Raw genomic sequence first — 57,671 nt, forward strand, 5'->3', positions numbered from 1 at the left:
AAGTTCGCGGCTGTGTTAGCGATCGTCTGTTGCACCTGTGCCGCAGTCGGTGAAATCGGGAATTCCACGCCTAATTGCGCCAAAGCTTGTAAGCCAATTTCCACGGCTTCAAGCTGCTTCATCTGCGCCATCCGCGCTTGAATTTTGATCTCATAGACTTTCATTTTGTCGGTCGCGCTGTTTGCCTGCTGCAAAACGATCGCCGCCCATTGCTCCATCTGTTCAAAGTCGCCTTGTAGATAAGCAACTTCGATCGCGGTTTCATACAGCTTCAGCGTGAAGTCATAGCGCTGAAGCCAACATTCTTCACTCAGTAAACTAATTCCAATCTTGAGATAACGCAGCGCAGATTCGTAGGCGATCGCAACTTTTGCTTTTTCACCTGCAATTAAATTTAGTTCTGCTAACTCATCCCGTTCTGCTTTTGAAGTCAGCAAGGCTCGACCCACATTGAGATGATTCACCAGTGAGAAAATCATTTCTTGGCGATCATCGGGAGATGTGTTTTGCAGTAGCAATCGACCGATTTTTAGATGCGTTGCTTCGCGTTCTGGTTCTGGAATCAGAGAATAAGCAGCTTGCTGCACCCGATCGTGCAAAAACTTATAGCCAATCTCTTTCTGAACTGTATCGAGTCGATCGAAGACCAGTGGAGTTTTGTAAGACTCAGACAGGGGCAACACGAATCCCGCTTGCAGGGCTTCCCACAAATCTTGGGCGGTTTCTGGGATTGATCGCTGATAGATAATGGATAGAACATTGAGATTGAACGTACTTCCAATACAAGCCGCTAACTTCAAAACCGATTGAGTGGTCTGTGAGAGTTTTTGCACTCGGCTGACCATCAACTCCACCACGTTCTCAGTCATATCAATGTCTTGAAGCTGATCGGGATTCCATTCCCAGCAGCGCTTCTGGAAGTTAAATCTCAGGCGATCGTCTTGATGCAGCGATTTTAGCAATTGCGTCACAAAGAATGGATTTCCCTGCGTTTTACGCCATACCAGATCCGCTAACGGCTCAGCTAGATTTAATCCAGTGTGCAAAGTTTCAGCGATAAGTTGAGTAACCTGTGTTGGATTCAAGGGTTGCAGCACAATCTGATTGATCGTCGCTCCTGCTTGTCGAATCTGCTCTAGGGTCTGAATCAGAGGATGAGACAGACTGACTTCATTGTCCCGATAAGCCCCAATCAGCAGTAGTCCTTGATGCTCTGACGTATTAATGATGCGTTCAATCAGCTTCAGTGAGGATAAATCCGCCCACTGCAAATCATCCAGGAACACCACTAAAGGATGCTGTGGCTGACTAAAGACCTGAATAAATTGCTGAAAAACGTGATGAAATCGATTTTGGGATTGAACGGCATCGAGTGGAGGCGCAGGAGGCTGTTTTCCAATAATTCGCTCTACATCAGGAAACACATCAATGATGACTTGACCATTCACCCCGATCGCACTCATCAATCGCGATCTCCAGTCCGTTATCTCTCGATCGCTCTCAGTCAGAAGCTGCCGAATTAATTCCTGAAACGCCTGAATCAATGCAGCATAAGGAATACTACGCTTGAACTGATCAAACTTACCCGAAATAAAGTATCCCCTGCCGCGTGATGCGATCGACCGATGCACTTCGTTGACTAATGAAGATTTACCAATTCCAGAATAACCACCGACTAACAGCAGTTCGGTGTGACCCTTTGAAGCACTAATGCGATCGAATGCCGCCAACAATGCCTGAACTTCTAATTCCCGTCCATAAAGCTTTTGTGGAATTGAAAATTGACTGAATAAATCCAGTTCTCCAATTTTGAATTCAGCAATTTTGCCAACGGTTGAGAGCGATCGCCAACAGGTTTCTAAATCCGCTTGCAGCCCAAGCGCGCTCTGATATCGCTCTTCTGCGGTTTTCGCTAAAAGCTTCATCACAATTTCTGATACCACTGAAGGAATATCAGCATTGAGGATCGATGGAGAAACCGGATTTTTGGCGATGTGGCAATGAATGAGTTCTAGAGGATCAGTCGTTTCATAGGGCAACTGTCCGGTGAGCATTTGATAAAAGGTGACACCTAAGCTGTAGAAATCTGATCGATAGTCAATCGATCGATTCATTCTTCCGGTTTGCTCTGGTGCAATGTAGCTTAAATTGCCTTCAATGAGGGAAATTGTACGATCGGTTTTCTCCTCTTTTGAGAGACAAGAAGCAACACTAAAGTCAAAAATCTGAACTTCAAGCGAGTCAGGCTTGACCAGAATATTGTGGGGATTGAGATCTTTGTGAATAACTTTGTTCTGATGAAGCTGCACCAAGATAGCTGCAAGTTGAATCGCAAGCCGCAAAAAATGCTCTAAAGCTAAAGGCTGTTGTGCCAGAAAGGTATCAAGGGGCTGTCCTTGAAGGTCGGGTAAAACGATCGCACATCCGCCGCGGTAATTTTCTAAAGCAAGGGGTTGAATTACTCCGGGAATGTTCAAGCCCTGAAGAATCTTATATTCGTGTTTTAAGCGAGTCAGCTCTTCAACTTTCGGATGGTCTGTCTTTGAAACTTTAAGTGCCACTCGATCGGAGGTTTGCGCGATAGCAGCACGATAGAGAATGGTGTAGGTGCCTTGATGCAGGACTTCTAGTAGCTTACAGTCCTCAATGTCCATAATGTTCTTTCAGTGCTGTTTTAACACTCTAAAACAGATGAAAGATAAATATTCTTAAATTGTACTTAAATTAATTTTGCGACATCTAGAAAATTTGTAATGTATCAAAGCGGTAATGTCAGCACAAATTCTGTCCCTTTGTTTTTCTCAGTCTTCATCTGAATCGTTCCACGATGGTTGTCTACGATGATTTTTTGCACGATCGCTAAGCCTAATCCTGTGCCTTTACCGACTGCTTTTGTGGTGAATCGCTGGTGAAATATTTTCTCTTTAATCGTCTCTGGAATTCCAACGCCATTGTCCGCGATCGAAACTTTTACCTGATCTTGCTCGATTGCCGTGCGAATAATAATCTGATTCGGATTAGCTTGAATCTGACTGTAGCTGCGTTCTCGATTCGATTCTTCAAGCGCATCGATCGCATTCGCCAGCAGATTCATAAACACCTGATTCAGTTGTCCCGGAAAACATTGAATCATCGGCAGTTGACCGTACTCTGTAACCACCTGAATCTCTGGTCGCTGCGCATTTGCCTTGAGCCGATGCCGCAAAATTAAAAGGGTACTATCAATGCCTTCGTGCAGGTTAAACTGCTGCTTTTGATCAGTATCCGCGCGGGAAAACGTGCGAAGACTTCTACTAATTGCGATAATGCGATCGCCGCTGTCTTGTAGCGTTCTAATCAGCTTTGGTAAATCCTCGCGCAGATAGTCTAGATCTTCCAGTGCCGCTTCGATTTCTGCTCCAGGCTCAGGAAATGTTTTGCAGTAGAGATCAATAACCTCAAACAATTCTGTGACTGAATTGTGAATCGCATTCACATTGCCAACAATACACGCGATCGGATTATTGATTTCGTGCGCCACTCCTGCAACCAGATTACCCAGGGCTGACATTTTTTCGTTTTGAATCAGTTGTAGCTGTGAGGCTTCGAGCGCTTCGGCTTTTTGGGCGACTTGCTCGGCTAAGTTCTGAGTCAGGCAATGCAACTGTAAATGGGTTCTAACTCGTGCTAAGACTTCTCTTTCGTGAAATGGTTTAGTGATGAAGTCTACGGCTCCAAGATCAAAAGATTTAACTTTGCTATCTGTATCAGCAAGCGCAGTCATGAAAATGATCGGAATGTCGTGAGTCCGAGAATTTGCCTTAATCCGACGGCAGGTTTCAAAGCCATCAATTCCTGGCATCATCACATCGAGCAAGATTAAGTCAGGTAAGCGGCGTTCTAGCTGCTGAAGGGCACGATCGCCGCTAGTGGCGATCGCGATATCAAATCCGGCATCGCTCAGTGCCTCTGAAATCACTTCTAAATTCGTCGGCGTATCATCAACAATCAAAATTAAACCTGTGAGGTCAGACATAGGATGATTATGGGAGAGATGATGGGAGATATTGCTGTATAAATGCTTCAATTTGCTCGCTCTGAAACTGTTTTGCAAGCTGGATCACCTGTTGCACAAAGGGCTGATAACGATCGTCTTGCTGCTGCAATTGTTCTGCTGTCCGAATGAGTTTTTTCAATCGTCCTTCTTGCGCGAGTTCTAGCCAGACTTGTAAATCAGCCGTAGGTGGGGCAAGTCGTTCGGTTAATGAGGTTAGCGATTTTGGCTGAGATGCTTCGGATGTCCAGGTGAGATTGAGATGCTTTTTGAGCAAGCTTAACAATTCCTGAACTTGCACAGGCTTTGCGAGAAAGTCATCGCCGCCTGCCTCAAAGCTGCTTTGCTGCTCTGAGGGGGCAACGGAAGCAGAGGAAACAATCACCGTCAGCGATTTGAGTCGATCGTTCTGCCGAATCTGCTGCAACAGCGTAAAGCCATCCATCACGGGCATAGCTAAATCCGTGATGATCAAATCAGGAACGGCTTGAGAAAGTTGCGCTAAGCCTGCTTGCCCATGTTCCGCTTCTGTCACCACAAATCCCAGAGGCTCTAATAAATGCAGCAGAACCGCACGATTTTCCCAGCGATCGTCGATCACCAGAATGTGTCGTCTTGCGCCCTCATAGCCAATAATATTGCCTGCTGTAGCGGTTTGCTGTTGGCTCCAGTCCAGAGCTATCGGAACTTTCACCTCGAAATAAAAATCGCTCCCCACGCCTAGCTGACTTTTGACGCGAATCTGTCCCCCCATAAGTTGCACAATCTGCTGACTGAGCGCGAGTCCAAGACCCGTTCCTTCGGTTTTGCGTTGTTGTTCCCCGACTTGCTCAAAGGCTTGAAAGAGCCGATTGATATGCTCTGGTGCAATCCCCACTCCGGTATCTGCAACAACGAATCGGAGTTGAACCGTTTGATCAGGTGCGGCTGCAATCTGACAGACGCTGAGAGTAACGCGACCTCGATCGGTGAACTTGATCGCATTTCCCACAAGATTGAGCAAAACTTGACGCAAGCGCTTTTCATCGACAGCAATTCCTACAGGCAGGTCAGGATCTGGCTCAAAATGAAACTGAATCGCTTTTTGCTCGGCTCGAACGCGACAAATTTCAACAATGCCCTGCAAAAAAGCGGGAAAGTGAATCGCTTGGGGGGACAGCTCTAGTTTGCGGGCTTCAATTTTAGATAGATCGAGGATGTCGTTGATTAACATCAGAAGATGAGAGCCGCACTGGTGAATGACGTTAATTCCATGGCGTTCTTTTTCAGGCAGTGCTCTCGATCGTCCCAAAATTTGCGCGTAACCGAGAATTCCGTTTAACGGCGTTCGCAGTTCGTGACTCATATTGGCAAGAAACTCGCTCTTCGCTTGGTTTGCTTGGTCTGCCAGTTCTTTTGCTTGCTGAAGCTCGATCGTGCGTTCTGCCACGCGATCTTCGAGTTGGGTAAACGATGTCTTCAGTTGTGCCGCCATTTGATTGAACGATCGCGCCAACGCTTGCAGCTCACCAATACTTTTGATGTTGACGGTGCGATCGAGATCTCCAGCAGCAATCGCTTCACTCGCGGCTTGCAGTTCTAGAATCGGGCGCGTAATCCAACGAGCAGTCAGGATACCGAGAATCGTCGTAATTCCCAAAGCACCCAAACACAACAGAACCGTTGTGCGAGTGTTGGCATCGATTGTTGCCATGAAGTAAGACTCTGGCAGTGTGACCACGACAATCCAGTCCAAGCCCCACTCATCCCGCCAAGGAGTCACCTGCACAAACTGTCGCTCTCCCTGAAAGTCGAACGATAGCTGCTGGGTCGTCTGTAAGCTGCGGAGGCGATCACCCAGAGATTGAGCCGTCGATCGAAGGAGCGCATCCAGGCTTTCTGTACCGTGTAATCGGCGCGGCTTGCCACCTGTCACCGAGAAAACAGGCGATCGACGGGAGTTTGCCACCAGCAATCCATTGCGCTCTAGGATAAAAATTTGGCTGGTCTGACTAACGCTAATCTGATTTAGGAAATCACCAATTTGTGAGAGCCGTTGTTCTACGCCAAGGCTACCGACAAACCTACCCTGCTTGTCATAAATCGGGCGGCTTGTGGCAATGGATAGTGGGTAGTTATTCGTTTCCCATTGATAAATTTCGCTCCAGCCCGGTTCTCCTGTCTTTGCACCGTTGACGTACCATCCCTCTTTTTGAAACTGGTAGTCTTTGACCGTCTCAAAGCGTTCGATCGGCTTACCTTCAACATCAGTTGAATAGTTGTGTAAGTCACGATTCCCATACTTCTGAGGCAATACGATACTGATATCTGGATTGCCGCGCTTCGGAATGGTGGCTTCGCGATAATACCCGGATGCGACAAAATCGCCCGAAGTAGTGCCGTACAGAATATATCCGACGTTATAGTTTTTGACTTGTTTAGCAAAGAAACGAGCGAGACGATCGGGATCTTGTGGGTTCAGGAGTCCTAGATCGATTTGTTCACCGTTGATTTCAGTGAGATGGCGGATATTTGAGGCATAACTATCAAGGTGCTGATTCGTCTGAGCGCTCACCTTCCCCAGCAGTTGCAGGGCTAATTCATGGACGGCTTTTTGTCCATTCGCTAACGAGACATATCCGGTCAACCCGACTGCCGCAAAAATTTGCAGAACAAAGGGCAGAATTAGCACTGTTCGTAGAGGAATGCGGTGGTGGCTTGCTCGGAGGGACATGACAAGAACGGGTTAGCAATGATGAAAAGTACTCCTATCATTCCCCCTAGAAAGACTTGCTCAACAGCAAGGCGCGATCGCTAGAAATCTGCTAGAAATCTACAGGATTGTTATTCAATCAAGAAGCTACGACCAATTTTTTGTGCGATCAACGGCTTTCTGCCATTGTTTGAACTCGGTCTGAACAGAGGATGATCTAGGTTCAAACACGCGATCGATCACTCGTTGCTGAACGAGTTGATCATAGCTTTGCCAAAATCCCGCCGCGAGTCCTGCCGCAAATGCAACTCCCAGAACGGTTGTATCGCGAATTGCAGGACGCTCGATCGCGATTCCCAATAAGTCCGCTTGAAGCTGCATTAGAAAGTTATTCTCACAAGCCCCGCCATCCACCGATAGCTTTTGCAGGGGAATCGGGCTATGGGTTGTGATTTCATCTACGACTTCTTTGACCTGAAACGCGATCGCTTCGAGTACCGCCCGAACTAAATGTTCTCGCCGCACTCCACCTGTAATCCCCAAAAATGCTCCCCGCGCACTCATATCCCAGTGCGGTGTCCCAAGTCCACTCAAGGCAGGCACAAAGTACACTCCGCCACTATCTGAAACCTGCTCAGCGATCGCTTCTGTTTCCTGAGCGGTCGCAATCAATCCCAAGCCATCTCGCAGCCACTGAATGCAAGCGCCACTGGTGAACATACTACCTTCAAGCGCATAGCCAATTTGATGGTTTTGTGTCCAAGCGATCGTCGAAATCAATTGCTGATCCGATCGCACAATTTCAGATCCCGTATGAGCCACCAGAAAGCTTCCGGTTCCGTAGGTGCATTTCATCAAACCGGGTCGATCGCAGCCTTGCCCAAACAATGCCGCTTGTTGATCTCCCAAAATTGCTGTAATCGGAATCTCAACACCGAGCAGATTTGTAATCCCAAATGTTCCTAAGCTGGGCTGAATTGAGGGAAGAATCTGTGCGGGAATGCCAAACAACTCCAGCAATCGATCATCCCATTCCAGCGTTTTTAAGTTCATTAATAAAGTGCGACTGGCGTTACTGTGATCAGTCGCGTGAACTTTACCGCCTGTGAGCTTCCACAAAATCCAAGTATCGATCGTTCCCGCCAGCACAGTGCTTAAATCAATTCGTTGCACCCGATCGAGTAACCATCTCAGCTTGGTTGCGGAAAAGTAAGCATCAATTACTAAGCCAGTACGATCGTAGATTTCCGCCGCCAATCCTTGATCGCGCAGTTGATTACAAAATTCAGCCGTCCGCCGATCTTGCCAAACGATCGCCCGATGTAGCGGTTTTCCAGTGTTCTTATCCCAAAGTAAACAGGTTTCGCGCTGAACCGTTAGCCCGATCGCGGCAATCTCAGACGGTTCGATTTGTGCCGTTTGAATTGCCGATCGAATAACTGACTGAGTTGCATTCCAAATCTCTTCGGCATCATGTTCTAGCCATCCTGGTTGCGGATAGTATTGCGTCAGTTCTAAATAAGCCTGTCCAGCAATGTTGCCAGAATGGTCAAATAAAAAGGCGCGATTGCCCGTCGTGCCCAGATCAAGTGCCAGAATGTATCGTGTGGTCATACATCGCGGTGAGGTCGTCTAACTCAGACAATAGCGCCCCTTGAAGCGGGTCGATCGTGACATTTTGTAGATATTGACTGAGAGGGATCGACCCACCGAACCCTAAATGATGCCGCGAATTTCCTCAACTATGCCATCGCGCAGCAGCACTTCAACATTCATCTTCTCAATCAAATTATCACCCGGCTCAATCCGAAACACGCTGCCGATTTGTCCCTGCTGCACTTCTTGATCAAGTTCCAACATTTGGATTTGCTGAAGCTGCTGTAGACTTTGATTTTTTTGCTCTAGCAACTCGCTTTTGCGCTGATTAAACTGCATCCGAATGTTTTCGCTCTGCTGCAACGCCTCCGGACTACCGGGCTGGAGCGTCTGCCGTTGAACTTCAGTCAGTACCTGCTGCATCTGCAAATCAAGCTGCTGTAACTGGCTATCAATCTGGTTCAATTGCGCCTGTAGAGTTTGCTGCGCTTCGTCTTTCCAGCGAGGAGTAACCACCGCTTTTATATTGACATTACGCTGCAACAACAGATGAGACTTAGAGATTTCCATACGGTGACTCAGAAATTGATCAAAAATTGAACGATGGGAATCGGGAGCTAGGTTGACTATATTAAACGCTATTAAACGCTTTAGCTCCCGACGATCGCGCTATAGCGAAAACATCTCGTTAATCATACCGTGGTAGCGCTCCATCACAACGTTCCGCCGAATTTTCAGCGTTTGCGTTAGAAAGCCGTTTTCGATCGAAAACGGTTCGCTCAACAAGCGGAAAACGCCAATGCGATCGTCCGGACGATATCCCGGACGCGCTTTCACCAGCCGCACTAATTCTTGCCGGAACAATTCTTGAACGGCTGGATCATTCAAATCCACGCTGCCGCCTTTCCACTGTTCTAGGGCTTCGAGGTTGGGCACAATCAGCGCACCCAGCATTTTCTGATCTTGTCCAACTAGCATGATCTGATCAATGTAAGCGCTCCGGAGGCAGGCATCTTCGATCGGCTGTGGTTCGATGTTCTCACCGTTAGTTAAGACGATCGTATCCTTCGCTCGTCCGGTGATGATCAAATCATTGTGCTGCGTCACCATGCCCAAATCTCCAGTATCAAACCAGCCTTGGGGGTCGATCGCTTTGGCGGTGGCTTCTGGGTTCTTGTAGTAGCCCTGCATAATTTGTGCGCCCCGCAGCAGAATTAAGCCGCGCTGCCCAACGGGTAAATCTTTGTGGGTTTCCGGGTCAACAATCCGGGTTTCGGTGCCGGGAAGCGGTTCGCCATCGGCTCCACGCACATTCCGCCACGGACGACGCGCATGGGTAATCGGAGCCGTTTCTGTCAGCCCGTAACCCCCTAAAATGGTAATGCCCACAATCTCGAAAAAGTCTTCTAAATGCTCTGCGATCGAGCCACCACCACTGACCACAAACTTCAAACAGCCGCCCGTACCTTGTCGAACTTTCTCATAAACCAAGCGATCGCCTAATTTGTGAAACGGATAGCGGAGTGCGGCTTGCATTTTTGCGCTCAATTGTTCCGCACTCGACGGATTGAGGTTATCTAAGTTCAAATTCTCAACGGTGCGTTTCGCCAAAATATACTTTTGGCTCTGTCCTAAAAAGAACTTCACAAGCTTCTGTTTCTTTGCAGGCTGATCGCGGAACTGCTTCTGAATGCCTTCGTAAATCGATTCCCACAAACGCGGAACCCCAACCATATAGTGCGGCTGGTATTCTTTGATATCTTTCTTCACAAAGCGGATGTTGGTATAAATCTGAGTACAGCCGTTGGAGAACACAAAGTATTCAAAGGTGCGCTCATAACAATGCCAAATCGGAAGAATGCTTAACACACGCTCTCCGGGCTGCAACAGCGCCACATCATACGCACCGTTCACTTCATACAGCAAGTTGCCGTGGCTGAGCATCACGCCTTTTGGCATTCCTGATGTGCCCGACGTGTACATCAAGGTCGCTAAAGTGTTTCGGTCTTGCTGCACAGGCTGAATCGGATGAGTTTTACCAAGCTCAATCACTTCTGAAAACTTCAGCACTTTATAAGTGTCCGAACTTGCCGTTTCATCGGTCAGCAAAATCACAAATTGGATCGGAACTTCTGCCAGAATCGATCGCAGCTTTTTCAATAGTTCCGCATCTTGCAGCACTACTCCCACTGAGCCGCTATGCTCCAGAATGTAGCGTAACTCCAGCGGATCAGCCTGTGAACCCCGCACCACATCCACCGCACCCGATCGCATAATGCCTTGGTCGGCAATCAGCCAGCGCGGACAGTTATCCGAAAACAGCGCAATTCGGGCTGGAAGCTCATCGCTTGCATCGGTGTGAATGTCTAGCGCCTGAATCCCCGCCGCAAAAAGCTGCATCTGCTCATACAGTTGAGCATAGGTCAGCTTAACCTCTGGCTGACTATGCGGATCATGAACTGCCAAAACATCAGCAAATCGCTTGGCAGCGATCGACCAAAGTTCGGGGAGCGACTGCACATTACGATAAGGGGCTTGTTCAAACGGCACAGAGGGGTAGGCGCGGCTCATGAGCAAAACTCCTGTGGGATGAGTGTCTAATACTAACGATATTGCTTAAATCGCAGGTTAAACCATTGAGGGCAGACAGAATTCATTGTGGCTGATGAGCGCCCCTCTTGCTGAAAAAAATTGCCGAGTGCGATCGGGGTCTTCTTCGTTCCGGATCAGTGCTAGGCTGTGAGTCGAAGCGTTTGGAGATTGAACCATGCCAAGAGCAGTTTGGAACGGCGTTGTTTTAGCCGAGAGCGATCGCACCGAAACAGTCGAGGGGAACCAATACTTTCCACCCGACTCAATTCATTCTGAATATTTTCAAGACAGCAGCACCCATACCACTTGCGGTTGGAAGGGCGTTGCCAGCTATTACAGCATCGTCGTCAACGGGCAAACAAACAAAGATGCGGCGTGGTACTATCCCACCCCCAAAGATGCCGCGAAGAACATCGCAGGCTACATTGCTTTCTGGAAAGGAGTCAAAGTCGAAGCCTAGCTACCAAATCTTCGCCATCTGAAGCACAAAGCCCGGTAATTCTGGTTCAGCACTGACCGAATCCGGGCTTTGTACGATCTGATGCATCGTATTCGGACGATAGACATGAACAGTGCGCGGAGTGCGATCGATCAAAAATCCCAATCTCGCACCATTGTCGATGTACTCCTGCATCTTGAGTTGAAGGTCGCTCAAACTATCACTAGCTGAGCGCAACCCAATCACAAAATCCGGGCAAATCGGGGCAAACGAAGCTTTTTGCTGATCGCTCAGCGCATTCCAACGATCGAGCCGAATCCAGGAGGCATCAGGAGAGCGTGTTGCACCGTTGGGCAGAGTAAAGCCTGAACTAGAATCAAACCCGATTCCAGTACCCTCTTGCTCTGCCCAGACTCCCAGCTGTACCGCAAGGTTAAAGTTGCGGTTTCCAGTATCAGAAAAAGTTGGGGGCATAATGATCACTTCTCCGGCTGCAGTCCGTTCAATCCGTAGCTCAGAATTCGCCATGCAGAACTCGTAGAACTGTTCAGTCGTCATCTGAGCTAGGGCGGGAAAGTGAACGGCTAAAGGAGTGTGTTCTGAGTGAACCAGCAGTGTTGTCATTGTGAGCCTTGCAGTAGAACAGGGAATGCAATTAGCCTGCGATTTTGAAGCGGCTGGGGTTTTCTCCAACTTTCTCGTAGGTTCCTTTTCTCATGCCATGCGCCATCATCAATGCAATCCGCTTCCGCGCTTCGGGCATGTTCACGCTGGGCAATGAACCGTAGAGAACTTCGATCATCTCATCAGTCGTGTAGGTATCGCTGGGTGAACCGCTCATCACTTTGTAAACCGCTTCTGCTGGAGTCATTCCTTTGAAGTCGCGCTTCATGGTGGCATCAAACGGAACAGGCGGTTTAACATTGCGCTTCTGCTTGGGTGCATCTTCGCTCTTTTTGCCGCGTGTTTTCTTTTCAGGTGCAACGGTCGTTTCTTCCGTTGCTTTTGCTTTGCCGCGTCCTTTGCGCTTCGGTTTTGCCTCTGCTACTTCTGCGATCGCGGGCACTTCGATTTCGATTTTCTTACCATTGGTCGAAGGGGCAATTTCTCCACCCAACAAACCATTGAGGTACTCCAAGGTTTTATCAATCTCAGAGGTTGCTGATGCAACTGCTTCTTTGATGATCGCTTCGCGGTCATTGGTGAGACGATCGCGTTCTTGTTCTAAGTTCTGTCTGACTGATTGATCTAAAATTGCGTAGGGCATTGTTGTGAACCTCACTGTAAATGTTTCTGATTGTAGTGCTTCTTTGATCAATCAGAACAATAAATTTGCAATTTTCTGTGTTTATTTTGCCTTTTTTTAGTTCAAGCGACGATTGTTGATCAACTATCAGATCCTACAATGCTTACTATCTCAGTCTTTCAGCCATTTTGATAGTTGATCGTAGTATTGAAAAATTTGCCTGTAAGTCCAGCGGCAAGGGTTTCAGGGAAATCGGGTACTGCGGTTTGACTGTCCGAAATTTTACGAGTACCCGGATGAGTTGACTACTTAGATTCCCAATCGAAGTTGATCAGCTTTAGATGTTCCGGATGGGCTAACAGTTCTTTTGCCAGTAGATATCCTGCGATCGTCCAGGTTTGATACCTCCGCGCTTCTTTGCCGATCAATCGAGCATCGGGGCCGTCATAGTATTCGGGGAAGTGATCTTCTAATAAGCGACGTTCTGCAACGGCGATCGCATGATGTGCGAGTTCTCCGCGATCCATCTTTTTCGCGGCTGCGGTTAACATCCAGAGCAATACGGGCCAGCTTCCGCCATTGTGATAAGACCAAGGACGATTCTTCGGGTCGGCTCCGGTAACAATCCGCCATTCCACATCTTCGAGTGCAGGATAACAAAGCTTCATCGGCATCTGTCCGACCAAATCACTCCAGCGAAGTTCGATCAGATTGAGAATTTTGTGGGATTGTCGTTCGGTGGCGAGTGCAGAGACGATCGACATTAAGTTCCCTAGCGCGAAGAAGCGGACATCAAGCTGAGAAGGCCCTAAGTTGCCTGCCATGTATCCGCCTGCTTCAGGGAGCCATTTGGCAAGGCGATAGAACGGAATTGAATCTGAATAGATATTGAACTGATTCAGCGCCTCTTCGCCGTATTCTTCGACCCGATAGCGGTAAATTACGTTTAAGCGGTCTGGATCGAGCCAATAATGCTCTCTGAGTTGTCGTCTGAGGGGAATGAGGCGGCTGTGAATGCCCTGAATCATTTTCTGATTGTCCTCATTTTCGACGAGCAGTTCCAGACTAGAGCGCAGGGCAGCATAAAACAGCGATTGAATGTCGAGCGGATGCCCATACATTCCCATGCGACGATCGATCATGCTGGCCCCATCCGGCACAAGCACCATTGGATACATATCAAACCGAGTCACCAAACAAAGTTCGAGAATAAAGCGGATGCCTTCTTGAACATCGGGTCGATGAGCAAAATCGGTTTCTCCGGTGGCAATCACATAAGCACGCAGCAGAATGATCCACCACAGTCCTGAATCGGCGGGAGCCACGCGACCGATCGCATGATCACCAAAATCAGCTTTGAGATACTCCCCGCCTTCGTAGGGAATGACTTTGAAGCTTGCAGGCATCAAGCCGCGGCTGGGTTTAGAAGAGTCGAATTGCGTGGTTTTGGGTTGGAGCCTTAAGGTTTCTTCAAGAAAGTGTTGAACAATCTCAGTTCTGCCACGCATCAGAAACAGGAGTGCAGAGGAGATAAAGTCTCTGACAAAACATTGATCGTAGTTTAAGGCGATTAGATCTGTGTCACAGGCTGCGATCGTGCCAATCTCTCGACCTTGATAATACAGAACGGATTTTTCTAACAGTTCCCAGGCTTTCTCTTCGATGCTCAACGTTCTGACCTCGAAATCAACAAAGGTCTATCCTAGAGCAATTCTTCTAGCATGGTATGGGAGTTTACGATCGATTTATCTGTGTGAACTGATGCTATTGGCTCAATGTTTTGATTTTCTCGATCGCTAAGTCAACGTCTGGTAAAGCCTGCCCTCGTCGCTGGACGGTTTCAATTCAATATTGTTGCCCTAGCTCTTTTCGACTCGGCAACGTCCTTCGTTTGCACAATCTAATCGTTTCTGCCGCTCAGCCACGATCGCCCTTAAGTCCGGTCTTCCCGTCAGCATCAGTCGCCAATCTGCCCAAATCTCATACAGCTTATCCGCAATCCAACCGAAGATTGGGATTCTTGTAATCGCATAGACCCATCCCATGCCGAGAACTTCGTAAACGCGCCGAAACACCTCGACATTTTTGATCGTGCTGCCATCGGGCAATACGGCATGAATCCGACCCATTGCCGTTTCATAATCAATCCCGCCGTTCTCGTCTGGTGAATAGTTCTCGTCGGCAATGTCAACAAACGCGACTAAACCACGATCGTTGTCCCGCTTTTTCAAAAAATTCACTTCGCGCAGACAAAGCGGACATTCACTATCGTAGAGCAGCTTAATTTTCCAGGCTGGGGTAGCAGACATTGCAGGTTCAATCTAATTTTCTTTAATTTAACAGTTTGTAACGCTTGCGGTGGACTATAGGTGATTCACTTTGGTTTTAAGCTGTTTGAGATTTTTTGAGATTATTTATATTGGGGCGCGAACTTGCGATGCGAGTATCAGAGGTAACGACATGACTGAATCTCGTTTTCCAAAAACGGCGGTGCTGGCATTGCTAGCGATCGCAATTCTCTGGGGCTACAGTTGGACGCAGATGAAGCTAGGAGTGCAATATTCCTCGGCGTTTACATTTGCAGCACTGCGAAATGTGGGGGGCGGCTTAGCACTTCTGATTGCCCTGATCGCAACCAAGCAACCGATCCTTCCGAAAGCTGTACCAATGACTTTCTTGTTAGGGCTGCTACAAACCGCAGGATTTAGTGGCTTTGCAGCTTGGGCATTGGTCAGTGGGGGAGCCGGGAAAACCTCGATTCTGGTTTACACAATGCCGTTTTGGACATTGTTGTTGGCATGGTACTTCTTGGGTGAGCGGATTCGAGGAGTGCAATGGAGCGCGATCGCAGTTGCCTTCTCTGGATTGTTGCTGATTCTTGATCCGTTTCGGCTGCAAGGTTCGTTGATCAGTGGATTGTTTGCCGTGTTAGCGGGATTAAGTTGGGCGGGCGGCTCGATCGTGGCAAAGAAAATCGATGCAAAGTCAGTCAATCTATTGTCGCTGACAACTTGGCAAACGCTGTTTGGAACTATACCCCTGATTGCGATCGCGCTCTTTTCGTCGGCTCCGCCAATTCAGTGGAATTCGACCTTTATGAGTGCTTTGGCTTATAGTGTCTTGCCCGGAAACGCGATTCCGATGCTGTTATGGATGTATGTACTGAGACAGCTTCCCGCCGGACTATCGGGGTTAGGAATGCTGATGACTCCGGTGTTAGGAGTGACGTTTGCAGCATTGCAGCTTAGAGAAATTCCGCAATTTCATGAATTGATTGGAATGGGCTGTGTGGTGATTGCATTGATTCTGACTTCGATCGTAAACCGCAAGTAGCTATCGCCAGTTCGATCGATTCCAGTCGTACACGCCTTGAATTTCATATTCCTGCCCGTTGTCAAAGCGAATTGTGCAGCGCGTTTGTTGTGAGCTGTCTGATTCACTCAGTCCGATGACTATGCAGGTGTACCATTCTTGATCATCGGCTTGCACCCATTCCCATAGAGCATTGGAAACTTCAATGCGATCGCCAATGTTCAGTCGGGTTTCTTGATCGCGGTAGGCTGCTAAATCTTCAGCCGTCACAGAATTGAGCCAGGATAATCCATATTGATCTCGAATAAACTGCATGGCTCCAGAATTACGATTTTGCAGCCAATCGTTTAGAAGCGATGTTTTCCAATCGGACTGTTGGGCAAACTGTAGAACGGCTTGTCGTTGTTCCTCAGTCAGTTGTGTGAGCGGATTCGATCGCGTTTCTTGCTGCAAAGTCGATCGCAAGATTTCTTTTTGGTCTGCATCTAGCGGATGTCCGAGGCGTTCACACTGCTCGAACGCTTTTTGCAGTAAGCTATCGAAGTCGAATTCGCTCATAGTTCAATCTGTAAGGCGAGTTGATACAGTTGACGACGAGGTAAAGCGGTTTGCTGAGACAACTGGCGACTCGCTTGCGATCGGGAAATCCCTTGCTTCAATAATGACAACAACTCTGCTTTTAAGACTTCTTCTGTGAGGGGAACTTCGGTTGGCTCTGCTCCAGAAACAATCAGCGTAAATTCGCCCTTTGGCTCATGCTTGGTGTAATGCGCAATCGCGGCTTTCACTGTCCCGCGCCAGAACTCTTCGTGTAGTTTGGTGAGTTCACGCGCCAAGACAATCAAGCGATCGTCTCCTAAAACTGTTGCAATGTCAGCGAGCGTTTTTTGCACTCGATGAGGCGCTTCGTAGAAAATTAAGGTGCGATCGTCGGTGATTAACCGTTCGAGATGTTCACGCCGCTCTGTTTCTTTAGCAGGGAGAAAGCCCTCAAACACAAACCGATCGCACTTTAACCCTGAAGCACTCAAAGCTGTCATCGCTGCCGTTGCGCCGGGGATTGGAACAACTGAAATTCCTACTTCTGCACATGCTTTCACCAGTTCATACCCTGGGTCAGAAATTCCGGGCATTCCTGCATCTGTCACAAGCGCGATCGATGTCCCTTGCTGAAGACGATCGACCAGTTCGATAGTTCTAGAATGGCGATTGTGATCGTGATAGCTAACTTGCGGGGTTTTGATTTGAAAGTGCTGCAAGAGTTTTCCGGTGTGGCGCGTGTCTTCTGCGGCGATTAGGTCTACCGTTTGCAGAATTCGCACTGCCCGAAACGTCATGTCTTCTAAGTTGCCCAGTGGTGTGCCCACAATATATAGAGTTGCTGTCATGAAGTGAATTATGGCAAAACATGGACTGTTTGTGGGCTTAGTGACGCTGGATTTAATTTATCTTGCAGATGCACCCCCGATCGCAAATCAAAAAATCGTGGCACAAGACACGACGATCGCGGCTGGAGGCCCTGCCACCAATGCTGCGATCGCTTTTCAACAGTTGGGCAATTCCGCCACATTAATGGGTGCGATCGGCTCACATCCCATCTGTCATTTGATTCAATCTGATTTACAATCCTGCGGTGTTCAGATTGTGGATCTCGCTCCAGCTAGAACTGAATCGCCGCCTGTCTCTTCGGTCGTCGTAACAAAGTCCACGGGAGATCGTTCAGTCGTTTCGATCAACGCGGTACGATCACAGATTGATCCAGACCGCATTTCACCAGATATTCTCGACAATATTGATGTTGTATTGATTGATGGACATCAAATGGCGATCGGGGCAAAGCTTGCGAAAATGGCAGACGATCGCAGCATTCCAGTTGTAATTGATGCAGGCAGTTGGAAGCCTGGATTTGAAACCGTTTTACCTTGGGTGGATTATGCAATTTGTTCTGCGAACTTTCACCCCCCGACCGATCAAACAGTATTTGAATATCTGCGATCGTTTGGAATCCCACACATGGCAATCACACACGGAAAGAATGCCATTGAACTACCAAATCATAAAATCAATGTCCCCCAAGTTCCTGTGGTTGACACGCTGGGTGCAGGAGATATCTTTCACGGTGCGTTTTGCCACTATATATTAATGTGTGATTTTCACACTGCACTGTCTAAAGCCGCCCAAATTGCTGCTTATGCCTGTCAATTCTTCGGTACTCGCGAATGGAGAAAATACCAGACCTATAATAATGAAGCCGATTGAGCGGGTAAGAGCGATGAATTTTGAAGAAATTTGTACCATTGCACGAAGAGTTGGCTGGGGAGCCGCGAACATTCTGATAGAACAATCGCGTAGCTTTGAGGTAGAAAAATCTGGCGATAGTCCTGTCACTTCGGCGGACATTGCTGCCAACACCTACATCCTAGAGAAACTACAATCGGTTTTCGACCCACAAACCTTCGCCTACCTCAGCGAAGAAACTTATCAGTCTCAACCTGCCGAAGTGCGCTTAAATCGTCCTTGGGTATGGATTATTGATCCACTTGATGGCACAAAAGACTTTATCAATCGCACCGGCGAATATGCAATGCACATTGCTCTCGCCTATCAAGGTCGTCCCGTTGTTGCGATCGTTGCTTGTCCTGCATTCGGCAAGCTCTATTCTGCCACCTTAGAGGGCGGAACCTGGGTCGAAACTGCAAACGGTGATCGCACTCGCATCCAAGTTTCAAATAAATCAGACTTTACCGATTTAACCGTCGTTGCCAGTCGCAGCCATCGCGACGTGCGGTTCAATCAATTAATGGAACAATTCCCCGTCAAACAACAGCGTCAAATTGGTAGCGTCGGCTGTAAGATTGCGGCGATCGTCGAACAACAAGCCGATCTCTATCTCGCTTTATCCGGTAAATCTGCCGCGAAAGATTGGGATTTCGCGGCTCCCGAACTCATTCTCACCGAGGCAGGTGGACAATTTACCTATTTTGACCAATCTCCCGTGCAGTACAACCGCGCCGATGTGAATCAATGGGGCGGAATTCTCGCGAGTAACGGAAAAATACACGCTCAGCTTTGTGACGCCGCGATCGCACTACTTGGAGAGATTGATAAGCGATAACTATCTATTAAGTTTCATCACTTTTCCTGATTTAAGGTTGAATGCAGAGGTGTGAGTGAAAGTCAGGTTCGATCAGGCTGTATAGTATTAACGTACTAGCTGCTCAAAAATAATCCGGCTCATAGAGCAAAGAAGGAACTCTCACCCTTCAATTTGCCTCTACGAGAGGAGCTTGTTTTCGCTTGCATTTCCTCAACCCTACAACGTATCCCGATGAAACTAAATCGTACAGGGCGGCTATCTCGTAGCCTAGTTTTGTTTGTGCTCAGCCTTGGTGTGTTCGTCATGCTAGGGTGGTCTCGTCCCTCGATCGCCGTTCAAACGGGCGAACTATTCGCAAGCAACCCCTCGACCCAGATTAACGTCCGCACCAGTCCGTCTACTACTGCTCCACTAGCAGGCATTGCTTTTCCGGGCGATCAGGTTCAAATTCTCAGCACAACCCAAAGCCGAGACGGGTTTACCTGGTATCAGATGCAGTCTAACCGTTCTGGAATCGTCGGCTGGGTACGGGGCGATTTAGTGAGGCCCTTTGGTGCAGTAGCCCGACGAACGGTAGCCCCCTCGATCGCAGCCGCTCAACCCGTTGTAGCTCCTCAACCTCAAGTCTTCACGCCCGCAAAAACAGCAGCCGTAGAAAAGAATCCGTTCATTCCCGTTCCGCAAGTCTCCAACTGTGCTCCCGTCTATCCAGTCCGGCCTCCTGTCGTGAATCAAGGCTTTGGACGAGTCAGCGATCCCTTCAACGCTAGACAGAGCCATTTTCATACAGGCATAGACTTCGATGGCAAGATTGGCACTCCAATTAACAGTCCAGTCTGTGGAACCGTGTCTTACGTCGGACGGGAACAAGACGGAAATAGTTACGAATGGGGCTATGGTTGGCACGTCAAAATCCGCGACAGCGAAGGGAAGATTCATCTCTTCGCTCACATCAGTAAAGCCTATGTCAAGGTAGGACAGACTGTTACATCGGGTCAGTTAATCGCAGCGATCGGCAACAATGGAAATTCCACAGGGCCGCATCTGCATTACGAAATTCGCCAAGGGGCAGATACTTATCAAAGCGCGATTAACCCCATGCCATTTCTCGCGCTTGTCCGGCAGGCGGACGGTTCACAAGCTGGACTCATCCTGCCGACTGAATACCGATAGCCGCTTCAGTTCTAGCTCTATTTGCGCGATTTTAAAGAGAAAGGTTCAGGAGAGGATGCTGCCTGAACCTTTCTCTTTTAAGCGATCGGATTTGAATTATCGAAGCCAGCTTGAAGACACCCAACCACCGCTCGAAAGTTGAGAATACCCACCACTGACTCGACCCGATAGCCGTACAACCGAACCATTCGAGAGGCTGCCAATTACGCTGCCCGAAGGACTCGATCGAATCAACAAGCTACCGCCATTCGTCGAAACGGTTGCTGAGGAGACACCAGGACCACCCGTGTTCGGGCTGGTGGTGTAGGCGGAAGAGAACCAGCCCCCATCGGGTAACTGATACCAGCCGCCGGACTGCCGGATGACGCGCACGGTTTCACCAGGATACAACGGTCTGCCGTTCAAGCCGTATCCCACTCCAGGGCCGTTACGAACATTCACTGTAGTCGTTGCTCTCACCGTTTGGTTGATTGGAGTTCCAATTGGACCAGAACCACCCGTGTTCGGGCTGGTGGTATAAGCAGAAGAGAACCAGCCCCCATCGGGTAACTGATACCAGCCGCCAGACTGCCGGATGACGCGCACGGTTTCACCGGGATACAACGGTCTGCCGTTCAAGCCGTATCCCACTCCAGGGCCGTTACGAACATTCACCGTAGTCGTTGCTCTCACCGTTTGGTTGGTCGGAGTTCCAATTGGGCCAGGGCCCCCTATGTTGGAGCTGGTGGTGTAAGCGGAAGAGAACCAGCCCCCATCGGGTAGCTGATACCAACCATTCGATGAAGCAACTACGCGCACGGTTTCGCCTGGATACAACGGTCTGCCGTTTAAACCGTATTGCGATCCAGGGCCGTTACGAACGTTGAGTGCAGAAATGCTATTGCTCACTCTGACGTATTGTGCTGCTTGAGCCGATGGGACGTGAGTAACAAGCACCGAAGTTGCTAACATAACCCCAGCAAAGCCGACCCAGGCAGAACTAGGGATGTTTAAACACCACTTTTTGAGCGATCGTCCTAAGCGCACCAGCTTTGAGGTTGTGCCAGTCGTTATAGTTCCAGCGTAAATAGATTCTTCCATGGTTCTCCTGATGATCTGAAACAAAGTAGTTTTATTTTTGACCCGGAGCCAAGTTTAAGCAGTTATATTGCTGGGTCGTTTAGGTCTTACCCAGCCACAGGCAGACCCACTACCAAACCGAATAATTCGACTCTGTGCCACTGCAATCTTACTAGCGGTTTTTAGTCGAATTGGTGGTTTGTTACATTTTTCTACGTTTGTGAATAAATGTACATCAAGTTCAGAACAAACTTAAATTTTCACCCAGAAAAATCGAACAAATCGCTTGTTTACCAGGGCGAAAAACGGCGATTGCGATCGTCCTGAACTGTTAAGAAAATAGGAATAATCACCGCGTCCTAATCGATCCGAGCCGCAACCACAGCATAGAATGGATCGCCGCCTGACAGCCCAAACATTTGAAATATTGCCGGGGTTTGTGACTGTTTTGTAATCACTTCGGGTTGCGAAAATCCGGGGACAGCTTTGAAGTATTGCTTCACCAAGTTAACGCGATCGCTCTCACTCGCGTCGCGCCAGGCTGCGATCGCTTTTTGGTAGAACATGCGATTCGAGAAGCTAATAATCGCGATTCCGCCCGGTTTTAGAATTCGATGAATCTCGGTGAAGATCGCTTCGGGATACTGGATGTATTGCACCGAAACTGTATTCAAAACTGCATCAAACGACTGATCCGACAAAGGTAACTTCGGGTCTAAGTTCAAGTTCCGCACAAAGTAATGATTGAGTCGCGGATTGCGGGCGAGTTCTTCTGCATTGAGTCCATGTCCTTCGACATGCTCAAACTGCACATCGTCCGGAAGATGCGACACCCAGCTACTCATCATGTCAAAGATGCGGGCGTTTGGCTTTAAGCGATCGCGATACAGATCCGTCAACTGCTGAATAAACCCTTCATCAACGTGCGTAACGAAGCGAGGAGACTCATAAAACAGAGCATCGTTAGAAGGATCTAATTTTTCGCGCTGATTCGGATTAAGCAACATGATCGCAGCACTATGACATCAATGAAGTTATGTTAACAAATAATTTTGCTTCATTCTCTGCCTTAAGAACTACAGCAGCTCGCACTAAGCAGGAACCTTAATGATGCAAGCGATTAATTTTAGAGAAATACTATGCCCGATCACTCAAAAAACGCCTCAGAGATTTTTTACATTTCTCCAGGCTGTGTATTTCTTAGCAAAGCCGTAAACGCTCCTGCCCCTAAACAATCTTGGGGAAAGATGCGATAACAGAATTGATCGGATAAGTGCGATCGGTACTCCCTTAACTGCGGAACTTCGGTAGATTCAAACTGCGGAAGCTTGTCTAAAAGCCAATCAATCATCTGCTCATTTGCATCCGAGAACAATTGACGACTGAGCTTAATCAGTAAATTAGAAGGCTTTCCCATTGTGCTGTTGAATTCGCTCTGCCCAGACCTGGCTCTGCTCCAGGGTCAACACAATTTTCTTATAAAACTCGTTCTCTAGCTCCAAAACTAAATACTGACCAGAACGAGTCGTATACCAGAATTCCTTACCGCGATCGGTGTAATAAGTTCCTGCTTTAATAATCCCCGGAAAGAACGTACCCGGAAGCCTCACATCTGTCCAACTACTCGGTGGCTCCTCGGTCGTCACTTTTGTAATATGGCTCAATGGAATGTACAAATCGGCATTGTAGTAAAACGCCCAGAATCGCTCTGCCCAATCTAAGTCAATCTTTAACTGATCATTGGAGATAGATAACTGCATAGTTCTAACCCAGGTTATGAAACTGATTCATGAAAGTTTGATCGATCGCATCTTTCATCCGCCACAACAATCGCGATCGCACTCCAAATTTGCCATACGATGCAATTGCCGATCGATCCCCTGTTCCAATTAGGCTAAGATAATTGCTCTGCGGATGATAGGCTCTCAGAGGTTGATGGTTCAGCGCAGCAGATAGATTCTGAAACAATGGCTTTCCTTGCCTCACCGCAAACACCCCTGCTTTTGGACGCTCATAATGAATCATGGTGGCAATATCACCCGCCGCAAACACTTGAGGGTGCGACACCGACTGCAAAGCATCATTCACTAAAATAAATCCTTGTTCATCTACCTTGAGTCCAGATTGCCGAAGCCAATCCGGTGCAGAGGCTTGCGTCACCCAAACGATCGCATCTGCATCAAATCCCTCAACTGCTTCAACCACTGCGCCTAAATGCAACTGAATGCCTCGCTGAATCAGCAATTGTTTTAACTGACGACGCACCCAAGCGTTATGTTTTGGCATAATCTCACGATCGCGCTGAAATAGATGAATCGTGGTGTTTGGCAAACGATGCTGCATATTTAACACAAGCTCAACACCGCCCGTTCCGCCCCCGACGATCGCTAACTGTTTAGGATTCTTCTGGGCAAACTCATCCCACCACTTGAGAAACTTCGAGATCGGTTTCGCCCCAATTCCTTGCGCTCCTGAAGGAATGTTTGGGGTACTGCCAATATCAATCGACACCCAATCAAACTCAATCCGATGGTGCTGACACATAACTTGATTGCGCTCTAAACCAACTGCTCGATCGACAATCAATCGAGCACTAGCAAACTCACAGAGCGATCTGAGATTAATATGACATTCTTGATATGAATAAAACCCTGCCACATGACCCGGCAGCATTCCCGAATACGGCGTATCTTCTGCTTCAGAAATTAAGGTAATTTGCACCCCAACGATCGGATTCAGCCCAAACTGACGCAATGCGATCGCGTGACTGTGTCCTCCTCCGACTAAGACTAACTTTTTCATGTTAATTCGTGCACTTTCTTCAGTTTAACAGTGGCTTCGCCTAGCCGCAGGCACCGACGACTGTAAGAACACCGACGTAGAGATACAATCAATGCAAAAAATCCGTCAAAACCCGCAGCTAGAACTGCCCAGAAAAGCGTGCGTTCCGAAAAACTCTGTCTATTCTGAAACCATGTCGCTACCTGGAAAGTCTGTATGAGAAACCGTTACTGGATCACCGCTGGAATTGGACTCTTGCTGTTATCAAGCTGCCAGCCAAACCGTTCTAAACAAGCAACCATACAACCTTCTCCGCAAACATTTGCCGAACCGATCGTGCCGCCGCAGCCCAAAGCTTTACCCACACTCAAAGTCCCCGGCATGATCCCAACTTCAGAAACCAAAACTCCGTTGATGCCAGTCGCAGTTTCTAGCACTCGCGATCCGTTCGCCGCAGCTACTATCCCGACGAATCTCAAAGCCACACTTCAACCTGCCGCTTCCCAATCTGCAACCCCCTTAAATCGCAATCAACCTGTTGCTCCGATCCCGCAACCGTCGATCGCCTATCGTCCGATCCCCCAACCCGCCCCTCTAAGTGCTCAGCCGCTCCCCGCTCTGCCGATCGCGGGGACTTCAAACATCGCGCCACCCGCACCCCCGGTATCGCGAACAAACCTAGCAGACGCGATCGCACTCACAGGTGTCATTCAAACTGGGAGCCAGTTAAGCGCGATCGTGCAAGACACAGACGGCAATTCCCGCTATGTTCAAGTCGGTGAAAGCCTGGCAAATGGGCAAGTCACGGTTAAACGAATCAATCTCAACCCAGCCGGAAATCCATCGATCGTGCTGGTGCAAAACGGCGTAGAACTCACAAAACTGGTCGGTCAAGCTGAAAGCTGATCGAACCAAAAACCTGGTAGTGCGGATGTCTTGCCCGACATCGAACAACCCCTAAACCTCGCAATGGGGGTCTCCGACCCTCGTCTTATTCGCAGAATTGCTACATTGAAAGCATCTAGAGTTAGGTGCTAACTCTACACTGAGAATGCCACATTCAAGAGATCAGATATGAAGCTTTCCAGAAAGACGCTCGAACAAAAGCTCGATCACGTTTACGATGTCATCATTGTCGGTGGAGGTGCAGGTGGACTCTCCGCAGCCATCTATCTCCAACGCTATCGACTCTCTTGCCTCGTCATCGAAAAAGGTCGCGGTCGATCGTTCTGGATGCAAGAGCTGCAAAACTATCTTGGTCTTCCTGCGGGAACTCCCGGACGAACGCTGCTGCAACAGGGTCAAAATCACTTTCTCTCGCTCGGTGGCGACTACCTCATGGGCTATGTCGAAGCAGTTCAAGACGAGGGAGACACCTTCGCGGTTAAAGCCAAAGTCGGCAAACAAGATAGTAGCTATCCCGTGTTCCGATCGAAATACGTCATCGCTGCCAGCGGCATCATTGATCATCTGCCCAAACTCGAAGATATGCAGAACGTTTTTGACTATGCAGGGCATAATCTGCACGTTTGCATGATCTGCGACGGTTGGGAAATGGCAGATACGAAATGCGGCTTATTTGCAGGGACAGAAGGCGCAATCAATACCGCTTTCGTGCTCAACTGGTTCACGCCCTACATTACTGTATTCACTCAGGGCTTATTTGAGGTCAGCGATGAGATGCGCGAGAAGCTCAGATCGCACGGTTATCCATTAATCGAAACACCCCTGAAGCGATTTATCGGACATGACCACGAGATGACCGGAGTTGAACTGGTGGATGGCAGCACGATCGAGCTTCAGACCGGACTCGTGGCAATGGGTTCGCATTATTACAATGCCTACTTACAGGGCTTGGATCTTAAGTGGAAAGGCGGCAATTTGGTCACAGACGAGATGTGCCGTACCTCACATCCCAGAATTTTTGCGATCGGAGACTTAAAAGAGGGGTTAAATCAAGTATCAATTGCGGTTGCAGATGGTACATTGGCGGCAACTGCAATCTGGCGAGACATTCGCCGCTCGTCTCCTCCGCGATTATGGGAGGAAAACCTCAACTTGATTACCCCAAAGGGAGTACCTGTCTCGTGATTCAAATCGATGCTTCTCATGCCCAACAGATCCACGCAGAAAATCTTCGCCTCCAAGAAGAGCTGCAAATGCGCGATCAACTTGTGCAGCAGTTGTCTCAAGAACTGTTTCGCTTAGTCAAAGGCAACGCGACCGCACCTGCTCCGGAAGATGACGACAAGAGCGATCGCCATCTTGCAGAAGTCCAATCGCTGCGGGATGAGCTTCAAACCGTAGAACAGCAAGTAACGTTTTACCAAGAGCAGATTACAGAGCGCGATCGCGAGATTTACGAACTGCGGCAGACTACCCAGGAATTAACGGAGCGCTCTAAAATGCTGGAGCAAGTCGTACAAGAGCTACCCAAAGTTTACCGCCAGAAGTTTGCCGAGCGAATGCAGCCTGTGCGGGAAAAAGTGGCAATGATTCAGCGCGAAAATCGCCAACTTCACGCCGAATTGCAGAGCGTCAACTACCGTCTTGCCGTGAAAAATCGCCGCAACGGACACCTAGATTTGCCTTCTTTTCCCCGGGAAGAGGGTGAGATTTCGCTGCCCAGTTTTGGGAATGCTTAGAGTAGATTTCTAACGCAATTCATTCATAAAGCCCCCACAGATTCAAGGCTGTGAGGGCTTTTTGCTTTTTTAGCAATCGCGGCTCAAGCAGCTTGCAGCACTGCTTGAGGTTGAACGATCGATCTCAAAATTGCCTCATCATTCTCGTAGATCGCAAACACGCGATCGAGCTGCGTGATCTCAAAAATCAATCGAGTTGCGGGACGTAATCCACAAAACACCAATGTTGCGTCCGATTGTGCGGCTGTTTTCCACCCGGCTACTAAGGTCACTAATCCCGCACTGTCGATAAATTCAATACTCGATAGATCAACGACCCATAGTTTGTAGCGGCGACACACTAGCGTTGTCCATTGTTGCTGCAACGCTTCACCGCCTGCCGTATCTAGCTGACCTTGAGGTCGTAGCACAATCACTTCATGCTGCTCAATTAACGTCATCCCACTCTCCTCACACACTTCGTCCGATCGCATCTCAAATCACCTATCTCAGACTTTGACACTTAAAGCTCAGATAAAGTACCGTTGATTCGACGATGATCGCAATCAGGGTTCCTCATTGGCTCAGTAGTTGTACTTACTCTAAGCAATTCAACTATAGAAATTTTATTTCCGGATACCATCAGCGATTGCGCGACTTTCACTGAAACTTTATGTTGGCAGACACTGACCCTTCAGTTTGGTAAAGATTATCTGATCCGTATGGGAAATTACGGATGCTCCTTCGGTTCAGTCCAAGCATTCTAGTAATTTCATGCGGTTTCTCGTTGACACTTGGAGCGAAACCACGTCAAGATCAAGGCAGGGATTAAGCTTTGTAAAGGTTATGAAAATGTCACTAGAGCTGATTTCGCCGGAAGCGATCGAGCAACTTGCTCAACAGTATGGATATTGGGCGATTTTTCTTGGAATTTTGCTAGAGAATTTGGGGCTGCCCATTCCCGGTGAAACGGTGACGCTTGCAGGCGGTTTTCTGGCAGGTAGCGACCAGTTGAATTACTGGTGGGTGGTTGGCGATGCGGCGCTAGGGGCGACGATCGGTGGCAATCTCGGTTACTGGATTGGTCGGTATGGCGGCTGGGCACTGCTGCTGAATCTTGGCAAGCTGTTTCGGATTAAAGAAGCGCAAATCGAAGAACTGCGGCGGCAGTTTGGCGAGAATGCGGGTAAGGCAGTGTTTTTCGGTCGGTTTATTGCACTATTGCGAATCTTTGCCAGTCCGTTGGCAGGAATCGCCGGAATGCCGTATTGGAGGTTTACGCTGTATAACACTGTGGGCGCGTTAACTTGGGCAACGGTGATGGTATCGTTGGCATACTTTGCGGGTCAGATTGTGCCATTGGAGAAGTTGTTTACGCTGGCTTCTCAGTTTGGTGCCGTTGCGTTTCTACTGGTGGCAGCTTGGATTGTAGTGCCGTTCTGGTTGGAGTCGCGTAAGTCGAAGCAGTTAGTTGCAGAGAGTGCGAAGGGAAATGCGATCGTGATTGACGAGGCAATGGATCAACAGAACCAGGAAGCAAACTTGAGCAAAGATTAATCAAAAGCGGCTTAGGTTCCACTGTATTTTCAGCTATGAGATTAAGCCGCCGATCGGAGCGCACGCAGCCACGATGATTCCAAGCTACGAGATTAAGCTGTCGATCGGCGGATAACAACGGCAATCAACGAGTCGATCGTTTCCATCGAACTCACCGGAGCATTGGTTCTCTGTGTAGAAATGGATCGAACCCGTCGCGTCAGTTTTTAAGTAGAGCAAATTCACGAGTCATTACAGAATTCAGCGATGAGAAGTTGAGGATTCCTACGGAGGGAGCAGGCGAATTCGTCGCTTTAATGGCTGTAGCGCCAATGCGGATTGGCGATGTGTTTGACTTGGTACAATGATGACTCTCAATTCTCTAACTCAGAAGCGATCGACCCCGGTGCGATCGACCTTACTCACTGTAGGACTGGGTGCGGTTGCAGGTGCGATCGCGCATTAACATATCCAGAGATACTGCATTCCCGGTTTTATATTGCGCGACTTCATTCAGCAATCGTTTAACACACAAATCTCACCAAATGATTTGCACAGAATATCGAGCAATGAGCGGATCAGCGCTGAGAATCGCCATCTTCTCAACCTGCGACTGAGCAAGGAGAATGCGATCGAACGGATCTTTGTGGTAGTCCGGCAGCGTATCGAGTTGCAAGACATGAGTGAGATCGATCGCTAAACTCTCGAAGCGATTCACGTTTAAGCAAGATTGGATAAATTGCGCTGAAGGCTCTGGTAAAGGAAGCTTTCCGGTGTTTGACTTAATGATGATCTCCCAACTGCTGGCAACACTGAGATAAATCGTGTTGTCGGGATTGGAGATGATTTCTCTAACGGGTTGGGATAATTGGGGATTGTTTGCGACCCACCACAGCAAAGTGTGCGTGTCTAGTAGAGCTTTCATCAACGATTAAGGCTCAGTGGGATTGAGAAAGCTTTCTAAAATATCGTCGGGTAGTGGATCGTTGAAGTTATCTGGAACAATGAGCCTACCCGCGTATTGCCCAGGAAGGCGAGGAACCCGTTGCTGATTCGTCTCAGAAGTGGAGTTTGCAGGGGAGATGTGAGCAATTGCCTTTCCGTCTTGAGAAATGATAATTTCTTCACCCTGTATCACGCGATCAAGTAATTGAGCGATGTTGGCAGTCGCTTCGGGTAAAGTCACATGAGTAATCATGGCAACGCAGAATTAATATGTTCGCATTATAGTCGAGTCAAAAATCAATCAGAAAAATCCCATCAGTTCATTCATCGGTTAAATTTACATGAGGTGAAACACCAACTATCACGGTTCGGAAATTCCCATCAAATTTTTCTGAGTGGGAGAAGCAAGTTTGTTAGCCTAGAGATACATGAAATCGGGCATTCTGCATTGAGTAGGATGTCCATAAACCTAGACGCTATTTTTTACGAGGGGATGAGCGAGTGGCTGCAACCAACTTCAAAGATTACTACCAAATTTTAGGGGTGAGCAAAACCGCAAGCGCTGATGACATTAAGAAAGCGTTTCGCAAACTCGCACGCCAATATCACCCCGACGTGAATCCGGGCGACAAGGCCGCAGAAGCCAAATTCAAAGAAGTCAACGAGGCAAACGAGGTTCTGTCTGATCCCGACAAGCGTAAGAAATATGACCAGTTCGGACAATACTGGCGACAAGCGGATCAAGCGGGTGCGCCTCGATCGTCCTCTAGTTCTCGATCGCCCTTTAATAATACGGCTGGATTTGATGATGTCGAGTTTGGGCGCTACGACAACTTTGAGGAATTTATCAACGATTTATTGGGTCGATCGCCTTACGGTGGACGCGATCCCTTTCGCAATGCCACTTACCGCGCTCCGGGTGGATTCACGACCGACGATCGTGCCACCGCTGGGGAAAATCTCGACATTGAAGCCGCAATCAAGCTTACTTTTTCAGAGGCGTTCAACGGCACAGAGAAGCGACTGAGCGTGAACAATGAGGAGATCAATGTCCGCATTCCCGCAGGCGCAAAGGCTGGGAGTCGCGTGAGAGTGCGCGGTAAAGGGCGCCATAGTCGGTTCTACACGAGCCAGCGCGGGGATCTGTATTTGACGGTTGAGTTGTTACCGCATTCGTTCTTCCAGTTTGATGGAGATGGCAACTTAGTTTGTGAAGTGCCGATTGCCCCCGATGAAGCGGTTTTAGGAGCGCAAATTGACGTACCCACGCCAGACGGAATGGTGAAAGTGAATGTGCCAGCAGGGGTGCGATCGGGGCAGTCGCTGCGTTTACGCGGCAAAGGTTGGAAGAATCAGAGGGGCGAACGTAGCGATCAAATGGTGAAGATCACGATCGCACCGCCGAAGGAACTGAGCGCGATCGAGCGGGAGGCATACGAGAAGATCCGCGACAATCGCAGCTATGATCCGCGCAGTGCGATCAAGTCTGTGGCGCTTTAGAGCGAATCGATCGCGTTTAACAGCGTTGTAATGCTGGCGTTGTGATCGAGGAACGAAAAGAGATGCTTGTATCTCAGGATGCCTTGGCGATCGAGCAAAAATTGGGCGGGTAGGGGTGCGCCGAGGGCTTGACCTGTGCGATAGTTGCGAAAGGTTTTACAGCTTGAATCACTCAGTAACGGGAATTTTAGTCCCAAATCTTCAACGACTTTTTTGCTTTGCTGTTCGTCGGTGCTGGTAATCATTAAGAGTTCAACTTGTCGATCGACAAATTCCTGATACTGCTCGTTCAAAGCCTTAATATGCGGATAGCAAAACGGGCAATACTGCTTTTCGGTAAAAATTCGCGTGAACGCTAAAATCACAGGACGATCGTTGCGGTAATCGGAGAGTTTAACGCGGCGATCGTTTTTGACATCTCGCAAATTAAACTCTGGTGTGGCTTGTCCCAGCGTTAAAAAATTCGTAGCTGGAATTGGCATGAAATTCTGAAAAAATCGCTGATTAATTAAGCCGCTAAAGTCGGTAGAGGTCAACATAAAGTGAATTTCAGCAAAACGCACTTCTTATTATGAAGCGATCTCGCCTAGAGTTTCAGCCCAAAGCTGTCTCGAATATGAAAATCGGCTTCGGTACCGCAGTGCTCGATCGCCCAATACGTAACCTTGTGATTCAGTTGCTCCATCACAGCCGTTACGCTGATTTCAAGGGGCTGGGTCAGTTTGATGACCTCTAGATCAAGCTCGATCGTGAGTGTTGTATGGTGCGATCGGGTTTCGACTTCAAAGGGCAGCGATGAGAATGCAGTGTCTTCCTGCATCCCGGAACGATAATCATCAAAGCGGTACACATTCCAATCACCGCTGGGAGAAAGATTGAATTCCCAATAGGTGCGATCGTTTTGCGCTCCGATAAAGAACTCAAAACAAGTCGCTTCCCATAGATTATGTTTGCGATTAGGAAGCGTTTTAGCAGGAATGAGAACCTGAGATTGATAATCGATTAGATCATATTGGAGAATCAAGCGGTTATCACTTCGATCAACGCTACCTGAAAGACTCAGAATCGCTGGATCAAATGCTGCATTAAATGGATAGAGGGTGAAGTTTTGAACGCTCATCGGAAGTCTGAGATAATACTGCGGATCAAGGATTCTTGAGATTCAATACTGTGAGTAAGCTGGAATTGCACCAATGCTCGGATCAGATTGTGTTCTGGATAAGTTGTTTTGAAGTAAACATCTCCAGCCAAGTAATCGGTAAAAAATCTCAAACCTAACTCGAACGCAATGAGACGAATTGCATCAAACAAGTAGGAGTAATCGGCATCTGTTAGAAATGCCTTTGCTACCGTGAGATAGCCGCGTAAAATTCCTTGGCATAACTCTAGCTCAAATCGAACTGATTCCCACTGCCGGGTTTCTTCTCCGATCGCGTTACATCCTGATCTCAAACAGTCCCCAATATCGTAATGAATTAATCCGGGTTTCACCGTATCTAGATCGATCACACTCACTGCTTTTCCGGTTGTAGTATCCATCAAAATATTATTGATTTTCGGATCACCATGCATTAACCGGAGTGCTAACTTTCCTGAGTGTTTTGCATTCTCCAAAATGTGCGCCCAATTCTGCCGATTGCGAATAAATTCTAAGCAGTAATTCACTTCTGACGATCGCTGTATTGTTGTTTCCGCAAGAATTCGATCAAACTGCTGCAAATAAAGTGGTGTGATGTGAAAGCCCTCAAGCGTATCGGTTAGATCTGTGGCGGATAAATCACTAATTAAGCTGTGAAACATTCCCAAAGCGTAGCCGACTTCTTCAGCGTGAGCGAGATTTTGAATCGTGTCGTACGATCGAGAGTTTTCAATAAAGCTGATCGCTCTCCAAAATGCTCCACTTTCATCAACATAGTGATCTCGACGATCGCAAGTAAAAATTACCTGTGGCGTTTCCCATCTACGATCGAGTTCTAGTTCTGATAGACGTTTCTGAATATGTTGTGTGCAAAGACACATATTTCGCATTACAGATTCAGGTTGATGAAAAACCTGAGTATTAATTCGCTGTAATACAAACTTTGATTTATCTAGTGTTACTAAAAATGTGTCATTGATATTGCCACTACCGAATGACTGAATATTTTTAATCGTATCTTTTGTAAACTGAACTGCAATTTTGCCTAAGTTATTTTTTGATTCCGCTTGCTGCTGATTCATGGTGCGATCGAATCTGGTGCAAGTTATTATGCAATATTTTGTCGACTCAGCGTGAATATGACGATTTAGTGAGTTCCTTGCTAATGAGAAATCCGCGATATCACTGATTTGTACTCCCTGATGCGTGTTCTATCAGCCTGCTTGGGAAACCTACGCATTGAGCAAACTAGAACCCCTGTCCTCCTGGAGAACTTTATGGAATTCGCGGGATTACCCAACTGGAATCGCCCACTCTCACTCGAAAACGGTACACCTTCCTCGATCGCGGTTCCGCAGAATTACTTAAATCAATTCTCACAGCTTCACAATCGAGCTTCATCGTTGGTTGTGATTGATCCAACCGTGCCGAATTATCAGCAGTTAGCCGCTGGAATTCAGCCGGATACCCATGTGCTAATTCTCGATCCCGCACAAGACGCGATCGCACAAATTACACAGGCACTTCTGGGACAGACCGGAATTTCTAGTTTGCATCTCGTCTCACACGGAAGATCAGGCGCGATTCAGCTCGGTGAAACCTGGCTTGATCGTACCGCCCTCGATCGCTACCAGTCCGACTTTCAACAATGGGCGAAGTCCCTCACCGAAGACGCAGATATTCTGATTTACGGCTGTGATGTCGCTCAAGGAGACGCAGGACGCGCTTTGATCACACAATTTAGCCGTCTTACGGGTGCAGACATCTCTGCTTCGGACGATCTCACTGGAAACGCAGCCCTCAACGGCGATTGGACGCTCGAAGTGAATACGGGCGACATCGGAGCGCAGCTTGCCTTCACCGCCGAAACACGCTCCAACTATGCAGCAATTCTGCCTGTAGATTTGATTTCTGTTGGCAACCCAACTCTCGCAAAAGGCAGCGTCGGACTCGAAAGCATCGGGCGGAACTCGGTCAGCGGAGACGGGCGATATATCGTCTTCACCAGTCGCGCCACGCTCTCAGCCAATGACGCAAACGGGGTCACAGATGTCTTTTTATACGATCGTCAAGCTGATACCGTTACGCTCGTCAGCCGCAACGCAACGAATACTGGTAGTGCCACCGGAGCCTCGTTGAATCCGGCGATTAGCTACGACGGTAACTATGTAGCGTTTGTCAGTAATGCCAATGATCTGGTTAGCTCGATGACGAGCAACACAACTCAGGCAAGCAACATCTTTGTCTGGGAGCGATCGACGGGCAATATTACCCTCGTGAGTCGTGGTGCCGACGGAAAAAGCGGATTGTTCGACTCCTCCGCCCCCAGCATCAGCGACGATGGCAGCCGAATTGCCTTTCAAACCCAAGCCCAACTGCTCGGCTCAGATCCAAGCTCCGTTCCAGATGTGTATGTCTGGGATCGATCGACCAGCGCTCTGACGCACATCAGCAACAATCGCACGGATTTATTCAGCCCCACTGAGGGTGCTGAATCTCCAGTGATCAGCGGCGATGGAAATTATGTCGCATTTACCAGCCTTTATTCAAACCTGAGCTTTGGGGATTCAAACACCTCTCAAGATGTCTTCTTGTGGCAGCAGTCCGATAACACCCTTTACAACTTGACGATGAATCCCCAGATTGCGGGCAATGCTGACTCCCGTAATCCGGTGATTAGCCGAGATGGCAGGCGCGTTGCGTTTACCAGTGATGCCAACAATTTCGCACCCGACACTAACAACGTTTCAGATGTCTTTGTGTGGACGCGCTCTGGATTTAATGAATTCGGTGCGCCACAAGGCAGCCTCCAATTGGTGAGCATTAACAGTGCAGGGAATAATTCGGGCAACGGCGCTGAGGGCTTTGGTAACAATCCGGGTTCGCAAAATCCCGTTATCAGTCGCAATGGAGACGCGATCGCCTTTACCAGTTCTTCTACCAATCTGGTCGCGGGAGATACCAATGACAAGATTGATGTGTTTGTGCGAAATCTAGTCAGCAATCAAACGGTCTTGGTCAGTCGCGGCGCAAACGGCATTGGAAATGGGGATTCAGGGAATCAGAGTTTGAGCGAAGATGGAACTCGGATTGCATTTACCAGTGATGCCACAAACTTAGTTGCTGGCGATACCAATGCCCAGCAGGATGTGTTTGTGCGCGATATCTCAACCGGAAAACCGGATTCTGAGAAAACCTTTTTGATTAGCCGCACTCCCGCAGGTGCGGGCGGCAATAATGCGTCAGGTACGACTTCGAGTGAGGCTTTCTCGTCGATTTCGGTTCCGGTGATTAGTGGGGATGGCAATATTGTTGCTTTTGTCAGTCTTGCCAACAATCTCAATACGGAAGATAACAACGCTTTGTCCGATGGCTTTGTGATTCCGGTGACGAGTGGCAATGCAACCTTGATCAGTCGGCGCGATGATAATCCTGATCTCGCCTCTCGCACCGGCAGCGGCAGTTCGACGATCGCGCCCCATTCCCTCAGTGCAGATGGGCGCTACATTGTCTTCACCAGCGCGGCTCCAGAGATTGTCGATGGAGATACGAATGGAGTTTCAGACGTGTTCCTGCGCGATCGACAAACGGGAACAACGACCTTGATTAGCAAAGCGGCAACGATCGCCAACGGAGCTTCTGGCAATGCCATGATCAGTTCTGATGGGCGATATGTGGTGTTCACCAGTGCAGCCAGTAACTTGGTGGGTAGCGATAATAATAATGCGGTTGATATTTTCTGGGTCGATCGGCAAACGTCGCAGCTCCGTCTGGTCAGCCGTGCAGCCGGTGGAGCAAACAGCGCCAATGCAGAGTCAGTGAATCCGGTCTTGAGTGCCAATGGCTTGTTTGTCGCCTTTACCAGCACCGCATCCAACTTGGTGAGCAGCGATACGAACAATCAGCAGGATGTGTTCTTGTGGAATAGCCAGGATGATTCGATCGCGATCGTCAGCCGCGGTAGCGCTCAAAGCGATGGTGCTTCCGAACAGCCTGTAATTAGCGCGGATGGTCGATATGTGGCGTTTGTCAGTGCAGCAACGAATCTAGTAAGCGGTGACACAAATGCTCAGCGCGATGTATTCATGTGGGATCGGCAAACAAACGCGGTGACGTTAGTGAGTCGAGCGAGCGGTGTAAACGGTGCGGTTTCGGATGGAGATTCGTACCAAGTCAGCATCAGTCAGGATGGACGCACGATCGCGTTTACCAGTACCGCGAGAAATCTTACAGGGACACCCGATGCTGATGGGGACGAAGATGTATTTGTTCGCAATCTAGACACCAATGCAACGGTTCATGCTAGCGCGAATCGATCGGGAGGATATAGCGTCAGTCTTGAGTTCTCGCTGCTCAAAGCCTCAAACCCGATGATTAGCGGCGATGGTCAGTTTGTGGTGTTTGCCAGTGACTTTGAGGATCTCGTGGCCAACGATGCGAATGGTGTTAGCGATATTTTCCGCCGCAATCTGGCAACAGGCGTAACAGAACTGGTTAGCGTCAACAAGGAGGGAACGAGCAGCGGCAATAATGCTTCAGGTGCAGATGGGGGAACGGGCAGCGGTTCTGGTCGAGGTTCGCTTGATCCGATGATCAGCACCGATGGTCGGCTTGTGATTTTCAATAGTTTCTCTAGTGACCTTGCAGACGGAGATACGAACAATGCGTTAGATGCGTTTGTGCGAGATATGAATGCTGGGTTTACAACGTTGGTGAGCCAGATTCCATCTGAAACCAATAGCGGACGCGGTGCTTCATTTAATCCTGTTCTCAGCGGCAACGGGAATTACATCGCGTTTAACAGCCTTGCAACCGATTTAACGCCCCGTGATCTCAATAGCAGCGTTGATGTTTTTGGATTGAATCTAGAAACGACGGTTAGTTTAACGCTAGACAAACCGACGATCGCAGAAAACACTCCCGCAAACACCGTGCAGTACAAGATTCGTCGGAACCGCACCAATGGCGATTTGACCGTGAAGCTGGCGATCGATCCCTCTAGCACGGCGGCGGGCGGAGATTATACACTCACGGCTGATCCAAGTCTGAACCTAACGCGTAATGAATCAGGGATCACGATCAAACTTGCGAACGGAGTTGCTGAGGGAGTCATTACCTTAAGCGCGATCGATGACATTGAGATTGAGCCTGAAGAAACATTAAATCTCAGTCTGATTGCCGCACCGGAGTATGCGATCGCAGATAGCTTCGGAACCACTTCGCTGAAAATTACGGATAACGATATCCCAATCCTGGTTTCGGTTTCAAATGTCACAACCGATAGTACCGAAGGAAATACAGGCGAGAAAGAATTTACCTTCCAAGTGAAACTCTCGGCTCCGGCAACCACTGCTCCGGTAACAGTACGGTATGCGACTCAAACAGGCACTGCGGATGCAACCGACTTTACCACCGTATCCGACACCCTTACGTTTAATGTCGGCGATCCAGATACAAAGACGATAACGGTGCGGGTCAAAGGCGATACGCAGTTTGAACCGGATGAAACATTTAGCCTCGTGTTAAGCGATCCGAGTGCGAATGCAAGACTGGCGACGAATTCTTCAGCAACCGCCACGATCGCAAACGACGATACAGTCCCGACGATCACGATCGCAGGTGCAGATTCAATTACAGAAGGGGATACCGGAACGCAGGCTTACACCTTTACCATATCGCTGAGTGAGGCAAGCAGTACCGAAGTCAAAGTAGATTATGCGCTTCGCGATCTAACGACAGTGAGCGGGACTGATTATGTGGCTGTTCCGGCTGGCACATTGGCTTTTGCGCCGGGTGTGAGAACTCAAACCATTACGGTTTTGATCAATGGCGATCGCCTGTACGAAGACAATGAGCAGTTCCAAATCGAGCTTTCTAATCCCGTTGGGGCAAGTCTTCCAGACGAGCAGAAGCTAAAAACTGGAGCAATTACCGATAACGATACTGCGCCTAGCATCACGATCGAAACCGCTTCACAACAGTCAGAAGCGACAAGTCCCTACAATTTCGTGGTCAAGCTCTCAGAGGCATCAGGTCGCCCTGTCACCGTGAAATATGACACGATCGATGGCACTGCAACCGCAGGAGAAGACTTTACTGCTGCGTCTAACACGCTGACCTTTGCCGCAGGTGAAACGGAAAAAACAATTGAAATCCCCGTCACCAACGATACCAAGCGTGAACAAAATGAGACCTTCTCAGTTAAATTAACCGATGCAGCTAACGCAACAATTACGACCGATACTGCAACGGCAACGATCGCAGATGATGATCCAGTTCCCACCGTTGCGATTACTAATGGGTCGCAAGTAGAAGGCAACAGCGGTGATACTCCGCTGCAATTTACGGTCACGCTCTCGAATGCAAGTGATCAAGAAATTGTATTGAATTATGAAACGAAAGATGGCACGGCGATCGCTTCAGACAGCGATTATCAATCCAGTTCTGGAACAATTAAGTTTGCACCTGGAACAACAAGTCAAACGATTACGGTGAATGCAAAAGGAGATACAAAACGCGAAAGAGATGAGACTTTTGCGCTAGAGCTAACCACCGCAACACCGAATTTAGTCACGATTCCCGCAACAGCGATCGGGGTCGGTACGATTCAGAACGATGACACCACGCTCCCGACGATCAGCGTTTCACCTGCCACCGTTTCAGAAGGAGGTGTCCTAACGTTCACCGTCTCGCTTTCGGATACCAGCAGCGATGAAATTCGCGTCAACGTTGCAACCAGTGATGGAACCGCAACTCTAAGCGATTCGGATTACACAGAACGAACAAGCGAAACGCTGGTTTTTGTACCGAACGAACAAACAAAAACCATCACTGTACAAACAACTAGCGACAATAAACTGGAGGAAGATGAAACGATCGCGCTGACATTAACGAATCCGGTGAATGCAACACTTGCAGGATCAGGAAGCGCGATCGGAACGATCAGAAACGACGACCAGCGCCCGACGATTGGCATTGCCAGCACTCCCTTGAGCGAAGATGATCCGCAAGCTGCCGCTTATCCGTTCACCATTCGGTTGTCCAATCCCACTACTCAAACCGTAACGGTAAAATATCGCACGATCGACGATACCGCAACCGTTGCCGATAGCGATTACGTCACAGTTCAAGGAACTGTAACCTTTAACCCTGGCGAAGTCGAAAAAACGATCACCGTCAAAGCGAATTCCGATCGCAAGTTTGAACCCACAGAACGCTTTATCGTGCGGCTCGAAGATCCCGTCAACGCCGATCTTGCAACTTCTGCAACCGATGGATTCGGCGTTCTAAACAACGACGATGCGGCACCTCAATTGTCGATCGTGTCGCGCACTGGAACGCAAGCCGAAGGCAACAGCGGCAGGACTTCATTTGAATTCGTCGTGTCGCTCAACAATCCCAGCAGCGAAGAGATTCGCGTCAACTATGCGACGATCGATGGCACGGCTTCAGGATCAGACTACGAAGCAGCAAATGGGACGCTGATTTTCGCACCTGGAGAAGAACAAGAAACGATCACGGTGAATGTGTTGGGAGACACAGTGCTGGAGCCAGAAGAAAGCTTCCTCCTGCGCTTAAGCAATCCAACCAATGCCACCATTTCCGGCAGTAACGAAGCGCGAGGCACAATTCTCAACGACGATCAAGCGATTCGTCCAACCATTCAGATTGAGGATGTAATTGCCAGCGAAGGCAGCGTAGATACGACCTACACCTTCAAAGTCAAGCTCTCACAGGCAACCACCAATCCAGTCAGCGTTCAATACCGCACCCTCGATGACACAGCCGCGATCGCGGATAACGATTACATTGGCATAGCCACACCGGAAACTCTCACTTTTGCGCCCGGTGAAGTTGAGAAACAATTCTCAGTTGTCGTTCGCGGCGACACGAAATTCGAGCCGAATGAAACCTTCTTTGCCGAGTTAATCAACCCTACAAATGCAGACTTGTCCTCAGTCAATCGAGCGCGAGGCGTGATTAACAACGATGATGCTCGACCGACGATCAGTATCGGTAACGTTGTGGTTTCAGAAGGCAATGTCGAGGGTACTTTCACAAACGCAACGTTTACCGTCTCGCTATCAAACTCCAGCAGTGAAGCGATCAGCGTCAATTACACAACCGTTGACGAAACTGCACAAGCAGCAGACAACGATTATGAAACCGCAGCAGGAAGGCTGACGTTTGCACCCGGAGTCACCAGTCAGCAAATTACGGTTCGAGTTCGAGGCGATCGTAAATTTGAACCTGATGAATCCTTCTCAATCCAACTTTCATCGCCGACAAACGCTGATTTGTTCACTGCTATCAATCAAGGGATCGGAACCATTCTTGGCGATGACTTCCGACCAACCATGTCGATCGACGATGCCACCCCAGTTTTAGAAGGCAACGTGGGCGCAACTCCCGTCCGTTTCACCGTCCGCCTATCCAACGCCAGCAGCGAAGTTGTCACCACAAAATACGCCACTAAAAATGGAACTGCAAACAGTACCGATTACGCTGGCGTTACCACACCGACCACACTCACGTTTGCACCGGGACAAACAGAACAGACGATTACTGTGCAAGCGATCGGCGATGTATTTTATGAACTCGATGAAGCCTTCACCGTTGAACTCAGCGATTCATCAAACGCTCAAATCACAGACGGTAGTGCCACTGCAACCATTCAGAACGATGATCCACTGCCGAAACTGTCGATCGCGGCCGTAGCAACCAGCAACCCCGAAGGTAACAGCGGGATTACTCCGTTTACGTTTGAAGTGAGTCTGAGCGAAGCAAGCCCCACTCCGATTACCGTAAATTACACCACGGTAGACGGAAGCGCGACCCTCGCAAACAACGATTACGTAAAAGCTGCAGACACACTTACCTTTGCACCCGGCGAAACGAAAAAAACCGTTATCGTCAATATCTTAGGAGATGCACTATTTGAAGGAAATGAAACGTTCCAGGTTTCACTCAGTAATCCAACAAATGCCACACTTCAAACCAATGTCGCCACCGCCACGATCGTAGAGGACGACACACCGCCGACCATGAATAACAATAGCCCTTACGACATCTTCTGGCGGAATCAATTCACAGGGCAGAATCTGCTGTGGCAACCTGCGGGATCGCTGCTCGATCGAGAACTTTCCCTGGCAACGATTCCTGATCCCCGCTGGAAAGTGGTCGGAACAGCAGACTTTAATGGCGATGGGGCAGGTGATTTGCTCTGGCGGAACAGCACCACCGGAGATAATGCCATCTGGTGTATGAATGCCGATCTGGTCATTCAGGGTAGCTTCTTGCCAACGATCGCCGGAGCTTGGCAAATCACAGGCATCGGAGACTTTAACCGCGATCGTAAAGCCGATATCCTTTGGCGCAATCCTCAAACGGGTGAGAACGCGATCTGGTTTATGCGCGATACCGTTGTCAACACCGGAACGTTCATCTTCAAAGTCAGTGACCCAAGCTGGAAAGTTTCGCAGGTGGCTGATTTTAATAACGATGGCAGTTCCGATATTGTCTGGACAAACTCCAGCACAGGAGAAGTTGCACTCTGGCTGATGGATGGCGCGACGATTAAGGAGGATCGTTTAGAGAAGGTTAGCGACTTGGCGTGGCGGATTGTGGCAGCAGGTGATATTAACCGTGATGGTTTTGTCGATCTGCTCTGGCGCAACGATCGCACTGGTGAAAATGCAATGTGGCTCATGCGAAATGGTCAGGTTGAGCGCGGAGCATTCCTCCCATCCGTTCCTCCAACCAATTGGCAGATTGAAAGCCTGTTCGATTTCAACGGCGATCAAAGCCTCGACATTCTCTGGCGCAATGGCACGACGCAAGAAACGGTCATCTGGTTCCTGAATCAAGATCAAGTTGGCACCACCGCTTATCTACCAAACTTGCCCGATCGCAATTGGTCAATTCAAGCAGTGAGTCGATTCAGCAATCAAAGCAAGGGCGAAATCATGATGCGGAACTCTCAAACCGGAGAAAACCGCATCTGGCGCATCAGTCTCGACTGGTTCGATCGCTCCACTGTCCTCGATCCGCAGATCGATCGCGATTGGCAAGTTCAAGGAACGGCGGACTTCGATCGCAATGGGAGCGCTGATATTCTCTGGCGCAATCTCAGGACTCGCGAACTCTCAGTCTGGCTGACTCAAAACGGTCAGGTGCGCGATAAAGTCACGATTCCTGCCGGATTTGACATTCCGATCGACTGGGTGATTCAGGGCATCGGCGACTTTAGCGGCGATGGCAGTCCGGATCTGATTTGGCGCAATCGACGCACCGGGGAGACGGCAATGTGGCTACTCAACGGCACTCAGGTTACCTCTGGACTCTTCTTGCCGAAAGTAGATACCAGCTGGCAAATTCAAGATGTGGCGGATATGAATGCTGATCGCAATCTCGATTTAATCTGGCGCAATCCGGCCACTGGACAGACTGCAATCTGGCTGTTCGATCGCACTGATGTTACTCGCGGCATTTTTCTGCCTGCGATTAGTCCCAACTGGCAGATCAAAGGATTTGCAGACTTTAATCGCGACGGTCAAACCGATCTGGTCTGGCGCGATGATAGTACCGGGGAAATAGCGCTGTGGTTTATGAACGCAGGACAGGTTAGTCGTGGTGTGTTCCTGCCGTCCGCCCCAACAAACTGGGATCTGATCGGGGTGGGTGACTTTAACCGCGATAATCAGTTCGACTTACTGTGGCGCGATCGAGGATCAGGCTCGAATGCGGTGTGGTACCTGGTGAATAATTCCGTTACCTTCGCCACTTACGTTCCATCCTTGACGGATCTGGGTTGGCAACTAGAAGGCATCGACGACTTCTAGTTCACGCTTCTTATGGTAAGATTTTCGCGTCTAATTGCGAGAATCAGATCATGCGGGCAGATACGGAATTCGGTGGTACGACGGGATTAATGGATGTAGAAGCGGTACAAAAGACGCTCAATCGATCGCGAGCGTCGGTGTACCGCTATGCCAACACTGATCTAGAGTTGCTTAATCCGCCGTTTGACCCAAAGCGCCTGAATCCAGAGTTGCGCCAATCACCCAACGATCCGCTGATGTTTCACTCAAATGAAGTTGCGCGGTTTGCCAAAGAGGTGCTGAAAATTAAGCAGGTGACGATCGAAGTTCAAGAACCCCAACCGAATCGGACTCAGGAAGTGCTAGAGGCGATTTTGGTGGAACTGCAAAGTATTCATGCGTTATTAAAAACGCGATCGTAGCAGCTAGCCTTTTCTAGTTTGGTCGAGGGTTTCTTCTTTGACTAAAACGGCGTGACTCGAAGGCTCGATCGGTCTTCCCCGGTATTTGGAATAAACCTGCGTGAATTCTGCACCTAGCAGCAGAATTTGCGCGGAGTAAAATACCCAAAGCAACACAACGACCAACGATCCCGCCGCACCGTAGGTTGAACCAACGCTACTGTTACCGAGATAAAGACCGATCAAGAATTTACCAATGTTAAACAGTAAAGCGGTGACAGCAGACCCAACCCAAAGATTCTTCCACGGAACCTTTACATCTGGTAAAAACTTATAGATTGCTGCAAACAATAGAGTCGTTAACGCAAATGTGATCACAAAATTAAGCACTTGTCCAACGTGAAGCGCCTCAGGAAGAAGACCACCAAAATAAGCGCTTACGCCTGAGAATACTGCCGACAATATTAACGAAACCAGCAGTAGAAATCCAATTACTAATACCATCGCGAAAGACAGAAATCGAGCTTGAACAAAGCTCTTTACGGCTCGTCCTGGTTTCGGTTTGACTTCCCAAATGGTGTTGAGTGCCGTTTGCAACTGTCCGAATACACCTGACGCGCCGAAAATCAGAACTCCGATCCCGATCAGCGTCGCAATGCCGCCACCTGATCCGGGTCTACTCGCGTTCTGAATCATCGATTGAATGAATTCTGCACCTTGCCTACCGACCAGTCCCTGAATTTGCCGCACGATCTCCCCCTGCGCGGCTTCTTCACCATAAACTGCACCGACGATCGCGATTGCAATAATCAACAACGGTGCTAGCGAAAACATGGTGTAATAGGCCAATGCTGCTGCGAGTAATGGCACATTATCTTCGTTCCATTCGGTGATCGTATCGCGCACCAAACGCACAATCGTTTTAAATCTCATCGCCGTAGAGTATAGAGTTTTAGAATAGCCTTAACAGCAAGACCCTACTGCAAAATTTGAGCGCACGGCATCGCTCACAAGTGAGAAGAAGCTTCTGTCTTTTGAGGGAGGAGCGATCGCAAAGATTGTCTAGCTTGTGTGCACTGCGAATCTAACTTCAGAGCGGTACCCGCACGATCACTTCCCTGTTAGTTTAAGCACATGAAATATAGCTCTGAGAAATCAGATTTGAAACATCGAACTGATTGTTTCTAGAAATCTTAGGGTGAAGCTACTATTTTCAATTAACTAATCGGTAAGGAGATTACTATGAACATTCTAGCGTGGGTTGTTTTAGGATTATTGGCAGGCGCAATCGCAAAAGCAATCTATCCCGGACATCAAGGCGGCGGACTGCTCGGCACTATGATTTTGGGAATTGTCGGTGCATTCATCGGCGGAACGGTAGCGACGCTGCTTGAAACGGGAACGCTTGCAATTGGCGCAGCCTCCTTGAGCATTCCAGGCGTGTTTGTTGCCGTGTTGGGCGCAATTTTGGCAATCTTCATCTACAACAAACTGTCCCGTCGAGCTTACTAACAATTCGGGCCATTTGCGTTTTGGGTTCAGATTGTGGTTCTGTCAGTCGAGCGGTGATTTGAAGCGATTCAAGTCACCGTTTTTTTCAAGGAATTTACCAGAAGTCAAACAGAATCGGGCGATCGTAGCCCTGAGTCTACAACCGCCCGATCGCATTCTGATTAAAAGTTCTACGCTAATCGACGCTTCATCAACGGTTGAACTGCAACCAGCGCGATTGCACATAGTCCAACTAGAATCAGCAATGCTCCACCAAGGGTTACATTTCCAAAGGGTGCTTGCATGATCACACTACCAAAGCTCCAGTCCGGGTGAAGATAGAGGTAACGAATTGGCTCGATCGCATAGCTCAAGGGATTCAGCGTGGCGACGACTTGCAACCACTTCGGCATAAACGACAACGGAACGAGAGCCGTACTTGCAAACAGCAGCGGTAGATTCGTGACAAAGATCACCGCAAGCAGTTCAATATGTCCCGGTAGCGCAAACGCCAATCCTAAACTTAAGGCTGTGACCGCAACCACTAACAGCAACACGATCAGCGCAACCAACGCAAGCCCGATCGCATTCGGCAACCCTGCCCCTAAGAATGCACTCGTTGCGACGATCGCTGCCGTTTGAATCAAGCTCAGTGTTGTAATAAAGATCGCCGATGCCATGACGATCGAAAACCTCGAAACCAAGGGAGCCACAAGCAAGCGATTGAGGAATCCGAACTCTCGATCGAACATCACCGGAAGCCCAGCATTAAGCGCTCCACCAAATGCGGTAAAGACAATCACGCCAGCCCCTAAGAACTGACCATAATTCACCTGATCGCCAAACAATCCTTTGGGTGCATTTTGAAATAGCGCACCAAACAGAACCAGCCACATCAACGGTTGGATAACTCCTGCCAGCAGTGTAGAGGGGCGGCGCTGGAGTTGAATAAACAACCGTCTAGTCATTGCCGCAGTTTCTTGCACAAACTCGCCAAACGGATTCGAGGGCGCGATCGTTGGGCGAGGTTCCAGTGCAGTTTTCGGAGGGGTAATGGTCGTACTCATAGTTAAAGTGTGAATGACATTCAGAATGGGTTGGCGGCTATCTCATACTTTGCTTGCGTTCTGCTTTCGGGTCGCGACTTCCAGCGGCAGCAAGTTCGGCATCCATGAGTGTGCGTCCGGTTGCTGCAAGATACACATCGTCTAGACTTGGGCGAGATTGAGCGATGCCAAAGGTGGGAAGTCCGGCTTGAGTTAGGGCTTGCTGAACGCTGGTTAAAGCCTCGCTATTTGGCGTTACGACTAAGTTTAGCGAATTGCCCTGCGCTCCATTAATAATGACTTCTTGAACCATTGGCAGTGATTCGAGTAGCGATCGCGCTTTTTCCGCTTCGCCGATCGGCGAAAATTCTCGAATTCGTAAGGTGATCCGCTCTCCCCCAACTTGATCTTTGAGTTCAGAAGGTGTCCCTGCTGAGATCACCACGCCGCGATCGATAATGGCAACGCGATCGGCAAGGGCATCAATTTCTTCTAGATAATGGCTGGTGATTAAAACGGTTGTGCCTTGTTCGCGCAGTTGCCGCAGGAAATTCCACACTACAACTCGGCTTTCGATATCAAGTCCAACCGTCGGCTCATCGAGAACGAGAACATCAGGTTGATGCAGGAGACCTGCAGCCAGATCGAGCCGCTTTTTTAAGCCGCCGGAATATGTACCGCTCTTTTTATCCGCCCATTCATCGAGTCCCAGCACGTCCAGAACTTCAGCAATTCGAGACTTAATCGCGGCTTTGGGCAAGTGATAGAGCGCGGCTTGAAGTTCAAGCAGTTCACGACCTGTGAGAACTTTATCGATCGCGACTTCTTGCGCCACATAGCCCAATCGCTGACGGGCGGCGCGGGGATTGTCGATCGCGCTAATGCCCGAAACTTCGATTTTGCCTGCATCGGGTTCTGTCAGCGTACATAAACAGCGCAAGGTTGTGGTTTTGCCTGCCCCATTGGGTCCCAAAAGCCCGAAAATCTCGCCAGGTCGAACCTCCAGCGAAACATCTTTAACGGCTTCGAGCGATCCATAGCGCTTTTGTAACTTTTCAATTAGCACCGCAGGAGTCATCCGCTCCTCCTTTTTTGATACAAATCTTTAAGATGTCTCTTCTCTATTCTAGGAACTGTGAGGCTAGATTTCTCATGATTTGGAGATATTTAATGATTCAACTGACACGCAAACTATTTGCCAGTGTGGATGCCGCCCCTAAAACCCGATCGCCCCCCGCATTCGTCGCCGCAATCAACACGAGCAAAATACTCTCATTCGCTTGCCGCGCTAAAATCACACCGCCGACGGGTTGCGTGTTTCCGGCGATCGTTAAGTTCCCCGTCCAATCGATCTGCACTCCACCAGAAATCGATCGCACCTGTCCGGTTTGAAAATTTTCGCCTTGTCGAAACGCATTCTGAGCGGCGGTGACAAGCGCCTCATTCGGCACAACCCCGCCCACAATGCCAAGCTGTGATTGCGGTTGAGCCAGCACCGTGTAGGCTAAATGGCCGTCTGGCGCTTCAATCAGTACCGTTCCCGCTAGGGGACTCACTTTGTAATCTTTGAGAATGGCAACGACAAACCGATTGTTCGGGTCTTTGTAATCACCGCTTACCGGAAGAGTGGGAGCGCTCGGAGCCGCAGGTAAAGACGGCGGAGCAGTCGGCACGATCGGGACAACAGGTGGCGTTGCGATCGGAGAGGCGATTGGCGAGGGCGAGGGAGACGGAGAAGCGGTCGGAATCGGTGGACGATTTGCAGGCAAAGAGGGATCGACCGGAATCGGGGCAACCGGAACTCCGACCGCTCCAGTCGGACTGGGTGCGGGAGTCTGAGCCATGCTCGAAATCGCGCTAAATCCAAAAACTGCGATCGCGAAACAGCCAATTAGCCAGCGTCGTTTCATTGTTCTACCCCCTTAAAACCGACGGATTACCAAAGTAAAAGACTCCTGCCACACATCCGATCATTAAAGTGGCTAGGGTTGCCGCCCAGAGTGCCTTCCAGCCCAAACTTGCCAGATCCTTACGGCGCGATGGAATCAAGCTGGAAAAGCCACCGACAAAGATTCCGACCGAGGGCAAGTGAGCGAATCCTGCTAGACAGTAGCTAATGATCAGTAGCGCCCGATCGCTCAGCGCTCCCTGACTGGCTAATACGCCTAATTGCTGATAAGACGGGATTTCCGTTTCCAATAATCGCCGTCCAATTAAAACCGATGCCTGCCAAATCTCGTTCCAGTTTGTAGAAACGCCCGTGAGAAACGTGAGCGGTACAAACAGCGCACCGACAATATTTTGCAGCGTCACGATTTGGAAAATCAAACCAATGCGTCTGACTGCCGGATTATTACTCACTGCAAGCCCAGCCAAATTCGAGAAAAACAGATTCACGAGCGCAACCAATCCGAGAATCGCGATCAACAAAGCCGCGATCGAAATTGCCAATTTCACACCATCCATTGCGCCCACGATAATGCTTTCCATCGCCCCGGCTGGACGCTCTTGAGCGAAGCGAGCAGGCTCGCCTGTGCCAGAGGCAGCGTTCTCCGCACCTTCTTCTGGCAAAGCGCCTAAAGTCTTCGGAACTTCTGTTTCAGGAACCAGTAATTTAGAAATCACGAAACAGGCAGGAATTGCCATTAGTGATGCTGAGACTAAGTGTCCTGTGATGTTTGGGAATACTGGACGTAATAACCCTGCATATAGAGCGAGAACGGTAGAGGCAATGCTACCGTAACAGGCTGTAAGAATCGCACAAAGCTCGCTACGAGTCATGCTAGCGAGATAAGGTCGAATCACTAATGCAGATTCGATTCCCACAAAAATATTCGTCGCACCGCTTAATGCTTCTGCACCACTGAGATTCATCGATCGCCGAAAGACCTTGGCAAAGAATTTAACAATTGGTTGAATCACGCCCAAGTAATACAGCAGTGACATCAGTGCAGAAAAGAAAATTACCGAAGGCAATGCCCGAAAGGCAAACGTATAGCCTAAATTCAGGCTTTCAGGACTGAGACGATCGCCCGCAACCGGAACATAAGCCGGAGTCACTGCCCGCGCAATCCAGCGTCCCGCTAAAATTGGTCCTGGCGTTGCGTTTGGATCTGGAACCAGCAGCGATCCAAACAAAAATCTTGCGCCCGCTTCGGTGGCATCTAAAACCGCATTAATACTGTTACTAATCACGCTAATTACAAAGCGCGTTATCGGAAACGTAAATACCAGCAACCCAATTAGCAGTTGCAGCGCAATTCCCCAGAGAATCACCTTCCACTGAATCACACGACGATTTTCAGAACCGAGCCATGCAATGCCGCACAGCACAAAGATTCCAGCAAAAGATAAGAAATTTAACCAAGACATTATTGATATCGACCTAGCTGATCATTGAATCGAATTTTAAGTAAATCCAGAAGCATTTTAATCGAGTCCTGGATCAAATTAACTTTTGACAGTTTTTTCTGATGCTTGTCGGAGACTTTTGCCGGAATTTCTCCGATCGAATATCCCCAATTTTCGGCTAAATAAATTAGCTCCACATCAAACGAAAATCCGGTTAATGTTTGACAAAAAAATAGTTTCTTGGCAACCGATTTCCGAAAGCCTTTTAGTCCCGCCTGCATATCACTGTATTGCAGATCGAGAATCCTACGCGACAGGAAGTTAAAGATCTTGCCCGCAATTTTGCGGTTGAGTTTCACATCTTTCTCATTGCCCCGGGCGAGGCTGCGATTGCCGATCGCAACATCATAAGTTTGTAGTTTCTCAACTAAGCGATCTAAATGTGCTAAAGAATACGCCAGATCACTGTCTAGAAAACAAATCAAATCGCCATCGGCATACTCGACACCGCGCCGAATGGCGTAACCTTTTCCCGCATTCGGGTAGTAAGAAAGCAACTGAATCTGCCGCGTTTTTGCGAGATGAATTCCCGCCGTAATAATTTCCTTGGTGCGATCGCTTGACCCGTCATTCACGAAAATAAATGTAAAGTTCGGATGGGTTTCTAGGTAGCGCAGAATTGCTTCAAAGGTGTGACGGATACAGGCTTGCTCGTTATAAACCGGGAGAATAATCGAAACTTGCCCGATCGCATTCAAGCGGGTGGAAGTCGGTTTTTGCCAGGTTTGAGCTTGGCTGGCTGTCGCTTGGGAACGGGGCTGGCGTTGGCTCTTGAGTTGCACCCAACTCTCGATCGAGTTCCAAGGTTTCTTCATTCGATTTTCCCTAATCGTCACGCCATACACCGAGAAAGCAAACTTCAATTACCATACAGGATTCAGAGCAGGCGGACGAGTGCCAAACTCCTAAAAAAACTTAATCTTTCGAGAAGCGTAAAGACACATTCGGAATAGAATCAGCCCTTCGCGAACGTGAGCAATATTTGATTCTCCGTAGCTTCGAGGTTGATAGCGCACAGGCACATCGACAAGATGTAGCCCTAATTTTGTAGCACCAAATAAAAGATCGAAGTCACCAAACGGATCAAAATCGCCAAAATAGCTTCTGCCTGCGGCAATCTTCTCGTAATCACTGCGCCGCAATACTTTTGTTCCGCACAGCGTATCTTTGATCGATTGCCCCAACAGAAACGAAAACATCAAGCTGAAAAACTTATTTGCCCAGTTATTCAACCAGGGCATCGCTTTGCCCGATCGCGGATACACTAGGCGCGATCCATTGACAAACTCCCCGCGATCGCTAGCAATCACTTCGTAAAAATGCGGCAGATCTTCAGGTTGCACCGTCAAATCCGCATCCAGAATCATTAAAATATCGCCCGTCGCCTTGGCAAATCCCAACCGCACCGCATCCGCCTTCCCCTTCCCGGTCTGCTGAAACGCCTTGATCGTAAAGCGGGGATGCCCTTCCTGCACCACGCGCTGAATCTCATCCCAAGTGCCATCCCGCGAATGCCCCTCGACAAAAATCACCTCGGTCTGACTGCCCAACTGCGGCAACCGCTCGATCGCGCCTTGAATATTCCCCGCTTCATTGCGAGCAGGCACAATCACCGAACAAGAATACGCTTCTGAATCCGGCGCAAACTGCGGTTTTGCCACAATGTAATGGGTCAAACAAAAGTGATTCAAAATCGGCAAATGTGCCAGCACCCGATTACAAAACGGTGCGATCAGGGGAATCGGTTTCGGACACAAGAAACGACGACTCGATCGCAGCGGCAAATACCCCGTAATCTGAAGCAAATTTGATACATCGGTCATCGAGAGCCAGCTTTGTGGCGGCTGCGGGCGGCGCTGACCGATTTTTTCGGCAAAGTGCAATAGAGGCTGCCACAAAAAATTATGAAACGTCAGAATCAAGCGAGTGCGACGGTGGCAAAATGGCTGCAAATTTGCCAAGACTTGCTGCACATCACTCAAATGTCCTAATACGCCTGAAAGCACGATGAAATCAAACTGCATCTCCGGCAACTCTTCGGGCATTAGCGTCTCAGCGTCTAAACAGTAAAACTGCAACTGTGGATGCTTTTGTGAATACTTTGCCTGAGCAATTTCTACCATCGATCGAGAAAAATCAATTCCGATTCCCACGGCTGGATCGAGCGCAGCAAGCAAGCTTCCTGTTCCACAGCCAATTTCTAAAACACGGCTACCCCGTGGAATCAGAAACTGGTGTAAACGATCGAGATCTTGATAGTAATAGCGGTTGCGTTGATTCCAGGAATCGAGATCAGCAGCAATGCGATCGAAATACGATCGTACCTGCGTTTTGAACGCATTTTTCGCGCTCGATTCTGACGATTTCATAACAGAATAAGTCATCCGCATTCCTTCATTGATCACAGCTTCGAGGGTGCATATTGATAATTTCAGTCGATCTATTCTCTCATATTGATTAATAAAGTCTTAACGGATGCTCCAATCCGTACAATTCGCCGTATTGTAATCATTAGTTGTTTTCGTTCTCCGGGATAAGTGCGATCGTTGCACTAGCTTTGTCGCTGCCGTTCCCATCCGTATCCGTTATCCGAATTCCGTTGCATCTGTCTTTTTGGGCTGCAACGGTGTAAAGAAGTTTTTGCTACCAGAGTCACAGAAATATGGTGCATAAAAATTACTCCTCCACAGTTGGTCTGACGCTGCTGTTAACTACAGCGACGGTTGTAGATGTCCAGTGGGTTCGAGCGCAGTCGCCTGCATTTCAACTTCCGGCTTCTGTTGCCCAAGGAACCAGCGTTCGCGTCGATGGCTCTAGCAGCATGGCAGCCGTCAACACGGTTCTGAAGCAGCGCTTTGAACAGCAATTCCCTGGAACAAAAGTCAGTCTTGCTGCCAACGGCGCATCCACTGGCATTCAATCGGTGCTCAACGGCAAAACCGATATCGCCGCGATCGCCCGTCCCCTCACCGAAGCCGAAAAAGCTCAGGGCTTAAAATCCGTCCCGATGGGACGCGACAAAATTGCAATCCTTGTCGGCGCAAATAACCCGTTCGCAAAAAGCTTAACGATTAACCAGTTTGCGAGAATCTTCCGTGGCGAAGTCAAGAACTGGTCACAAGTTGGCGGACAGAACACCCCAATTAAGTTCGTTGATCGTCCTGATGACAGCGACACGCGCCAAGCATTCAAAGAGTATCCCGCCTTTAAGCAAGGGAAATTTACAACTGGCACAACCGCGCTCAAACTCAAACAAGACACGATTCAAGCCGTCGCTGCCAACTTGGGTAATAACGGCATCAGCTACGCGACCGCGAACCAGCTCAAAAACCGACCTGGCGTGAGAGCGATCGCAATGGACGGCGTAAAACCAACCGATGCGCGCTACCCCTTTTCTCAATCGCTCTACTATGTCTACAAAGATGGCGCGAATCCAGCCGTTCAAGCGTTTCTAGGATTGGCGACCAGTGCTCCTGGACAAACGGCGATCGCGAAAGCTGGAGTTGCAGAGAAGAACCCTGGCGAAAAGTCTGCTACGACCGGAGCGGCTTCTTCAGGCAGTCGTGAAGGCGACGGCAATCCTCTCGCTTTCCTCTTTCCTCGCGAAAATACTGCCGGAACCACTCCTGAGACTGGACTACCGCACTGGCTCTGGTGGCTGCTCCCGATCGGCTCAGGAGCCGCCTTGCTCTGGATGTTGGCGAGAGGTCGTCGCCCTCGCCCTGCCGCAACCCGCGATCGCTTGAGTCCGCCCGATCAAGCGCGTAACGAAACTGGCTCCTTTACTCCGCCTCCTTATTCAAGCGACCCGGACGCACCCTCTGTGAACGGCGCACCCTATGTTGAAGGCGGCTTTGATCCGCTGCACAACGCCAACGGCATGTCAGCGCCTTCGTTGGGAGAAGCACCCTCCAGGCAGCCGAGCAATTTTGATTTCGCTCCAAAGGATACAACCGATCGTGCCTTTGGCAACTTGAGCGCAGATTCACTGGCGCTGGGTGCAGGAGCAGCCACCTGGGCGGCGTTCAGCAACCGCCCCAACCAGAGCCGCGTGGTACTCAAGTCCCGTAGTTCTCAAGAAGTCGAAGCCTTTTGGGACATCCCCAACGATGAACGACAAGCGGCGCGGCAGCAGGGCGGCGAAAAATTAGCCCTGCGGCTCTACGATGTCACGAATATCGATTTGTCTCATCAATCCGCGCACAGCGTTCAGCAGATTGACTGTGACGAACTTACCCAGCGTCAACGCTTGCCGATCGGACTGGGCGATCGCGATTATCTCGTCGAAATCGGCTATCTCACGGGCTACAATCAGTGGCTCAGCCTCGCGAGATCGACTCATGTACGCGTTCCCGCTGCTAATCCTGGCTCGGTCAGAAGCACCACTGTAACTAGCAGTGATGCCATTGCTCCAGATGCCGTAGACTCAGCGAAAGCCGTGTTGTCAGACGATCGCGATATTGAAAATACAGCGGTCGAGCCTGCAACGACTGAATTCCCAACTGAAGCACCGCAACCCTCCACCGAGTCCCCAAGCTGGTTGCAACAGATGACCGATCGAATCACGGACACCGCTAGCAACGTGACTCAAGCAGGCGGAGCCGCCGCCACTGGAGCAGGAACTGCCGCTTGGTCTTTCATTTCTGGTCGGCATCAGGCAGACGCGCCACGGACAGCAGCGCCTCCCCCAGAAACCGCATCATTCACAACCGACACTACCCCTGAGAGCAACCTCAGCGATTCGTTTATCACAGGTGAGAAGATCGCACCTGCGGTGCAGCCAGAAAAGAATGAAGGTCGGCTGATTCTCACGCCGCGCAATTCTCGCTGGGCTTATGCAACTTGGGATTTACCCCGATCGCTGCGCTCCCGCATTAATCTCACGGGCAGTGAGAACCTGGTGTTACGGCTTTATGATGTTACCGAGAGCGGCGCGAGTCTGCCTGAGCGCTACGAGCAGCTTGACATCGACGACATGGCGCTGAGTTGCGATGTGCCGATTCCGATGAGCGATCACACCTACGTTGCCGAAGTCGGCTATGTCGATGTGAATCAGCAATGGACTCGACTGGCACGATCGACTCCAGCCCACGTCTCAGCTAACTAGAGTCATAAAAAAAGCGGTGAGGGTTATGCCCCACCGCTTTTTTAGTATCGCAATCCTATCGCGCCCAGTAAATCACTTTCTTCTCCAGCAAAACAAAGAAGCAGTAAAGCAATACCCCCATTAACGCCAAAATTAGTAGCGCTGCAAATGCAAGTGGGACATTGAAATCTGCGGTGGCTTGAACAATCAAAAATCCTAAGCCCGCATTAGAAGCCACAGATTCAGAAATCACCGTACCGATAAACGCGAACGATGCCGCAATTTTCAGCGATGCAAAGATGTACGGCAAAGTGTGGGGCCATCCCACCTTCTGGAAGGTTTCGACCTGAGTTGCGCCCAATGCCCGTAAAACATCTTTCATTTCCGGTTCAACTGTATCCAAGCCTAACGCGACGTTGACCGCGATCGGGAAAAACGCCAGCAAAAACGCCGTTAACGTTGCTGGAATTTCATTCGCCCCAAACCAAATTGCTAATAAAGGAACTAACGCTGCTTTCGGAATCGTGTTGAATGCAACCAGAAGCGGGTATAGAGTGAGATAAGCTACTTTTGAGTAGCCGATGATAAATCCTAAAACGACTCCCACTCCGACCGCAATCACAAATCCCAGCATGGTCGTCCAAAGTGTCCGCGTTGCGTTTGCAAGCAACTGAGGCGCAAAGTTGATCAGCGCATTCAAAATATTGGTGGGTGCAGGTAGGTTAAACGGCGGGATTTTAAAGATAATCACCGCCAACTCCCAAACCACAAACAGTAGAATGGTTGCCACAAAAGGAAGTACAAAGCCAGCGGACTTTGACTTAAAGAATTTTTCCATAATGAATCCTAGCTGTGGTGAATGTGCTTACGAATGTTGGCGAAGTAGTGATTAAACTCGTCGCTCAGTTCCATCTCCAGCGTTCTCGGACGCGGAAGATTAATCTTGACTTGGTAAATAATTGAACTGGGCCGCGGCCCCATGACGTAAACCGTATCCGACAGAAAAATGGCTTCACGTAGATCGTGCGTGATCAAAATGCCGACGCACTTCACCCGCATCCAAAGGCTTTGCAGCATTCCCCACATTTCCTCACGGGTAAACGCATCCAGCGCTCCAAATGGTTCATCCAGCAGCAGAATCTCTGGACTGTGAATCAACGATCGACACAGCGATGCCCGCTGTCGCATTCCTCCAGACAACTGCCACGGATACTGCTTCTGAAAATCTTGCAGCCGCACGGTTGAGAGGAGATCCTGCGCCATGCGAATATATTCTGCTTTGCGCTGGCGAAAGTTCTTTTTATACGGCTCAGCAATCTCTAAGGGCAGCATCACATTGTCGATCGTATTGCGCCACGGCAGCATCACTGGATTCTGAAACGCAATCCCAGTATTCCGCAGTGGTTTTTTGATCGGCGTTCCCCGATAGCGAATTTCGCCGATCGGAGCCGGGCTCAGCCCCGACACCATCCGCAAAATCGAGGTCTTACCGCAACCGCTCGGCCCCACAAACGACACAAACTCGCCTGGGTGAATCGATAGGTTCACTTCCTGAATAATCCGACGCATTGAGCCTTCAAACGGATACTCTAACCCTACGTTGTCAAACTCTAACAGCGGCTGTCCATCGGCTGAATCAGAGCTGATCGATCGAGAATCGGTGCGGGGCTGAACCATAGCTGTAAGAAAGTGTAAGGTGGATAAAAGCAAAAGGCTAAGCACAAGGCTCAGCCTACCAGTCGGTTTAGGTTAGTGGTTTGCGATCGGTCGGGACGGTTCGCTGTTCCTTCGGCGGTAAGAACTTATCGGTAAAGATATCGGCAACCGCAGGCGTTGTCTTCAGCCCGAATCCTTCAGCCGTCTGTTTCAGCGTTTTTTCAAGTCGTGCGGGGTCGGCGGCTCCTAAGCCGTTCTGCTCCACTTCAGGACTTAACAACATGCGATCGAGCGCAACCTGCAAGCGCACTCTCTCAGCTTCGCGATCCATCAGCTTCGAGTCATCGGATGCCATCACTGCGTCAAGTGCTGCGCTCGGATCTCTTAACGTATCTTGAAGCCCACGCATATATGCTCTGACAAATGCCTTGATCGTGTCAGGATTTTGCTCGACAAAGCTTGCTTTTGCCAGAATGGTGTTGCCGTAGAATTCAAGCCCGTTGTCGTTGTAGTAGAACACATTAATATCGTCTAGCTTCTTACCCCCTTTAAGCAATCCGGGTAGAGCCGAGGTTGCAAATCCGCTAATTGCATCGACTTGCCCTTGCAGCAAAAAGCTTTCTCGCAGTCTTGGCTCCATTGTTGTCCACTCTACCGAGTTCGGATCAATTCCGACTTGCTTGGCAAACACTGGGAACAACTTGCGGGGGCCATCGCCTGCGGGCGCACCAAGTTTCTTGGCTGTGAGGTCTTTGGGAGAAGCAATGCCTTTATCTTTGAGCGCCAAGATTGCAAATGGTGCTCGATTCTGCGTCACTGCAACTGCCATTATCTTGTCATTTGGGTTCTTCTCATTAAACTCCAGCGCGTTATACATATCGCTGAAGGACAAATCAAATTTTCCAGTGCCCAGTTTGCTAATGGTGTCGGCGTTGCCGAATCCGCGCTCATAGGTAACATTCAAGCCCTCTTTAGCAAAGTATCCATTTTTCATCGCCAAAATCAGCGGCGCATCTAAGCTTTGTTTCAAGAATGAAAGTTGCACTCGGACGTTTTTTAGGTCTTGAGTATTTGCCACAGGACTCGATGCCGAGCCGCCAGCGGCAGTTGTGGTTGGTGTTTGTTGAGAACATCCGCCAAACAAAACCACTGCGGCGGCAATGAGTGACAAACTGGATAGTTGCTTTGATACTTTCTTCACAGTGTTTCTCCAAGAGCAGCGATCGTCGATAGGTTCGCGATCAACAAAAGAGGGGCATTGAGTTTGAAAAGCAACGCTTCAGCCGACCGCTCCAAGTCAATATCAAAACGGTGGATGCAGCGCCAAAGTACAATATGGGGCAGTAGCTCAACCCCTTGATGTAACGCTGTATACAGAATACATCACTTCTTTGCAGGGTGTTATCTCGATACGATGTACCATGCTTCTTGTCTTTCAAGACACCTGCTTAAACTTTTCTTAAGAGCAGGAAAACTCCGGTTTCAAAACTCTTATGCAAAGACTATTTGCTGCATCAAGCTGCATCGATACTTTGATTCAAGCCTTTCAGCGACTTCCTACACGGAGGTTTATAGAGTTTACTCTCAACGCTGTAGAGGTATAGCAGATGACAGAAGGTTAGATCAACCTCGCAGTATCTGTAGATGTGTTTGTATACGGCATACTGCCCAGTGTGAAGAGGAGTGAGTGAACCCTATGCGTAAGCGGCTTTTGTTAGCTTCTGCTGCTGCATTGGCGGCAAATTTCGGGCTGGTGTCTATTGCGGTGGCTGAACCTGCGATCAAGGAGAAAGCAGAGCAGGATGAACTCAGCAGCTTGAAGGTCAAAGAAAATTTAAAATCTGCTGAGCCCTCTGCAAATGTGGAAAGCCCCAGCATCGAGTCAATTTCTACTCAGTTAAACTTATCCCCCAGTCAGCCCGCCAGTGGAATGCAGCGCGTAGGAACCGTCGCGGAACTGAGCGCACCGGAGCCGAAGCGTGTTACTCCTAATATGA

48 protein-coding genes (2 of these 48 cut by a window edge) are annotated in these 57,671 nt (G+C 49.1%); 15 read left to right on the plus strand and 33 right to left on the minus strand.

The window, feature by feature from the left end; genetic code table 11:
• The 6 genes from NC981_RS06545 to NC981_RS06570 form a co-directional block, all read right to left on the minus strand.
• On the minus strand, positions 1–2,654 hold the beginning of the coding sequence (locus tag NC981_RS06545) for an AAA family ATPase (RefSeq protein ID WP_348242133.1). 3,184 nt of this gene lie to the left of the window's left edge; 2,654 of the gene's 5,838 nt are visible here — the first part of the coding sequence; the start codon lies at positions 2,652–2,654; its stop codon lies off the left edge, out of view.
• A 104-nt stretch (positions 2,655–2,758) separates the two neighbouring features.
• Positions 2,759–4,015 (minus strand): response regulator, encoded by a 1,257-nt coding sequence (locus tag NC981_RS06550; RefSeq protein WP_348242134.1) that lies wholly within the window; start codon positions 4,013–4,015, stop codon positions 2,759–2,761.
• A gap of 7 nt (positions 4,016–4,022) precedes the next feature.
• Positions 4,023–6,746, minus strand: a complete 2,724-nt coding sequence (locus NC981_RS06555; RefSeq protein ID WP_348242135.1) for an ATP-binding protein — start codon at positions 6,744–6,746, stop codon at positions 4,023–4,025.
• 126 nt (positions 6,747–6,872) lie between these two features.
• Positions 6,873–8,339, minus strand: a complete 1,467-nt coding sequence (gene glpK / locus NC981_RS06560; protein WP_348242136.1) for a glycerol kinase GlpK — start codon at positions 8,337–8,339, stop codon at positions 6,873–6,875.
• A gap of 102 nt (positions 8,340–8,441) precedes the next feature.
• Positions 8,442–8,891: a YlqD family protein gene (locus NC981_RS06565; RefSeq protein ID WP_190379656.1), complete on the minus strand. Its 450-nt coding sequence runs from the start codon at positions 8,889–8,891 to the stop codon at positions 8,442–8,444.
• Between the two features lie 99 nt (positions 8,892–8,990).
• Entirely contained in the window at positions 8,991–10,892 is a 1,902-nt protein-coding gene (locus tag NC981_RS06570) for an AMP-binding protein (protein ID WP_348242137.1), read from the minus strand.
• 196 nt (positions 10,893–11,088) lie between these two features.
• On the opposite strand from NC981_RS06570, the gene NC981_RS06575 reads away from it, so the two are divergent.
• Positions 11,089–11,373 (plus strand): DUF427 domain-containing protein, encoded by a 285-nt coding sequence (locus tag NC981_RS06575; RefSeq protein WP_190379659.1) that lies wholly within the window; start codon positions 11,089–11,091, stop codon positions 11,371–11,373.
• Here NC981_RS06575 and NC981_RS06580 read toward each other — a convergent pair whose 3' ends face one another.
• The 4 genes from NC981_RS06580 to NC981_RS06595 all read right to left on the minus strand — a co-directional run bounded on the left by NC981_RS06580 (position 11,374) and on the right by NC981_RS06595 (position 14,907).
• Entirely contained in the window at positions 11,374–11,976 is a 603-nt protein-coding gene (locus NC981_RS06580) for a Uma2 family endonuclease (protein ID WP_348242138.1), read from the minus strand.
• A 31-nt stretch (positions 11,977–12,007) separates the two neighbouring features.
• A complete protein-coding gene (locus tag NC981_RS06585) occupies positions 12,008–12,619 on the minus strand; it encodes a hypothetical protein (RefSeq protein WP_348242139.1) in 612 nt (203 codons plus the stop codon).
• Between the two features lie 284 nt (positions 12,620–12,903).
• A complete protein-coding gene (locus tag NC981_RS06590) occupies positions 12,904–14,268 on the minus strand; it encodes a glycoside hydrolase 100 family protein (RefSeq protein WP_348242140.1) in 1,365 nt (454 codons plus the stop codon).
• A gap of 189 nt (positions 14,269–14,457) precedes the next feature.
• Entirely contained in the window at positions 14,458–14,907 is a 450-nt protein-coding gene (locus NC981_RS06595) for a DUF393 domain-containing protein (protein WP_348242141.1), read from the minus strand.
• A gap of 151 nt (positions 14,908–15,058) precedes the next feature.
• On the opposite strand from NC981_RS06595, the gene NC981_RS06600 reads away from it, so the two are divergent.
• Complete coding sequence (locus NC981_RS06600) at positions 15,059–15,931, plus strand: DMT family transporter (protein ID WP_348242142.1); 873 nt, start codon at positions 15,059–15,061, stop codon at positions 15,929–15,931.
• On the opposite strand, the gene NC981_RS06605 is transcribed toward NC981_RS06600, so the two are convergent.
• Positions 15,932–16,468, minus strand: coding sequence for a hypothetical protein (locus NC981_RS06605; protein WP_348242143.1), 537 nt, complete (start codon positions 16,466–16,468; stop codon positions 15,932–15,934).
• On the minus strand, positions 16,465–17,298 hold the full coding sequence (gene rsmI / locus NC981_RS06610) for a 16S rRNA (cytidine(1402)-2'-O)-methyltransferase (RefSeq protein ID WP_348242144.1): 834 nt from the start codon (positions 17,296–17,298) through the stop codon (positions 16,465–16,467). Before rsmI ends, NC981_RS06605 begins: the two co-directional genes overlap by 4 nt.
• Positions 17,299–17,308: 10 nt before the next feature.
• Here rsmI and NC981_RS06615 point away from each other — a divergent pair, with 10 nt between their 5' ends.
• From NC981_RS06615 to NC981_RS06625, 3 genes are all read left to right on the plus strand, one after another.
• Positions 17,309–18,169 (plus strand): sugar kinase, encoded by an 861-nt coding sequence (locus NC981_RS06615; protein WP_348242145.1) that lies wholly within the window; start codon positions 17,309–17,311, stop codon positions 18,167–18,169.
• Between the two features lie 13 nt (positions 18,170–18,182).
• Positions 18,183–19,025, plus strand: a complete 843-nt coding sequence (locus NC981_RS06620; RefSeq protein WP_348242146.1) for an inositol monophosphatase family protein — start codon at positions 18,183–18,185, stop codon at positions 19,023–19,025.
• Positions 19,026–19,238: 213 nt separating this feature from the next.
• A complete protein-coding gene (locus NC981_RS06625; RefSeq protein WP_348242147.1) occupies positions 19,239–20,180 on the plus strand; it encodes a peptidoglycan DD-metalloendopeptidase family protein in 942 nt (313 codons plus the stop codon).
• A 96-nt stretch (positions 20,181–20,276) separates the two neighbouring features.
• Here the strand turns inward: NC981_RS06625 and NC981_RS06630 are convergent, their stop codons facing one another.
• The 5 genes from NC981_RS06630 to NC981_RS06650 all read right to left on the minus strand — a co-directional run bounded on the left by NC981_RS06630 (position 20,277) and on the right by NC981_RS06650 (position 24,041).
• Entirely contained in the window at positions 20,277–21,260 is a 984-nt protein-coding gene (locus NC981_RS06630) for a hypothetical protein (RefSeq protein ID WP_348242148.1), read from the minus strand.
• A gap of 338 nt (positions 21,261–21,598) precedes the next feature.
• Positions 21,599–22,246: a class I SAM-dependent methyltransferase gene (locus NC981_RS06635; RefSeq protein ID WP_348242149.1), complete on the minus strand. Its 648-nt coding sequence runs from the start codon at positions 22,244–22,246 to the stop codon at positions 21,599–21,601.
• A gap of 167 nt (positions 22,247–22,413) precedes the next feature.
• Positions 22,414–22,656 (minus strand): hypothetical protein, encoded by a 243-nt coding sequence (locus tag NC981_RS06640; RefSeq protein ID WP_348242150.1) that lies wholly within the window; start codon positions 22,654–22,656, stop codon positions 22,414–22,416.
• Positions 22,640–22,999, minus strand: coding sequence for a hypothetical protein (locus tag NC981_RS06645; RefSeq protein ID WP_348242151.1), 360 nt, complete (start codon positions 22,997–22,999; stop codon positions 22,640–22,642). Before NC981_RS06645 ends, NC981_RS06640 begins: the two co-directional genes overlap by 17 nt.
• Positions 23,000–23,003: 4 nt before the next feature.
• A complete protein-coding gene (locus NC981_RS06650) occupies positions 23,004–24,041 on the minus strand; it encodes an FAD-dependent oxidoreductase (RefSeq protein ID WP_348242152.1) in 1,038 nt (345 codons plus the stop codon).
• A gap of 195 nt (positions 24,042–24,236) precedes the next feature.
• On the opposite strand from NC981_RS06650, the gene NC981_RS06655 reads away from it, so the two are divergent.
• The 3 genes from NC981_RS06655 to NC981_RS06665 all read left to right on the plus strand — a co-directional run bounded on the left by NC981_RS06655 (position 24,237) and on the right by NC981_RS06665 (position 26,665).
• Positions 24,237–24,926, plus strand: coding sequence for a hypothetical protein (locus NC981_RS06655; protein ID WP_348242153.1), 690 nt, complete (start codon positions 24,237–24,239; stop codon positions 24,924–24,926).
• Positions 24,927–25,094: 168 nt separating this feature from the next.
• Positions 25,095–26,111 (plus strand): NAD(P)/FAD-dependent oxidoreductase, encoded by a 1,017-nt coding sequence (locus NC981_RS06660; protein ID WP_348242154.1) that lies wholly within the window; start codon positions 25,095–25,097, stop codon positions 26,109–26,111.
• Complete coding sequence (locus NC981_RS06665) at positions 26,111–26,665, plus strand: Npun_F5560 family protein (protein WP_190379953.1); 555 nt, start codon at positions 26,111–26,113, stop codon at positions 26,663–26,665. Before NC981_RS06660 ends, NC981_RS06665 begins: the two co-directional genes overlap by 1 nt.
• Before the next feature lie 83 nt (positions 26,666–26,748).
• Here NC981_RS06665 and NC981_RS06670 read toward each other — a convergent pair whose 3' ends face one another.
• Complete coding sequence (locus NC981_RS06670; protein WP_348242155.1) at positions 26,749–27,105, minus strand: STAS domain-containing protein; 357 nt, start codon at positions 27,103–27,105, stop codon at positions 26,749–26,751.
• Positions 27,106–27,496: 391 nt separating this feature from the next.
• Here NC981_RS06670 and NC981_RS06675 point away from each other — a divergent pair, with 391 nt between their 5' ends.
• A complete protein-coding gene (locus NC981_RS06675; protein WP_348242156.1) occupies positions 27,497–28,201 on the plus strand; it encodes a DedA family protein in 705 nt (234 codons plus the stop codon).
• A gap of 517 nt (positions 28,202–28,718) precedes the next feature.
• Here NC981_RS06675 and NC981_RS06680 read toward each other — a convergent pair.
• The gene (locus NC981_RS06680; protein ID WP_348242157.1) at positions 28,719–29,105 is read right to left on the minus strand and encodes a type II toxin-antitoxin system VapC family toxin; all 387 of its coding nucleotides are present in this window, start codon (positions 29,103–29,105) and stop codon (positions 28,719–28,721) included.
• Positions 29,106–29,111: 6 nt separating this feature from the next.
• On the minus strand, positions 29,112–29,378 hold the full coding sequence (locus tag NC981_RS06685; protein ID WP_348242158.1) for a type II toxin-antitoxin system prevent-host-death family antitoxin: 267 nt from the start codon (positions 29,376–29,378) through the stop codon (positions 29,112–29,114).
• Positions 29,379–29,626: 248 nt separating this feature from the next.
• On the opposite strand from NC981_RS06685, the gene NC981_RS06690 reads away from it, so the two are divergent.
• A complete protein-coding gene (locus NC981_RS06690) occupies positions 29,627–30,625 on the plus strand; it encodes a DnaJ C-terminal domain-containing protein (RefSeq protein WP_348242159.1) in 999 nt (332 codons plus the stop codon).
• Here NC981_RS06690 and NC981_RS06695 read toward each other — a convergent pair.
• From NC981_RS06695 to NC981_RS06705, 3 genes are read right to left on the minus strand one after another with little or no spacing between them, the layout of a single operon-like run.
• Complete coding sequence (locus NC981_RS06695) at positions 30,622–31,164, minus strand: peroxiredoxin family protein (protein ID WP_348242160.1); 543 nt, start codon at positions 31,162–31,164, stop codon at positions 30,622–30,624. The genes NC981_RS06690 and NC981_RS06695 overlap by 4 nt on opposite strands.
• Before the next feature lie 47 nt (positions 31,165–31,211).
• Positions 31,212–31,745 (minus strand): DOMON-like domain-containing protein, encoded by a 534-nt coding sequence (locus NC981_RS06700; RefSeq protein WP_348242161.1) that lies wholly within the window; start codon positions 31,743–31,745, stop codon positions 31,212–31,214.
• Complete coding sequence (locus tag NC981_RS06705; protein ID WP_348242162.1) at positions 31,742–32,845, minus strand: aminoglycoside phosphotransferase family protein; 1,104 nt, start codon at positions 32,843–32,845, stop codon at positions 31,742–31,744. Before NC981_RS06705 ends, NC981_RS06700 begins: the two co-directional genes overlap by 4 nt.
• A gap of 195 nt (positions 32,846–33,040) precedes the next feature.
• Between NC981_RS06705 and NC981_RS06710 the strand changes: the two genes are divergently transcribed.
• Positions 33,041–42,604: a Calx-beta domain-containing protein gene (locus NC981_RS06710; RefSeq protein WP_348242163.1), complete on the plus strand. Its 9,564-nt coding sequence runs from the start codon at positions 33,041–33,043 to the stop codon at positions 42,602–42,604.
• 50 nt (positions 42,605–42,654) lie between these two features.
• The gene (locus tag NC981_RS06715; RefSeq protein WP_348242164.1) at positions 42,655–43,005 is read left to right on the plus strand and encodes a resolvase; all 351 of its coding nucleotides are present in this window, start codon (positions 42,655–42,657) and stop codon (positions 43,003–43,005) included.
• Between the two features lie 3 nt (positions 43,006–43,008).
• Here NC981_RS06715 and NC981_RS06720 read toward each other — a convergent pair whose 3' ends face one another.
• Positions 43,009–43,917, minus strand: coding sequence for a YihY/virulence factor BrkB family protein (locus tag NC981_RS06720; RefSeq protein WP_348242165.1), 909 nt, complete (start codon positions 43,915–43,917; stop codon positions 43,009–43,011).
• Between the two features lie 309 nt (positions 43,918–44,226).
• On the opposite strand from NC981_RS06720, the gene NC981_RS06725 reads away from it, so the two are divergent.
• The gene (locus tag NC981_RS06725) at positions 44,227–44,496 is read left to right on the plus strand and encodes a GlsB/YeaQ/YmgE family stress response membrane protein (RefSeq protein WP_348242166.1); all 270 of its coding nucleotides are present in this window, start codon (positions 44,227–44,229) and stop codon (positions 44,494–44,496) included.
• Positions 44,497–44,666: 170 nt separating this feature from the next.
• On the opposite strand, the gene NC981_RS06730 is transcribed toward NC981_RS06725, so the two are convergent.
• From NC981_RS06730 to NC981_RS06755, 6 genes are all read right to left on the minus strand, one after another.
• Positions 44,667–45,542 (minus strand): ABC transporter permease, encoded by an 876-nt coding sequence (locus tag NC981_RS06730; protein ID WP_348242167.1) that lies wholly within the window; start codon positions 45,540–45,542, stop codon positions 44,667–44,669.
• Between the two features lie 37 nt (positions 45,543–45,579).
• Entirely contained in the window at positions 45,580–46,599 is a 1,020-nt protein-coding gene (locus NC981_RS06735) for an ABC transporter ATP-binding protein (RefSeq protein ID WP_348242168.1), read from the minus strand.
• 97 nt (positions 46,600–46,696) lie between these two features.
• A complete protein-coding gene (locus NC981_RS06740; protein WP_348242169.1) occupies positions 46,697–47,431 on the minus strand; it encodes a hypothetical protein in 735 nt (244 codons plus the stop codon).
• Between the two features lie 4 nt (positions 47,432–47,435).
• Positions 47,436–48,893, minus strand: coding sequence for a nucleoside transporter C-terminal domain-containing protein (locus NC981_RS06745; protein ID WP_348242170.1), 1,458 nt, complete (start codon positions 48,891–48,893; stop codon positions 47,436–47,438).
• Positions 48,893–49,747, minus strand: coding sequence for a glycosyltransferase (locus NC981_RS06750; RefSeq protein ID WP_190379692.1), 855 nt, complete (start codon positions 49,745–49,747; stop codon positions 48,893–48,895). The genes NC981_RS06745 and NC981_RS06750 overlap by 1 nt, the downstream gene beginning before the upstream one ends.
• Positions 49,748–49,837: 90 nt before the next feature.
• Positions 49,838–51,316: a bifunctional class I SAM-dependent methyltransferase/glycosyltransferase family 2 protein gene (locus tag NC981_RS06755; protein WP_348242171.1), complete on the minus strand. Its 1,479-nt coding sequence runs from the start codon at positions 51,314–51,316 to the stop codon at positions 49,838–49,840.
• Between the two features lie 278 nt (positions 51,317–51,594).
• Between NC981_RS06755 and NC981_RS06760 the strand changes: the two genes are divergently transcribed.
• The gene (locus NC981_RS06760) at positions 51,595–54,039 is read left to right on the plus strand and encodes a DUF4912 domain-containing protein (RefSeq protein ID WP_348242172.1); all 2,445 of its coding nucleotides are present in this window, start codon (positions 51,595–51,597) and stop codon (positions 54,037–54,039) included.
• A 55-nt stretch (positions 54,040–54,094) separates the two neighbouring features.
• Here the strand turns inward: NC981_RS06760 and NC981_RS06765 are convergent, their stop codons facing one another.
• From NC981_RS06765 to NC981_RS06775, 3 genes are all read right to left on the minus strand, one after another.
• Positions 54,095–54,856, minus strand: coding sequence for an ABC transporter permease (locus NC981_RS06765; protein ID WP_190379694.1), 762 nt, complete (start codon positions 54,854–54,856; stop codon positions 54,095–54,097).
• Positions 54,857–54,864: 8 nt separating this feature from the next.
• Positions 54,865–55,695 carry an ABC transporter ATP-binding protein gene (locus NC981_RS06770; protein ID WP_348242173.1) on the minus strand — a complete coding sequence of 277 codons (831 nt, stop codon included), beginning with the start codon at positions 55,693–55,695 and terminating at the stop codon, positions 54,865–54,867.
• 67 nt (positions 55,696–55,762) lie between these two features.
• Entirely contained in the window at positions 55,763–56,875 is a 1,113-nt protein-coding gene (locus tag NC981_RS06775; protein WP_348242174.1) for an ABC transporter substrate-binding protein, read from the minus strand.
• 495 nt (positions 56,876–57,370) lie between these two features.
• On the opposite strand from NC981_RS06775, the gene NC981_RS06780 reads away from it, so the two are divergent.
• Positions 57,371–57,671, plus strand: partial view of an iron uptake porin gene (locus NC981_RS06780; RefSeq protein ID WP_348242175.1) — the beginning only. The gene runs 1,604 nt beyond the window's last position; 301 of the gene's 1,905 nt are visible here — the first part of the coding sequence; its start codon is at positions 57,371–57,373; its stop codon lies off the right edge, out of view.

The organism is Leptolyngbya sp. DQ-M1 (genome assembly GCF_039962505.1).
Lineage (GTDB): Bacteria > Cyanobacteriota > Cyanobacteriia > Leptolyngbyales > Leptolyngbyaceae > Leptolyngbya.

Bases quoted from the DNA above. Each gene is read 5' to 3' on its own strand.
- NC981_RS06760 (WP_348242172.1), top strand. From the start codon at position 51,595: ATGGTGCATAAAAATTACTCCTCCACAGTTGGTCTGACGCTGCTGTTA.
- NC981_RS06695 (WP_348242160.1), bottom strand. From the start codon at position 31,164: ATGTTGACCTCTACCGACTTTAGCGGCTTAATTAATCAGCGATTTTTT.
- NC981_RS06705 (WP_348242162.1), bottom strand. From the start codon at position 32,845: ATGAATCAGCAGCAAGCGGAATCAAAAAATAACTTAGGCAAAATTGCA.
- NC981_RS06600 (WP_348242142.1), top strand. From the start codon at position 15,059: ATGACTGAATCTCGTTTTCCAAAAACGGCGGTGCTGGCATTGCTAGCG.
- NC981_RS06675 (WP_348242156.1), top strand. From the start codon at position 27,497: ATGTCACTAGAGCTGATTTCGCCGGAAGCGATCGAGCAACTTGCTCAA.
- NC981_RS06565 (WP_190379656.1), bottom strand. From the start codon at position 8,891: ATGGAAATCTCTAAGTCTCATCTGTTGTTGCAGCGTAATGTCAATATA.
- NC981_RS06550 (WP_348242134.1), bottom strand. From the start codon at position 4,015: ATGTCTGACCTCACAGGTTTAATTTTGATTGTTGATGATACGCCGACG.
- NC981_RS06650 (WP_348242152.1), bottom strand. From the start codon at position 24,041: ATGAAAAAGTTAGTCTTAGTCGGAGGAGGACACAGTCACGCGATCGCA.
- NC981_RS06570 (WP_348242137.1), bottom strand. From the start codon at position 10,892: ATGAGCCGCGCCTACCCCTCTGTGCCGTTTGAACAAGCCCCTTATCGT.
- NC981_RS06595 (WP_348242141.1), bottom strand. From the start codon at position 14,907: ATGTCTGCTACCCCAGCCTGGAAAATTAAGCTGCTCTACGATAGTGAA.
- NC981_RS06720 (WP_348242165.1), bottom strand. From the start codon at position 43,917: ATGAGATTTAAAACGATTGTGCGTTTGGTGCGCGATACGATCACCGAA.
- NC981_RS06555 (WP_348242135.1), bottom strand. From the start codon at position 6,746: ATGTCCCTCCGAGCAAGCCACCACCGCATTCCTCTACGAACAGTGCTA.
- NC981_RS06580 (WP_348242138.1), bottom strand. From the start codon at position 11,976: ATGACAACACTGCTGGTTCACTCAGAACACACTCCTTTAGCCGTTCAC.
- NC981_RS06575 (WP_190379659.1), top strand. From the start codon at position 11,089: ATGCCAAGAGCAGTTTGGAACGGCGTTGTTTTAGCCGAGAGCGATCGC.
- NC981_RS06750 (WP_190379692.1), bottom strand. From the start codon at position 49,747: ATGAAGAAACCTTGGAACTCGATCGAGAGTTGGGTGCAACTCAAGAGC.
- NC981_RS06755 (WP_348242171.1), bottom strand. From the start codon at position 51,316: ATGACTTATTCTGTTATGAAATCGTCAGAATCGAGCGCGAAAAATGCG.
- NC981_RS06740 (WP_348242169.1), bottom strand. From the start codon at position 47,431: ATGAAACGACGCTGGCTAATTGGCTGTTTCGCGATCGCAGTTTTTGGA.
- NC981_RS06685 (WP_348242158.1), bottom strand. From the start codon at position 29,378: ATGATTACTCATGTGACTTTACCCGAAGCGACTGCCAACATCGCTCAA.
- NC981_RS06715 (WP_348242164.1), top strand. From the start codon at position 42,655: ATGCGGGCAGATACGGAATTCGGTGGTACGACGGGATTAATGGATGTA.
- NC981_RS06710 (WP_348242163.1), top strand. From the start codon at position 33,041: ATGGAATTCGCGGGATTACCCAACTGGAATCGCCCACTCTCACTCGAA.
- NC981_RS06660 (WP_348242154.1), top strand. From the start codon at position 25,095: ATGAAGCTTTCCAGAAAGACGCTCGAACAAAAGCTCGATCACGTTTAC.
- NC981_RS06615 (WP_348242145.1), top strand. From the start codon at position 17,309: ATGGCAAAACATGGACTGTTTGTGGGCTTAGTGACGCTGGATTTAATT.
- NC981_RS06620 (WP_348242146.1), top strand. From the start codon at position 18,183: ATGAATTTTGAAGAAATTTGTACCATTGCACGAAGAGTTGGCTGGGGA.
- NC981_RS06725 (WP_348242166.1), top strand. From the start codon at position 44,227: ATGAACATTCTAGCGTGGGTTGTTTTAGGATTATTGGCAGGCGCAATC.
- rsmI (WP_348242144.1), bottom strand. From the start codon at position 17,298: ATGACAGCAACTCTATATATTGTGGGCACACCACTGGGCAACTTAGAA.
- NC981_RS06700 (WP_348242161.1), bottom strand. From the start codon at position 31,745: ATGAGCGTTCAAAACTTCACCCTCTATCCATTTAATGCAGCATTTGAT.
- NC981_RS06630 (WP_348242148.1), bottom strand. From the start codon at position 21,260: ATGGAAGAATCTATTTACGCTGGAACTATAACGACTGGCACAACCTCA.
- NC981_RS06645 (WP_348242151.1), bottom strand. From the start codon at position 22,999: ATGCAGTTATCTATCTCCAATGATCAGTTAAAGATTGACTTAGATTGG.
- NC981_RS06640 (WP_348242150.1), bottom strand. From the start codon at position 22,656: ATGGGAAAGCCTTCTAATTTACTGATTAAGCTCAGTCGTCAATTGTTC.
- NC981_RS06625 (WP_348242147.1), top strand. From the start codon at position 19,239: ATGAAACTAAATCGTACAGGGCGGCTATCTCGTAGCCTAGTTTTGTTT.
- glpK (WP_348242136.1), bottom strand. From the start codon at position 8,339: ATGACCACACGATACATTCTGGCACTTGATCTGGGCACGACGGGCAAT.
- NC981_RS06745 (WP_348242170.1), bottom strand. From the start codon at position 48,893: ATGTCTTGGTTAAATTTCTTATCTTTTGCTGGAATCTTTGTGCTGTGC.
- NC981_RS06680 (WP_348242157.1), bottom strand. From the start codon at position 29,105: ATGAAAGCTCTACTAGACACGCACACTTTGCTGTGGTGGGTCGCAAAC.
- NC981_RS06770 (WP_348242173.1), bottom strand. From the start codon at position 55,695: ATGGTTCAGCCCCGCACCGATTCTCGATCGATCAGCTCTGATTCAGCC.
- NC981_RS06765 (WP_190379694.1), bottom strand. From the start codon at position 54,856: ATGGAAAAATTCTTTAAGTCAAAGTCCGCTGGCTTTGTACTTCCTTTT.
- NC981_RS06730 (WP_348242167.1), bottom strand. From the start codon at position 45,542: ATGAGTACGACCATTACCCCTCCGAAAACTGCACTGGAACCTCGCCCA.
- NC981_RS06635 (WP_348242149.1), bottom strand. From the start codon at position 22,246: ATGTTGCTTAATCCGAATCAGCGCGAAAAATTAGATCCTTCTAACGAT.
- NC981_RS06670 (WP_348242155.1), bottom strand. From the start codon at position 27,105: ATGACGTTAATTGAGCAGCATGAAGTGATTGTGCTACGACCTCAAGGT.
- NC981_RS06655 (WP_348242153.1), top strand. From the start codon at position 24,237: ATGAGAAACCGTTACTGGATCACCGCTGGAATTGGACTCTTGCTGTTA.
- NC981_RS06605 (WP_348242143.1), bottom strand. From the start codon at position 16,468: ATGAGCGAATTCGACTTCGATAGCTTACTGCAAAAAGCGTTCGAGCAG.
- NC981_RS06735 (WP_348242168.1), bottom strand. From the start codon at position 46,599: ATGACTCCTGCGGTGCTAATTGAAAAGTTACAAAAGCGCTATGGATCG.
- NC981_RS06585 (WP_348242139.1), bottom strand. From the start codon at position 12,619: ATGCCCTACGCAATTTTAGATCAATCAGTCAGACAGAACTTAGAACAA.